The sequence below is a fragment of the Paracoccus cavernae genome (genome assembly GCF_042430175.1).
GTDB lineage: Bacteria > Pseudomonadota > Alphaproteobacteria > Rhodobacterales > Rhodobacteraceae > Paracoccus > Paracoccus cavernae.
Genome location: NZ_JBHMDZ010000001.1, coordinates 667,712 through 721,183, shown reverse-complemented (window position 1 = coordinate 721,183; position 53,472 = coordinate 667,712). Strand labels below are relative to the sequence as shown.

62 protein-coding genes, 1 tRNA gene and 1 riboswitch (2 of these 64 only partly in view) are annotated in these 53,472 nt (G+C 63.9%); of the genes, 28 read left to right on the top strand and 35 right to left on the bottom strand.

Going from position 1 to position 53,472, the window contains the following annotated elements; genetic code table 11:
• On the bottom strand, nt 1-1,838 hold the 5' portion of the coding sequence (gene clpB / locus ACFFUC_RS03565) for an ATP-dependent chaperone ClpB (RefSeq protein ID WP_377683566.1). Its footprint begins 793 nt before the window's first position; 1,838 of the gene's 2,631 nt are visible here — the first part of the coding sequence; the start codon lies at nt 1,836-1,838; its stop codon lies off the left edge, out of view.
• Nucleotides 1,839-1,996: 158 nt separating this feature from the next.
• Between clpB and pyrF the strand changes: the two genes are divergently transcribed.
• Both pyrF and ACFFUC_RS03555 read left to right on the top strand, forming a co-directional pair.
• On the top strand, nt 1,997-2,695 hold the full coding sequence (gene pyrF, locus ACFFUC_RS03560; RefSeq protein ID WP_377683622.1) for an orotidine-5'-phosphate decarboxylase: 699 nt from the start codon (nt 1,997-1,999) through the stop codon (nt 2,693-2,695).
• Nucleotides 2,696-2,764: 69 nt separating this feature from the next.
• Nucleotides 2,765-3,562: a hypothetical protein gene (locus ACFFUC_RS03555; RefSeq protein WP_377683564.1), complete on the top strand. Its 798-nt coding sequence runs from the start codon at nt 2,765-2,767 to the stop codon at nt 3,560-3,562.
• On the opposite strand, the gene ACFFUC_RS03550 is transcribed toward ACFFUC_RS03555, so the two are convergent.
• From ACFFUC_RS03550 to ACFFUC_RS03535, 4 genes are all read right to left on the bottom strand, one after another.
• Nucleotides 3,559-4,011, bottom strand: a complete 453-nt coding sequence (locus tag ACFFUC_RS03550; protein WP_377683562.1) for an NUDIX hydrolase — start codon at nt 4,009-4,011, stop codon at nt 3,559-3,561. The two genes, ACFFUC_RS03555 and ACFFUC_RS03550, sit on opposite strands and share 4 nt — an antisense overlap.
• 82 nt (nt 4,012-4,093) lie before the next feature.
• Entirely contained in the window at nt 4,094-4,372 is a 279-nt protein-coding gene (locus tag ACFFUC_RS03545) for a hypothetical protein (protein ID WP_377683560.1), read from the bottom strand.
• A complete protein-coding gene (locus ACFFUC_RS03540; protein ID WP_377683558.1) occupies nt 4,369-5,259 on the bottom strand; it encodes an SPFH domain-containing protein in 891 nt (296 codons plus the stop codon). Before ACFFUC_RS03540 ends, ACFFUC_RS03545 begins: the two co-directional genes overlap by 4 nt.
• Nucleotides 5,260-5,384: 125 nt before the next feature.
• On the bottom strand, nt 5,385-6,248 hold the full coding sequence (locus ACFFUC_RS03535; RefSeq protein ID WP_377683557.1) for an N-formylglutamate amidohydrolase: 864 nt from the start codon (nt 6,246-6,248) through the stop codon (nt 5,385-5,387).
• 146 nt (nt 6,249-6,394) lie between these two features.
• On the opposite strand from ACFFUC_RS03535, the gene ACFFUC_RS03530 reads away from it, so the two are divergent.
• Nucleotides 6,395-6,469, top strand: a tRNA-Val gene (locus tag ACFFUC_RS03530).
• A gap of 86 nt (nt 6,470-6,555) precedes the next feature.
• Nucleotides 6,556-6,681, top strand: a complete 126-nt coding sequence (gene ykgO, locus ACFFUC_RS03525) for a type B 50S ribosomal protein L36 (RefSeq protein ID WP_020948882.1) — start codon at nt 6,556-6,558, stop codon at nt 6,679-6,681.
• Between the two features lie 194 nt (nt 6,682-6,875).
• Here ykgO and ACFFUC_RS03520 read toward each other — a convergent pair whose 3' ends face one another.
• Nucleotides 6,876-8,552 carry a peptidoglycan-binding domain-containing protein gene (locus tag ACFFUC_RS03520; RefSeq protein WP_377683554.1) on the bottom strand — a complete coding sequence of 559 codons (1,677 nt, stop codon included), beginning with the start codon at nt 8,550-8,552 and terminating at the stop codon, nt 6,876-6,878.
• Nucleotides 8,553-8,828: 276 nt separating this feature from the next.
• Here ACFFUC_RS03520 and aroQ point away from each other — a divergent pair, with 276 nt between their 5' ends.
• Together aroQ and ACFFUC_RS03510 are read left to right on the top strand one after the other, a co-directional pair.
• Nucleotides 8,829-9,269 carry a type II 3-dehydroquinate dehydratase gene (gene aroQ / locus ACFFUC_RS03515; RefSeq protein WP_377683552.1) on the top strand — a complete coding sequence of 147 codons (441 nt, stop codon included), beginning with the start codon at nt 8,829-8,831 and terminating at the stop codon, nt 9,267-9,269.
• Between the two features lie 97 nt (nt 9,270-9,366).
• Nucleotides 9,367-10,128 carry an HpcH/HpaI aldolase family protein gene (locus ACFFUC_RS03510; RefSeq protein WP_377683550.1) on the top strand — a complete coding sequence of 254 codons (762 nt, stop codon included), beginning with the start codon at nt 9,367-9,369 and terminating at the stop codon, nt 10,126-10,128.
• A 9-nt stretch (nt 10,129-10,137) separates the two neighbouring features.
• On the opposite strand, the gene ACFFUC_RS03505 is transcribed toward ACFFUC_RS03510, so the two are convergent.
• Together ACFFUC_RS03505 and ACFFUC_RS03500 are read right to left on the bottom strand one after the other, a co-directional pair.
• Entirely contained in the window at nt 10,138-10,752 is a 615-nt protein-coding gene (locus tag ACFFUC_RS03505) for an HAD family hydrolase (RefSeq protein ID WP_377683548.1), read from the bottom strand.
• Between the two features lie 30 nt (nt 10,753-10,782).
• Entirely contained in the window at nt 10,783-11,178 is a 396-nt protein-coding gene (locus ACFFUC_RS03500; protein ID WP_377683546.1) for a RidA family protein, read from the bottom strand.
• 199 nt (nt 11,179-11,377) lie between these two features.
• Here ACFFUC_RS03500 and ACFFUC_RS03495 point away from each other — a divergent pair, with 199 nt between their 5' ends.
• Genes ACFFUC_RS03495 through ACFFUC_RS03465 form a run of 7 tightly spaced genes read left to right on the top strand, consistent with a single transcriptional unit; the run spans nt 11,378 to nt 18,103 of the window.
• Complete coding sequence (locus ACFFUC_RS03495) at nt 11,378-12,370, top strand: ABC transporter substrate-binding protein (protein WP_377683544.1); 993 nt, start codon at nt 11,378-11,380, stop codon at nt 12,368-12,370.
• Nucleotides 12,370-13,152: an ABC transporter ATP-binding protein gene (locus ACFFUC_RS03490; protein ID WP_377683542.1), complete on the top strand. Its 783-nt coding sequence runs from the start codon at nt 12,370-12,372 to the stop codon at nt 13,150-13,152. Before ACFFUC_RS03495 ends, ACFFUC_RS03490 begins: the two co-directional genes overlap by 1 nt.
• Nucleotides 13,149-14,015 carry an ABC transporter permease gene (locus ACFFUC_RS03485; protein ID WP_377683540.1) on the top strand — a complete coding sequence of 289 codons (867 nt, stop codon included), beginning with the start codon at nt 13,149-13,151 and terminating at the stop codon, nt 14,013-14,015. The genes ACFFUC_RS03490 and ACFFUC_RS03485 overlap by 4 nt, the downstream gene beginning before the upstream one ends.
• The gene (locus tag ACFFUC_RS03480; RefSeq protein WP_377683538.1) at nt 14,015-15,316 is read left to right on the top strand and encodes a cytosine deaminase; all 1,302 of its coding nucleotides are present in this window, start codon (nt 14,015-14,017) and stop codon (nt 15,314-15,316) included. Before ACFFUC_RS03485 ends, ACFFUC_RS03480 begins: the two co-directional genes overlap by 1 nt.
• Nucleotides 15,313-16,704, top strand: a complete 1,392-nt coding sequence (locus ACFFUC_RS03475; protein ID WP_377683537.1) for an FAD-binding oxidoreductase — start codon at nt 15,313-15,315, stop codon at nt 16,702-16,704. Before ACFFUC_RS03480 ends, ACFFUC_RS03475 begins: the two co-directional genes overlap by 4 nt.
• Nucleotides 16,701-17,318 carry an NAD(P)H-dependent oxidoreductase gene (locus ACFFUC_RS03470; RefSeq protein ID WP_377683535.1) on the top strand — a complete coding sequence of 206 codons (618 nt, stop codon included), beginning with the start codon at nt 16,701-16,703 and terminating at the stop codon, nt 17,316-17,318. Before ACFFUC_RS03475 ends, ACFFUC_RS03470 begins: the two co-directional genes overlap by 4 nt.
• On the top strand, nt 17,315-18,103 hold the full coding sequence (locus ACFFUC_RS03465) for a creatininase family protein (RefSeq protein WP_377683534.1): 789 nt from the start codon (nt 17,315-17,317) through the stop codon (nt 18,101-18,103). The genes ACFFUC_RS03470 and ACFFUC_RS03465 overlap by 4 nt, the downstream gene beginning before the upstream one ends.
• Before the next feature lie 45 nt (nt 18,104-18,148).
• Here the strand turns inward: ACFFUC_RS03465 and ACFFUC_RS03460 are convergent, their stop codons facing one another.
• Together ACFFUC_RS03460 and ACFFUC_RS03455 are read right to left on the bottom strand one after the other, a co-directional pair.
• The gene (locus tag ACFFUC_RS03460; RefSeq protein ID WP_377683532.1) at nt 18,149-18,910 is read right to left on the bottom strand and encodes a hypothetical protein; all 762 of its coding nucleotides are present in this window, start codon (nt 18,908-18,910) and stop codon (nt 18,149-18,151) included.
• A 143-nt stretch (nt 18,911-19,053) separates the two neighbouring features.
• Nucleotides 19,054-20,568, bottom strand: coding sequence for an aldehyde dehydrogenase (NADP(+)) (locus ACFFUC_RS03455; protein WP_377683530.1), 1,515 nt, complete (start codon nt 20,566-20,568; stop codon nt 19,054-19,056).
• 171 nt (nt 20,569-20,739) lie between these two features.
• On the opposite strand from ACFFUC_RS03455, the gene ACFFUC_RS03450 reads away from it, so the two are divergent.
• From ACFFUC_RS03450 to ACFFUC_RS03400, 11 genes are all read left to right on the top strand, one after another.
• Nucleotides 20,740-21,906 carry a nucleotide sugar dehydrogenase gene (locus ACFFUC_RS03450; RefSeq protein ID WP_377683528.1) on the top strand — a complete coding sequence of 389 codons (1,167 nt, stop codon included), beginning with the start codon at nt 20,740-20,742 and terminating at the stop codon, nt 21,904-21,906.
• A gap of 115 nt (nt 21,907-22,021) precedes the next feature.
• Nucleotides 22,022-22,126, top strand: a riboswitch (TPP riboswitch).
• Between the two features lie 73 nt (nt 22,127-22,199).
• The gene (thiD, locus tag ACFFUC_RS03445; RefSeq protein ID WP_377683526.1) at nt 22,200-23,054 is read left to right on the top strand and encodes a bifunctional hydroxymethylpyrimidine kinase/phosphomethylpyrimidine kinase; all 855 of its coding nucleotides are present in this window, start codon (nt 22,200-22,202) and stop codon (nt 23,052-23,054) included.
• Nucleotides 23,051-24,037 carry an FAD-dependent oxidoreductase gene (locus ACFFUC_RS03440; protein WP_377683525.1) on the top strand — a complete coding sequence of 329 codons (987 nt, stop codon included), beginning with the start codon at nt 23,051-23,053 and terminating at the stop codon, nt 24,035-24,037. The genes thiD and ACFFUC_RS03440 overlap by 4 nt, the downstream gene beginning before the upstream one ends.
• On the top strand, nt 24,021-24,218 hold the full coding sequence (thiS, locus tag ACFFUC_RS03435) for a sulfur carrier protein ThiS (RefSeq protein WP_377683523.1): 198 nt from the start codon (nt 24,021-24,023) through the stop codon (nt 24,216-24,218). The genes ACFFUC_RS03440 and thiS overlap by 17 nt, the downstream gene beginning before the upstream one ends.
• Nucleotides 24,219-24,221: 3 nt before the next feature.
• Nucleotides 24,222-24,986 carry a thiazole synthase gene (locus ACFFUC_RS03430; RefSeq protein WP_377683520.1) on the top strand — a complete coding sequence of 255 codons (765 nt, stop codon included), beginning with the start codon at nt 24,222-24,224 and terminating at the stop codon, nt 24,984-24,986.
• Complete coding sequence (locus tag ACFFUC_RS03425) at nt 24,983-25,609, top strand: thiamine phosphate synthase (protein ID WP_377683518.1); 627 nt, start codon at nt 24,983-24,985, stop codon at nt 25,607-25,609. The genes ACFFUC_RS03430 and ACFFUC_RS03425 overlap by 4 nt, the downstream gene beginning before the upstream one ends.
• Complete coding sequence (locus tag ACFFUC_RS03420; protein ID WP_377683516.1) at nt 25,606-26,571, top strand: ThiF family adenylyltransferase; 966 nt, start codon at nt 25,606-25,608, stop codon at nt 26,569-26,571. The genes ACFFUC_RS03425 and ACFFUC_RS03420 overlap by 4 nt, the downstream gene beginning before the upstream one ends.
• Nucleotides 26,568-27,530, top strand: a complete 963-nt coding sequence (locus ACFFUC_RS03415) for an ABC transporter substrate-binding protein (protein WP_377683515.1) — start codon at nt 26,568-26,570, stop codon at nt 27,528-27,530. Before ACFFUC_RS03420 ends, ACFFUC_RS03415 begins: the two co-directional genes overlap by 4 nt.
• On the top strand, nt 27,527-28,249 hold the full coding sequence (locus ACFFUC_RS03410) for a TenA family protein (RefSeq protein ID WP_377683514.1): 723 nt from the start codon (nt 27,527-27,529) through the stop codon (nt 28,247-28,249). The genes ACFFUC_RS03415 and ACFFUC_RS03410 overlap by 4 nt, the downstream gene beginning before the upstream one ends.
• Nucleotides 28,246-28,965: an ABC transporter ATP-binding protein gene (locus tag ACFFUC_RS03405; protein WP_377683512.1), complete on the top strand. Its 720-nt coding sequence runs from the start codon at nt 28,246-28,248 to the stop codon at nt 28,963-28,965. Before ACFFUC_RS03410 ends, ACFFUC_RS03405 begins: the two co-directional genes overlap by 4 nt.
• Complete coding sequence (locus ACFFUC_RS03400; RefSeq protein WP_377683510.1) at nt 28,962-29,693, top strand: ABC transporter permease; 732 nt, start codon at nt 28,962-28,964, stop codon at nt 29,691-29,693. The genes ACFFUC_RS03405 and ACFFUC_RS03400 overlap by 4 nt, the downstream gene beginning before the upstream one ends.
• On the opposite strand, the gene mobA is transcribed toward ACFFUC_RS03400, so the two are convergent.
• The 8 genes from mobA to pedA1 form a co-directional block, all read right to left on the bottom strand.
• Nucleotides 29,690-30,376: a molybdenum cofactor guanylyltransferase MobA gene (gene mobA, locus ACFFUC_RS03395; protein ID WP_377683509.1), complete on the bottom strand. Its 687-nt coding sequence runs from the start codon at nt 30,374-30,376 to the stop codon at nt 29,690-29,692. The genes ACFFUC_RS03400 and mobA overlap by 4 nt on opposite strands.
• A gap of 109 nt (nt 30,377-30,485) precedes the next feature.
• The gene (gene wrbA, locus ACFFUC_RS03390) at nt 30,486-31,085 is read right to left on the bottom strand and encodes an NAD(P)H:quinone oxidoreductase (protein WP_377683507.1); all 600 of its coding nucleotides are present in this window, start codon (nt 31,083-31,085) and stop codon (nt 30,486-30,488) included.
• A gap of 112 nt (nt 31,086-31,197) precedes the next feature.
• On the bottom strand, nt 31,198-31,812 hold the full coding sequence (locus ACFFUC_RS03385) for a hypothetical protein (protein WP_377683505.1): 615 nt from the start codon (nt 31,810-31,812) through the stop codon (nt 31,198-31,200).
• Nucleotides 31,809-32,630 (bottom strand): lanthanide ABC transporter permease protein PedC, encoded by an 822-nt coding sequence (pedC, locus tag ACFFUC_RS03380; RefSeq protein ID WP_377683503.1) that lies wholly within the window; start codon nt 32,628-32,630, stop codon nt 31,809-31,811. Before pedC ends, ACFFUC_RS03385 begins: the two co-directional genes overlap by 4 nt.
• Entirely contained in the window at nt 32,627-33,370 is a 744-nt protein-coding gene (pedB, locus tag ACFFUC_RS03375) for a lanthanide ABC transporter ATP-binding protein PedB/LutE (protein ID WP_377683501.1), read from the bottom strand. Before pedB ends, pedC begins: the two co-directional genes overlap by 4 nt.
• A 168-nt stretch (nt 33,371-33,538) precedes the next feature.
• Nucleotides 33,539-34,063 (bottom strand): cupredoxin domain-containing protein, encoded by a 525-nt coding sequence (locus ACFFUC_RS03370; protein ID WP_377683620.1) that lies wholly within the window; start codon nt 34,061-34,063, stop codon nt 33,539-33,541.
• 99 nt (nt 34,064-34,162) lie between these two features.
• Entirely contained in the window at nt 34,163-35,134 is a 972-nt protein-coding gene (locus tag ACFFUC_RS03365) for a YVTN family beta-propeller repeat protein (protein ID WP_377683499.1), read from the bottom strand.
• Between the two features lie 8 nt (nt 35,135-35,142).
• Nucleotides 35,143-36,372, bottom strand: coding sequence for a lanthanide ABC transporter ABC transporter substrate-binding protein PedA1 (gene pedA1, locus ACFFUC_RS03360; protein WP_377683497.1), 1,230 nt, complete (start codon nt 36,370-36,372; stop codon nt 35,143-35,145).
• A gap of 322 nt (nt 36,373-36,694) precedes the next feature.
• Between pedA1 and ACFFUC_RS03355 the strand changes: the two genes are divergently transcribed.
• On the top strand, nt 36,695-37,240 hold the full coding sequence (locus ACFFUC_RS03355; RefSeq protein WP_377683495.1) for an SRPBCC family protein: 546 nt from the start codon (nt 36,695-36,697) through the stop codon (nt 37,238-37,240).
• 116 nt (nt 37,241-37,356) lie between these two features.
• Nucleotides 37,357-38,196: a YncE family protein gene (locus ACFFUC_RS03350; protein WP_377683493.1), complete on the top strand. Its 840-nt coding sequence runs from the start codon at nt 37,357-37,359 to the stop codon at nt 38,194-38,196.
• Nucleotides 38,197-38,221: 25 nt separating this feature from the next.
• Here the strand turns inward: ACFFUC_RS03350 and ACFFUC_RS03345 are convergent, their stop codons facing one another.
• From ACFFUC_RS03345 to rph, 17 genes are all read right to left on the bottom strand, one after another.
• Nucleotides 38,222-38,770 (bottom strand): rhodanese-like domain-containing protein, encoded by a 549-nt coding sequence (locus tag ACFFUC_RS03345; protein WP_377683490.1) that lies wholly within the window; start codon nt 38,768-38,770, stop codon nt 38,222-38,224.
• Nucleotides 38,767-39,621: a substrate-binding domain-containing protein gene (locus ACFFUC_RS03340; protein ID WP_377683488.1), complete on the bottom strand. Its 855-nt coding sequence runs from the start codon at nt 39,619-39,621 to the stop codon at nt 38,767-38,769. The genes ACFFUC_RS03345 and ACFFUC_RS03340 overlap by 4 nt, the downstream gene beginning before the upstream one ends.
• Nucleotides 39,621-40,193 carry a c-type cytochrome, methanol metabolism-related gene (locus ACFFUC_RS03335; protein WP_377683486.1) on the bottom strand — a complete coding sequence of 191 codons (573 nt, stop codon included), beginning with the start codon at nt 40,191-40,193 and terminating at the stop codon, nt 39,621-39,623. The genes ACFFUC_RS03340 and ACFFUC_RS03335 overlap by 1 nt, the downstream gene beginning before the upstream one ends.
• A 118-nt stretch (nt 40,194-40,311) precedes the next feature.
• Entirely contained in the window at nt 40,312-42,123 is a 1,812-nt protein-coding gene (locus ACFFUC_RS03330) for a methanol/ethanol family PQQ-dependent dehydrogenase (RefSeq protein WP_377683484.1), read from the bottom strand.
• A gap of 178 nt (nt 42,124-42,301) precedes the next feature.
• Nucleotides 42,302-43,138: an S-formylglutathione hydrolase gene (gene fghA, locus ACFFUC_RS03325; protein WP_377683482.1), complete on the bottom strand. Its 837-nt coding sequence runs from the start codon at nt 43,136-43,138 to the stop codon at nt 42,302-42,304.
• A complete protein-coding gene (locus ACFFUC_RS03320; protein ID WP_377683480.1) occupies nt 43,135-43,656 on the bottom strand; it encodes a GNAT family N-acetyltransferase in 522 nt (173 codons plus the stop codon). Before ACFFUC_RS03320 ends, fghA begins: the two co-directional genes overlap by 4 nt.
• Nucleotides 43,653-44,294 (bottom strand): ATP-dependent Clp protease proteolytic subunit, encoded by a 642-nt coding sequence (locus ACFFUC_RS03315; protein ID WP_377683478.1) that lies wholly within the window; start codon nt 44,292-44,294, stop codon nt 43,653-43,655. Before ACFFUC_RS03315 ends, ACFFUC_RS03320 begins: the two co-directional genes overlap by 4 nt.
• Before the next feature lie 75 nt (nt 44,295-44,369).
• Nucleotides 44,370-45,497 (bottom strand): S-(hydroxymethyl)glutathione dehydrogenase/class III alcohol dehydrogenase, encoded by a 1,128-nt coding sequence (locus ACFFUC_RS03310; RefSeq protein WP_377683618.1) that lies wholly within the window; start codon nt 45,495-45,497, stop codon nt 44,370-44,372.
• Nucleotides 45,498-45,612: 115 nt separating this feature from the next.
• The gene (gene gfa, locus ACFFUC_RS03305; protein WP_377683476.1) at nt 45,613-46,197 is read right to left on the bottom strand and encodes an S-(hydroxymethyl)glutathione synthase; all 585 of its coding nucleotides are present in this window, start codon (nt 46,195-46,197) and stop codon (nt 45,613-45,615) included.
• Nucleotides 46,198-46,287: 90 nt separating this feature from the next.
• The gene (locus ACFFUC_RS03300) at nt 46,288-47,037 is read right to left on the bottom strand and encodes an amino acid ABC transporter ATP-binding protein (protein WP_377683474.1); all 750 of its coding nucleotides are present in this window, start codon (nt 47,035-47,037) and stop codon (nt 46,288-46,290) included.
• A complete protein-coding gene (locus ACFFUC_RS03295) occupies nt 47,034-47,705 on the bottom strand; it encodes an amino acid ABC transporter permease (protein WP_377683473.1) in 672 nt (223 codons plus the stop codon). The genes ACFFUC_RS03300 and ACFFUC_RS03295 overlap by 4 nt, the downstream gene beginning before the upstream one ends.
• Before the next feature lies 1 nt (nt 47,706).
• Nucleotides 47,707-48,486, bottom strand: coding sequence for an amino acid ABC transporter substrate-binding protein (locus tag ACFFUC_RS03290; RefSeq protein ID WP_377683472.1), 780 nt, complete (start codon nt 48,484-48,486; stop codon nt 47,707-47,709).
• Nucleotides 48,487-48,628: 142 nt separating this feature from the next.
• Nucleotides 48,629-48,982: a YbaN family protein gene (locus ACFFUC_RS03285; RefSeq protein WP_377683471.1), complete on the bottom strand. Its 354-nt coding sequence runs from the start codon at nt 48,980-48,982 to the stop codon at nt 48,629-48,631.
• Between the two features lie 2 nt (nt 48,983-48,984).
• Nucleotides 48,985-50,172, bottom strand: a complete 1,188-nt coding sequence (gene hemW / locus ACFFUC_RS03280) for a radical SAM family heme chaperone HemW (protein WP_377683470.1) — start codon at nt 50,170-50,172, stop codon at nt 48,985-48,987.
• Nucleotides 50,173-50,214: 42 nt separating this feature from the next.
• Nucleotides 50,215-50,589: a RidA family protein gene (locus ACFFUC_RS03275; protein ID WP_377683468.1), complete on the bottom strand. Its 375-nt coding sequence runs from the start codon at nt 50,587-50,589 to the stop codon at nt 50,215-50,217.
• Entirely contained in the window at nt 50,582-51,199 is a 618-nt protein-coding gene (gene rdgB / locus ACFFUC_RS03270; protein WP_377683466.1) for an RdgB/HAM1 family non-canonical purine NTP pyrophosphatase, read from the bottom strand. Before rdgB ends, ACFFUC_RS03275 begins: the two co-directional genes overlap by 8 nt.
• Nucleotides 51,196-51,909, bottom strand: coding sequence for a ribonuclease PH (gene rph, locus ACFFUC_RS03265; protein WP_377683464.1), 714 nt, complete (start codon nt 51,907-51,909; stop codon nt 51,196-51,198). The genes rdgB and rph overlap by 4 nt, the downstream gene beginning before the upstream one ends.
• Before the next feature lie 97 nt (nt 51,910-52,006).
• On the opposite strand from rph, the gene hrcA reads away from it, so the two are divergent.
• Both hrcA and ACFFUC_RS03255 read left to right on the top strand, forming a co-directional pair.
• Nucleotides 52,007-53,062, top strand: a complete 1,056-nt coding sequence (hrcA, locus tag ACFFUC_RS03260) for a heat-inducible transcriptional repressor HrcA (protein WP_377683462.1) — start codon at nt 52,007-52,009, stop codon at nt 53,060-53,062.
• 100 nt (nt 53,063-53,162) lie between these two features.
• Nucleotides 53,163-53,472, top strand: partial view of a nucleotide exchange factor GrpE gene (locus tag ACFFUC_RS03255; protein WP_377683616.1) — the 5' portion only. Its footprint extends 170 nt past the window's final position; the window shows 310 of its 480 coding nt (coding positions 1-310); the start codon lies at nt 53,163-53,165; the stop codon falls past the right edge of the window.

Sequence of the window (53,472 nt, the reverse complement as noted above, 5' to 3'; positions counted from 1 at the left end):
GTCAGCTCGGTCTTTCCGACGCCGGTCGGGCCGAGGAAGAGGAAGCTTCCCAGCGGACGGTTCGGGTCGTTCAGCCCCGCACGCGCACGACGAACGGCATTGGCAACCGCCGTCACGGCCTCGGATTGACCGATGACGCGCTGGCCAAGGACCTCTTCCATCTTCAGCAGCTTGTCGCGTTCGCCTTCCAGCATCTTGCTGGTCGGAATGCCGGTCCAGCGCTCGACCACTTCGGCGATCTGCTCGGGGCGGACCGCTTCGGCGACCATCGGGCCTTCATCACTGCCTTCGGCATCGGCGAGCTGCTTTTCCAGACCCGGAATGATGCCGTAGGACAGCTCACCCGCGCGGGCGAGATTGCCTTCGCGTTTGGCTTGATCCAATTCGGCGCGCGCCTTGTCGAGCTGCTCCTTGAGGTTGCGGGAGCCTTCCATCTTGTCGCGCTCGGCCTGCCATTTGGCAGTCATCGTGGCCGATTTCTCGGTCAGTTCCGACAGCTGCTTTTCCAGCTTTTCGAGACGGTCCTTGCTGGCCGCGTCGTCCTCTTTCTTCAGCGCCTCGGCCTCGATCTGCATTTGCAGGATCTGGCGGTCCAAAGCGTCAAGCTCTTCGGGCTTGCTGTCCACTTCCATGCGCAGACGGCTGGCGGCCTCGTCCATGAGGTCGATTGCCTTGTCGGGCAGGAAACGGTCGGTGATATAGCGGTGCGACAGCGTCGCCGCAGCAACAAGTGCCGCGTCGCTGATGCGCACGCCGTGGTGAAGTTCATACTTTTCCTTGATGCCGCGCAGGATCGAGATCGTATCGGCAACCGTCGGTTCCTCGACCATCACGGGCTGGAAGCGTCGAGCAAGCGCCGCGTCTTTCTCGATATATTTGCGGTATTCATCAAGGGTCGTGGCGCCGACGCAGTGCAGCTCGCCCCGGGCAAGCGCAGGCTTGATCAGGTTGGCGGCATCCATCGCGCCATCGGTCTTGCCCGCACCCACAAGGGTATGCAGCTCGTCGATGAACAGAATGACTTCGCCGGCAGCGGATTCGATTTCCTTGAGGATCGCTTTCAGACGCTCTTCGAATTCGCCGCGGTATTTCGCACCGGCGATCAGCGCGCCCATATCCAGCGCCATCAGCTTCTTGTTGCGCAGGGATTCCGGCACGTCGCCGTCAACGATGCGCAGCGCCAAACCTTCGGCGATCGCGGTTTTACCCACGCCCGGCTCCCCGATGAGAACGGGGTTGTTCTTGGTGCGGCGCGACAGGACCTGCATGGCACGGCGGATTTCCTCGTCCCGACCGATGATCGGGTCGATCTTGCCGTCACGCGCGGCTTCGGTCAGGTCGCGGGCATATTTCGACAGAGCCTCGAACGTATCCTCGGCGCTGGCGCTGTCGGCCGTGCGGCCCTTGCGGATGTCGTTGATCGCGGTGTTGAGGTTTTGCGCCGTCACATGGCCAGCCGTCAGCGCGTCGCGCGCATTGGTGTTGGCCACGGCAAGTGCGGTCAGGATGCGCTCGGCCGGAACGAAGCTGTCACCGGCCTTTTTGGCCAGCTTTTCCGCTTCATCAAGCACGCGCACCATCGAGGGGTCGACATAGACCTGACCGTCCCCGCCCGAAACCTTCGGCAGTTTGGTCACGGCAAGATCAATGGCCGAGCGGACCGCATTCGCATCACCGCCCGCCCGCGCGATCAGATTCGAGGCAAACCCTTGTTCGTCATCCATCAGCGCCTTCAGAAGATGCTCCGGCACGACGCGCTGATTGCCTTCGCGGATGGCAATCGTCTGCGCCGACTGAAGAAACCCACGAGAACGCTCGGTGAATTTTTCCATATCCATGAAAATTTCCTTTCATTGGCACCCGCTTAGGTCCGCCCGTCTACGGCACGGTCCCGGTTGGGCCTCGCATAAGAAAATGGGCAGAACAGAACGGGCTTTCAAGGGCTCGGGTTCACCCTTATAACGACGCCGTTTGCTGAATTTGCGGGGATTTCATGATGGACGATCGTCTGATCGTGGCACTGGACGTGCCGAATGCGCTGGTCGGGCTGGAGCTGGCCGAAAAGATTGGCGATGCCGTCAATTTCTACAAGATCGGCCTCGGCATGCTCACCGGCGGCGGGCTGGCACTGGCCAACGAGCTCAAGCAGGAACATGGCAAGCGCATCTTCCTCGACATGAAATTCTTCGACATCGGCGCGACGGTCGAATCGGCGGTGCGCGGGATCGCGCAATATGACCTCGACTTCCTGACCGTCCACGGCGACCCCCATGTCGTGCGTGCGGCCAAGCAAGGCGCAAGCGGCAAGGATCTCAAAATCCTCGCGGTGACCATCCTGACCTCGCTTGACCGCGCCGATCTGGATGCGGGGCTGATCGTGCCGGGCGATCTGGCGGAAATCGTCACCACCCGCGCCGCCCGCGCTTTCGAAGCCGGTGCCGACGGCATCATCGCCTCCCCGCGCGAGGCCGCGCTGATCCGCGCCCTGCCCGAGGCCAAAGGCCGCCTGATCGTGACCCCGGGCGTGCGCCCCGCAGGCTCGGATGCGGGCGACCAGAAACGCATCGAGACCCCCGCCGCAGCCATTGCCGCAGGCTCCGATCACCTCGTTGTCGGTCGCCCGATCTGGCAGGCCGCCGATCCGCGCGCGGCCGCTCAGGCGATCATCGCCGAAATCTCCGCGACCGACGCGTAAGGCTCCCGCGTCTCGTTGCGCGAAACGGACAAATCTGCCACCGTTTCCCTTTCATCAGGGGACGGTGGTATGTCCGGTTTTTCACATGACCAAAACCTTTCGGGCGATCCCGATGCCGGCGATTCCGCCCCGCCGGAGGCGGCGCAGCGTGCAGGCAACGATCTGGTGCAGTCCTTTCTCGCAGTCCGGCGCGGCCTCGGGCTTTTGGGATATGTCCTGCCGATCGCATTGATCTTTTACGGGCTGTTCGTGCCGCAATGGGCCTTGGCCAGCATTTCGGCCTATTTCTACTCTCCCATGCGCGAGCTTTTCGTCGGCACGCTTTGCGCGCAGGCGGTTTTCCTGTGGAATTACGAGGGCTACCGCCCCAATGCGGGCGAGTTCCTCTCGGACAAGGCGGTCTCGCGCATCGCCTCTTTCGGAGCGCTCGTGGTGGCTTTCGCGCCGCTCCAGCCGGGGATCAAAACCGCGCCGCCCGCGGGCGAGGCTCTCGCCCCGCCCTTCGAGCCGACCTTTCTGCAGACCATCATCAGCCCCGTTTACGTCGAGATGATGCATGGCGCGGGGGCCGCGCTCTTTTTCGGGGCGCTGGCGGTCTATTGTCTGGTGAACTTCGTGCGCGGCGACGATTCCCGACCGACCAAAAAGGCCGAGAACCGGATTTACCGCTGCTGCGGCTGGATCATCGTCGGCTGTATGGCGGGCTATGCGGCGCTCAAACTTTCGGGATTCGAGGAAACCGCAACCCGAATGCGCGCGGTTTTCTGGCTCGAATGCATCGCCTGCGCGGCTTTCGCGACCAGCTGGGCCGTCAAGGGCGAGGCTTTGCGGCCCTTGGTGCGCAGCATGGTGGCCAAAAGCGACTAATCGCGAAACCCGCCCGCCGCCTCGGCCACCAAAGCGCGGAAATGCGCGACGGCGCGGGGGTGGTCGACGAATTCCGCAATCGGCATCATCCGCCATTCCTGCCCCTCGTCGCCTAACCGGATCGCCGCGATCTCGAGAGTGCGCAGGCGGGCGGTAAAGAACCACGAGACCGCGCCGCTTTGCTGATGCGAGGGAAAGGGCCTGCCGGTCAGCCGCGCGCCTTCGATCGTCAGGCCGAATTCCTCGTGGATTTCACGGGTCACGCAATCGAGCGGGCTTTCCTCCCCCTCGCGCCCGCCCCCGGGCAGGTCCCAGAAGGCGGGAAAGGGGATCGAGGGCTTGTCGTCGCGCAGATAGGTCAAAAGCTTGCCGTCATGGACAAGCATCGCCTTGGCACCGTTGAAATCACCCATGAAAATAAAGCCGCCCCCCAATCTTGCGGGGATCACTTCCCCGCCCTTCAACCAAAAAGCGCGACCCGCACGAGCCGCGCCTTTAGGGACTTGTGGCAGGCAGGGCGCGTTCCGGCAATCAGGGGTGATTGTCGTTGATGTCGGTGCGCCAGATCTTCACCTGCCCGTGCTGGACCCCCATCGCGCGGCGCAGCCCGAGCCAGATGATCCCCGACAGCACGCCGGTCACAACCAGCGCCCAGGCAAAGCTGCCCGTCCAGACCCCGATCAGGATCAAGACCCCCATGGCCAGAACCGCAATCGCCACGCCGAGAAACAGCCAGACCGGCAACAGCACCTCGACCAGCGCCAAAAGCAGCGCCGCGATGATCCAGAACCAGCCGTTCATCAGACTCATTTCGCGAGACCTTTTAGCATTTTGAACGCATCGCCCAAGGATTCGACCGCGCTTGCCGGAATGATCAGCGTCTGCTTGCCGTTGCCCTTTCCAACCTCGCCCAAAGTCTCGACCTGTTTCATCGCGATCTGGAATTGCGCCGCCTCGAGCCCGCCGTCGCGGATCGCGGCTGCCAGCGTGCTGGTGGCGAAAGCCTCGGCCTCGGCCAGAATGCGGCGGGCTTTGGCAAGCTGTTCGGCGGCGTAAAGCTCGCCATCAGCGGCCAGTTCGGTCGCGCGGCGCTTGCCCTCTGCCTCGGTCACCTGCGCGCGGCGGGCGCGTTCGGCATTGAGCTGCTGGAGCATCGCGGCGCGCGTCGCGGCATCAAGATTGACGTCGAGAATCTCGGCCCGCGTCACCTCGATCCCCCAGTCGTCCACGGTATTCGCGAGGTTTTCGCTGATGCGGTCGATCAGCTGCGCGCGGTTGGACTGGACCTGATCCAGCTCCATCGTGCCGATTTCCGAGCGCACGATCCCCGCTACCGTGGTCGAGATCGCCGCATCGACGTCGCGGATGCGGTAGACGGTCTTTTCCGGTTCGGTAATGCGGTAGAAAACACTGGTTTCGACCTGCACCAGAACGTTGTCCTTGGTGATCGCATCCTGGCTGTTTGAAGGAAGCTGGCGTTCCAGTACCGAGATCTTGTGCGCAACGCGGTCAAGGAAAGGGACGATGAAGTTGATCCCCGGCCCCAATACCGCATGCAGCCGCCCGAAGCGCTCGATAACAAATTTCTCGGACTGCGGCACAATGCGGACGGCCCTGCTGATGACGACGAAAATGACGATCGCCAGAACAAGAAGGGTGGCATTGCGGCTGATAAGGTCAACAATTTCGGGCGGCATGATCGGAAGATACCCTCTCGCGGCTTAAGGTCGGGTTACTGGGAAACGCTTATTGGACAATATTTTAGGCAATTGCCGCCTTTAGTCCACCGCAACCGGCCCCGATTCGATCGAAACCGGACGGTTTATTCGGCCGCGACGCCCAAACCGCCCTCGGTCGGGCAGATTTCGGTCAGTCGCGCGATCAACCGGGCGATTCGCGCGGCGAAAAGGGCGTAATCGGGGCGCGGCTCGATCATGCGCTCGTCCATATAAAGAGAGCGGTCCATCTCGAGTTGGACGACATGGACATTGCGCGTCGGCCGTCCGTAGGCCGCCGTAATATAGGCCCCCGCGAAGGGCGAGTTGCGGCGCAGGCGGAATCCCTCGCCGCGGACCGCCTCGGCCACCGCATCGCTGACCCGCCCCGAGGCCGAGCCGCCATTGCGGTCGCCCAGCACGATTTCGGGGCGCGGCACCGGCAGATGCGCCAAAGCATCGCGCGGCATCGAATGGGTATCGATGAGAATCGCCCCGCCAAAGGTCCGGCATGCCTCGTCGATCAGCCCCGACAAGGCGGTGTGATAGGGCCGCCAATAACGCGTGATTCGCCTTTCGGCCTCGTCGCGACTCATCGGGCGGCTGTAAATCGCCCTGCCCTGCGAAACCACGCGGGGAATCACGCCCAATCCCGCCATGATTCGCGGATTGAGCTTGCCCGAGCCCGCCCCTTCGACCACCAGCGGGTCGAAATCCTCGGCGCTGCGGTTCAGATCGACCAGGCTGCGCGGCACGCGCGAGGTCAGAACCACCGCCCCGCATTCCACCGCAGGCGCGATCAGACGATCGACGAAGGCATCCTCGGAAGAGCGCAAATGTTGTTCGGAAAGAATGGTTTGCGACTGAAACCAGTCGGGATAGCACCGTCCGGAATGGGGCGAGGCAAAGATCATCCCATTCAGCCACTGGCGTGGCCGGCTCAGATCGAAAACGGAATCGTCGCTCGTCATCAGGTTTCCCGCACGGGTCGGAGTGTTTTTCTGTATAAACTATTCACGCAACCTTCGGATAGCACTTGTGCACCCCGAAAACTGCTTATATAGACCTCCTCACCAAGGCGGTTCGGACCCGAAAGGGAAAGAAAAGCCTGAAGGTGGGGCGGTTAGCTCAGCGGTAGAGCACTACGTTGACATCGTAGTGGTCACTGGTTCGATCCCAGTATCGCCCACCATTTTTTCGCGCCCCCGGGCTTTTGACCGGGGGTATTTCGTTTCAACCAGGCGCCGCTTGCGATGCGCCGCGAAAAGGAGAAGACCGATGAAGGTTCGCAATTCGCTCCGCTCGCTCAAGACCCGGCATCGTGATTGCCAGGTCGTGCGCCGCAAGGGCCGGATCTACGTCATCAACAAGACCAACCGTCGCTTCAAAGCACGTCAGGGCTGATGACCGGCCTCGACAGAGGCCAAGACCGCAGAAACGAAACGCCCCGGGCTTAACGCTCGCGGGCGTTTTTCTTTGTCCGGCGCCGTGATGCTTGCGGACGAATCGCCGCAAGACGGCCCCCTTCCCTTTCCGCCATACCCTGCCCCGCAAGGCCCCCTCCCGCCCCCGAAGGCGCGGAAGGGAGGATTTCCGTATCAGCGAATCAATTCGCGGATGATCGATTCCGCATCCAGCCCGAAGGCACCGCCGCCGCCGAACTGGCCCTGCTGGAGCAGACGGTCACGGCGCTGTCGGGCTTGCTGCGCATGGGCGCCGCGCGGCCAGTTCTGCAGATAGCCGTTATAGGCCTGAACCGAATCGGCATCGCGCGCACGGTTCCACGCCCGCTCCTCGCGCTGGCGGGCATTCCCGCCATTGTTGTTGCCGTTCAGCTCTGCCAGACGGTTGCGCGCGGTCTGGGCATAGATCCCGTCCGGATAGCGGTCGAGATAGGCGCGCAGATTGTTCGCCCCTCCGCGTGCTCCGGTCTGCTGCCAGTAGTTGCGGTCCTGCTGCTCGTAATTCGAGCTGACCGAGCCCGCCTGATCGCGCAAAAGCGCCAGCTGGTTGTTGTTGAGATAGCCGGTCACCGCGAGGCCGTTCTGTTGCTGCCAGCCCCTGATCGCCGAACGCGAGCGGCTGCCCAGAACGCCGTCGGTCCCGCCGGTCGAATAGCCCAAGGCATTCAGGCGGCGCTGAACCGCGATTCGGTCGTTGCGGGACATGCCGAGGTTGCGCTCGGCGGTCTCGCCCGGGGCAGGCTCGCGCTGGACGACCTGCGGGCGGAGCTGCTGGATCTCGGGCTGGCGACGCGGGGTCTGGACCGGAGCCGGAGCGGCGACTGGCGGCGGCGCCTTGGCCGCATCCTCGATCAGGCGCAATTCGGTCAGGCGACGCTGCGCGGCCTCGGCAAAAGCACCCTGCGGATATTGGGCGAGATAGCCCTGATAGGCCCCAGCCGTGTTGGTCGCGGCGGCCTCGGCCCACAAGTCGCGGTCGCTTTTCGTGCTGACGCCAAGCTTGGCCAGCCGGTCGTTCGCCGCGGCCGAGTAAAGCCCGTTGGGATAGGCCGACAGATAGTTGCGATAGGAATCGGCGGTGTCATCCGCCGCAGCCTGCGCCCAGAGATCGCGGTCGGCCTCGGTCGGGTTGGCCTTGGTCTCGTTGCCCGCGCCGGCATTGGTGGCGACGGCCTCGACCAGAACCAGACCGGCATTGCCGCCCTCGGCGAGAGACAGGGTCTCGTCGGCCGCAAGAACATCCGCGATCGAGGTGCCCGCCGCCAAAAGCGCGGCAGCCGCTTTGGCCGTCGCGGCAGGCGTGCCGGTGATCACGCTCACGCCCTCGGGCGGGGTCAGCGGGCCGATCCCTGCGGTCAGACCGGCAGCATGCTCCATCTCCTGATCATCGGTCCCGAGCAGCATGACCGCGCCCGGCACGGCCTCGCGCACAAGATCCATGATCGTCGTCAACGCCACGCCCTGCGAGGGGGCCGAGATCAGATCGGGGTTTTCGGCATCCGCCGCCATGAACCAGCTATCCCCGCCGGCATGAAGGAAGCGTCCGTTCAAAAGGATCACCCGCGCCCCCGGACTGTCGTCGGGGCGCAGCAAATCGGCGATGGCCTGACGCAGATCCGCGCCGACCAGATCCTTGCCGGTGACGGTGCGGTAGCCCGCGCCGCGCATCGCCTCGACGGCGGGAGTGGCATCGGTATCGGCCACGGCGGGGGCATGGGCATATTGCCCGTTGGCGACAACCACGCCCCTGTTTTCGGCCAAAGCCGGGCTTGCAGCGATCAATGCGGCAAGCAAAAGCGGCACATGACGCATATCTGTCTCTCCTTCATGGCATCGGGACAATCCCGACGCATCGGCACGTTTACGCGCCAGTTGCCAAAGAATGCCCCAGCTTGGTCGCCAGTTGCAGTACCCATGCAACCATCGGCGGTTTCCCGCATCACAATTGCGCGCGGGCACCCGTCCGGTCGCGGCCCGAACGGGGCCCGAATGCGGCGCGCAAGCCAAGGAAATGGTCGAGAAACCTCGCCGGATATGCTAGCAACGCAAAGCCGCGGCCCTTGGTCGCCCCACAAACCAGAGCAGATCATGAAGCCGACCGTCCTTGTCATCAATGGCCCGAACCTCAACCTTCTGGGCATGCGCCAACCCGAGATCTACGGCCGCGATACTTTGGCCGACGTGGTCGCCGCCTGTACCGCTTTGGGCGACAGCCTCGGCCTTGCGATCGAGGATTTCCAGTCGAACCACGAAGGCGCGATCATCGACCGCATCCATCAGGCGCGCGGCACGACCGACGGCATCATCATCAACCCCGGTGCCTATAGCCATACGTCGGTCGCGATCCTTGATGCGCTCAACACCTACGAGGGTCAGGTGATCGAGGTGCATATCTCGAACATCCACAAGCGCGAGGCCTTCCGCCACCATTCCTATGTCAGCCTGCGCGCCGACGGCGTCATCGCCGGTCTGGGGATCGAGGGCTATCTGCTCGCGCTGCGCCGCCTCGCCTCTCTGGTCACGGAATAGGTCACCGATTAGGCGCAGGCCCGCGGCAAGCCCGCTTGACCGCCTTCCCTCAGGCGGTCACTGATCATCCCCGCAAAAGCCGCGCAGGGGAGAGCCGATGGACTTGCCGAAAAACCACTTCAAAGCCGCATTGATCGAGGGCCGCAAACAGATCGGGATGTGGTGCTCCTTTCCCGGGGGCAGCTATGCCGAGATGATGGCGACCTGCGGCTATGACTGGATGCTGGTCGATTGCGAACACGCGCCGATCGATCTGACCACGGTCCAGACCATGCTTCAGGCCGCCGCCCCCTATGCGACGCAGGTCGTGGTGCGTCCGGGCTGGAACGATCCGGTGGAAATCAAGCGTCTGCTCGATGTCGGCGCGCAAAGCCTGCTGATCCCCTATGTCGAGAACGCCGAAGAAGCCGCCCGCGCCGTCGCCGCCACCCGCTACGCGCCCGCTGGCATGCGCGGCGTCGCCGGTCTGGCCCGCGCCAGCCGCTTCGGCTCGGTCACGAATTACATCCCGCGCGCGCATGAGGAAATCTGCGTCATCGTGCAGGTCGAAAGCGTGCAGGCGGTAGAGCAGATCGAGGCGATCGCCGCGGTCGAAGGCGTCGACGGCATCTTTGTCGGTCCCGCCGATCTCTCGGCCTCGATGGGCTATCCCGGCCAGCTTTCGCATCCCGAGGTCCGCGCCAAAGTCGTCGAGGCGATCCGCCGCATCCGCGCCGCCGGCAAACCGGCCAGCATCGTGACCGCCGACGACCTTCTGCCCGAAGCGATCGAGGCAGGCGCGAATTTCCCCGCTGTGGGCATCGACACGCTCGTCCTGCTCAAAGGCCTGCGCGAACTGCGCGCGCGCTTTCCGTCCTGAGGACCCGCCTTACAGCAGCCCGCGATCTTCAAGGTCGCGGGCAAGCCGGCCCGCATCGGTGAAATGCACCGCATCCATCCCGACCGCCCGTGCGCCCTCGACATTGGCCAAGCTGTCGTCGATGAAAAGCGTCTCCGCTGCGTGCAAACCGTTGCGCTCAAGCAGCAGCCGGTAAATCGCGGGCTCGGGCTTGAGCATCTTTTCCGCCCCCGACACGACGATATCGCGAAAAGCGGTCTTCAGCCGCGGATATTGCGCCAACGCGGCCGGAAAGGTCTCGGCCGACCAGTTGGTGATGGCGAAAAGCGGATGGCCCGCCGCATCCAGCGCTTCGAGGATCTCCCAGCTGCCCGCGACAGGTCGGTTGATGGTACGCCCGAAATTCGCCAGATAATCGACGAGCGGCGCCGCATCCTCGCCGTGATCCGCACGGGCCTGCGCCACAGCCTCGGCCAGACTGCGGCCCGCGTCCTGCCGGCGGTTCCAGCCATGGAAATCCACCCGCGACAGCCAGGGCGCGATTTGCGCCGGATCGTCGAAGTGGTCGGTGAAAGCCAGCTCCGGCTCCCATCCGATCAGCACCGCACCAAGATCGAAAACGATGTTCTTCACTGCCTGCGTCACGGGATGGGTCCTTGATTGGGGGAAAACGGATCAGGTTGCGGGCCGGAAGGCCGTCACCTCGACTTCGACCAGAAATTCGGGGCGGGTGAAGCCAACGACGATCACCAGCGTCGAGGCGGGCAGTACCTCGACCCCCGCCAGCCATTCGTCGCGTGCCTTCATGTAATCGGCGAAATGCGCGCGATCGGTGACGAAGGCGTTGATGCGCAGGGCATCCGACGCGCCAAGGCCCGCCTCGGCCAGAATGGCCGCACAATTGGCGAAGCACAGCCGCGCCTGTTCAAGCGCGCCTTCGGGAACGGTGCCATCGGCCCGCAGCGCCAACTGGCCGGAGGTCGTGGCCAAACGGCCCGGACCATCAATAGCGACACCATGGGAATAGCGCCCGAAAGGCGCCGCGATCTGTGAGGGATTCAAGCTTTGCATGGCGCGATCCTGCGCCAGCCTGCCCGCCCCGGTCAAGCACGCGTCAACCCCCAGATTTGTCATATTTGACTGAAACTGATTTATTTTGACGTGAAAAATGCGCAACTGATGACGCAATCATTGCGATTCGTTCCCACTAGTTGCTAGAAGCCTTCACATCACCGTCACCACCGCGAAACGCCTCATAGCTGGAGCTGCCATGTCCCGCCTATCTCTCATATCTTTCAGCACGATCCTTGCCTTGACCGCCACCGGCGTCACGGCGAACGAAGCCGTCAAATTCGGCACCAACTGGGTCGCCCAAGCGGAACATGGCGGCTATTATCAAGCAGTTGCCGACGGCACCTATGCGGCTTGCGGCCTTGACGTGACGATCGTTCCGGGCGGCCCGCAGGTGAACAACCGCGCGATGATGCTGGCGGGCAAGATCGACTTCAACATGGCGGGCAACCTTCTCGGGACCTTCAGCTCGGCCGCCGAAAACGTGCCGGTCGTGGCCGTCATGGGCGTCTTCCAGAAGGATCCGCAGATCATCCTCGCGCATCCGGGCAAGGCCCCCACGTTCGAGGCGCTCAAAGACCGCAAACTGTTCATCTCGGACGAGGGTTTCGCGACCTATTACCAGTGGATGAAGAAGGAATTCGGCTTCACCGACGAACAGCGCGAAGTCTACACCTTCAACGTCGGCCCGTTCATTCAGGACGAAAACAGCGCCATTCAGGGCTATGTCTCGTCCGAGCCGCTGATGGTCGAGAAAGAGGCGGGCTTCAAGCCTGACGTCCAGCTTCTGGCCGATGCGGGCTGGTCGACCTATGCCACGATCATCGAGACGATGGCCGACACTGTCGCCAACAAGCCCGAAGTCGTCCAGTGCTTCGTCGACGGCACCGCCAAGGGCTGGTACAACTACCTTTACGGCGACAATGCCAAAGCGCTCGAGATGATCAAGGCCGACAACCCCGACCTGACCGACGAGCAGATCGCCTTCTCGATCGCGGCTTTGCGCGACAACGGCATCGTCGACAGCGGCGACTCGCTGGAAAAAGGCATCGGTGTCATGACCGAAGAGCGCATCAAGGGCTTCTACGACAAGATGGTCGCGGCCGAGCTGGTGCCTGCCGATCTCGACTACTCGCAAGCCTATACGCTGCAATTCGTCGGCAAGGGCACCGGTCTGGAACTCAAGAAGTAATGACACAGACACAAGCCATCAACGCGGCCCCCACCATCTTGCGGATGGAGGGGGTCAGCAAGGTGTTTGCGGGCGGGGTCACCGCCCTCAAACATATGAATCTCGAGGTTGGTCAGGGTGATTTCATCTCGCTGCTCGGCCCGTCGGGCTGCGGCAAATCCACGGCTTTGCGCCTGATCGCGGGGCTGATGCACCCGACGGCGGGCCGCGTGCGCTGGGAAGGTGCCCAAGCCGCCGGCGATATCGGCGTGGTCTTCCAAGAGGCAACCCTGATGCCTTGGGCGACCGTCGCCCATAACGTCTGGCTGCCGATGCGCCTGCGCGGGACCTCGTTCAAGGCAGTCGAGGGCAAGATCATGGAGGCCCTCGAGATGGTGGGTCTCGAGAAATTCGCGAATTCCTATCCGCGCGAATTGTCGGGCGGCATGAAGATGCGTGTCTCGATCGCGCGGGCTCTGGTCACGCGGCCGCGGCTGATCCTGATGGACGAGCCCTTCGCCGCGCTGGACGAAATCACCCGCAACAAGATGAACAACGACCTTTTGATGCTGCAGCAGCAGCTCAATTGCACGGTCATTTTCGTGACCCATTCCGTTTTTGAAAGCGTGTTCCTGTCGAACCGGATCGTCGTCATGGCGCCGCGTCCGGGCCGCGTCGCGCAGGAGTTGCGCGTCGTTGTCTCTGGCCCGCGCGACGAGGCTTTCCGGACCTCGGCCGAATATGCCTCGCTCTGCCGCGCAACCTCGGATGCCCTTTCTGATGCTATGGGAGAACCGGCGTGAGCGATTTCACCCCCACCCCCGATACCGCGCTTGATCTTGCGGTCGACCCCGAAGAAGCCGCCCGCGCCCGCCGCAAACGCGCCGAGAAGATCGGCCGCTGGCTGATGCCGACGCTGGCTTTGGTCATCGCGATCGTGCTTTGGGACCGCGTGGTGGTCTGGAACCAGATCCCCCACTATATCTTGCCCGGCCCCGGCCTCGTGGCACAAACCCTTGTCAAAGACTGGGCCATTCTTGGGCCGGCGGCATGGGTCACGCTGAAAATCACGCTGATGGCGCTGTCCGTCGCGGTGATCGGCGGCGTCGGTCTGGCGGTGCTTTTCAGCCTCAGCCGTTGGGCCGAGATGTCCTTTTACCCCTTCGCCGTCATCTTGCAGGTGACGCCGGTTGTGGCGATCGCGCCGCTGATCTTCATCTATGTCGAGAACCGCATGGCGGGCCTGCTGCTTTGCGCATGGATCGTGGCGTTTTTCCCGATCCTGTCGAATACGACGCTGGGTCTGCGCTCGGTCGATCACAACCTTTCGGACCTCTACCGCATCTATGGCGCGACACGCTGGCAGCGGTTGGTGCGCCTGCAACTGCCCTCGGCCCTGCCCTATTTCCTTGGCGGTCTGCGCATCGCGGGTGGCCTGTCGCTGATCGGCGCGGTCGTCGCGGAATATGTCGCGGGCACCGGCGGGATCGGATCGGGCCTCGCCTTCCGCATCCTCGAGGCCAGCTACCGCCTCAACATCCCGCGCATGTTCGCGGCGCTTGTCCTGATCGCCGTCCTCGGCGTTCTGATCTTTGCGGCCCTTGCCTTGGTGTCGCATCTGGCTTTGCGCAAATGGCATGAAAGCGCGATCAAAAGGGAAATCTGATGGACTTTCTGAGACTGCCGGAAGGTTCGGTCACGCTGACCAACCTGACCGTCCCCGCCTGCCTGATCGGCAAAAGCGGCACTCCCGCCGCGGATCTGGTGCGGATCGACCTGACGCTGAAAGACGGACGCATCGCCGCGCCCGACGGCAGTCTGCCGCGTATCGACATGAAGGGCGCGATGGTTTTCCCGTCCTTCATCGATATGCATACCCATCTGGACAAGGGCCATATCTGGCCCCGCGCCGCCAATCCCGACGGCAGCTTCATGGGCGCGCTGACCACGGTCGAGGCCGACCGCATCGCCAATTGGTCCGGCGCGGATGTCCGCGCGCGCATGGATTTCGCTTTGCGCTGCGCCTATGCCCACGGCACAAGCGCGATCCGCACCCATCTTGACGCGATCCCGCCGCAGCACCGCATCAGCTTTGCCGAATTCACCCGACTGCGCGAGGAATGGGCGGGCCGGATCGAACTGCAGGCCGCCTGCCTGACCTCGATCGACCGCATCGACCCCGAGGGCGGCGGCGAGTTTGCCGAGCTGGCCGATCTGGTCGCCGAAACCGGCTCGGTTCTGGGTTGCGTGACCTTCCCCGATGCCCAGCTTTCTGACAGGCTGCGGGCCTTTTTCGCCCATGCTGGCAAGCGCGGGCTTCATGCCGATTTCCACGCCGACGAGACCACCGACCCGTCGGTCGCAACCCTTCGCGCCATTGCCGAAACCGTGCTGGAAACCGGCTATGACGCGCCGGTCGTCGTGGGCCATTGCTGCTCGCTTTCGGTCCAGCCCGAGGCCGAGGCGATGCATACCCTCGATCTGGTCGCCCGCGCGGGCATCAACATCGTCAGCCTGCCGATGTGCAATCTCTACCTGCAGGACCGCACCGCGCAGGATGCCCCCGCCCGCACCCCGCGCCTGCGCGGCGTGACGCTGGTTCACGAGATGGCGGCGCGCGGCATCAATGTCAGCTTCGCCTCGGACAATACCCGCGACCCGTTCTATGCCTACGGCGATCTCGACATGATCGAGGTCATGCGCGAGGCCACCCGCATCGCCCATCTCGACCATTCGCGCGACGATTGGGTCAAGGCCTTCCTGACCAATCCTGCGACCACGACGGGCTTTGCCCAGCCCAGCCTCGATGCCGGCGCGCCCGCCGATCTGGTCATCTGCCGCGCGCGGTCCTGGACCGAGCTGTTCGCCCGCCCGCAATCCGACCGCATCGTCATCCGTCAGGGCCGCCAAATCGACCGGACCCTGCCCGATTACGCCGAACTCGACCATCTGATGGACCGCACATGAACATCGACGCCGCCAAAGCCGCCCTCGCCCATCTCGACCTCGACGAGAACCCGCATTCGGTCAAAGCCAAAAGCCGCGATTTCTTCTGGTATTCGCCGGTTCTGAAGGATCGCCTCGACGGGGTATCGGCCGATTTCGTGGTCTCGCCGAAATCGCAGGACGAGGTGATCGAGATCCTGCGCATCTGTCACGCCCATGACGTTCCGGTCACGGTACGCGGCGCGGGCACGGGCAATTACGGCCAGGCCATGCCGCTGAAAGGCGGCTGCATCATCCATATGCAAAGCATGAACACGGTCGTGGAAATCGGCGCGGGCCGCGTCGTGACCCAACCGGGCGTCGTCATCCGCGAGTTGGACGCGATCACCCGCGAGCATTCGGGCCAAGAGCTGCGCATGATGCCCTCGACCGCCGCAACCGCGACGATCGGTGGCTTCATCTGCGGCGGCTCGGGCGGTGTCGGATCGGTCCGCTGGGGCGTCCTGCGTGATTACGGCAATATCATCCGCATCCGCGTGGTCACCGCCGAAGCCGAGCCGCGCATCCTCGACTTCACCGGCGAGGATCTGGCCCGCGTCAGCCATGCCTACGGCACCAACGGCATCGTCACGGAAATCGAGCTGCCCTTGGCCCCCGCCTATGACTGGGTGCATCTGTTCGTCACCCATCCCGATTTCGCCGCGGCCAGCCGGATGGCGCATGACATCTCGTTGCAGGACGGGCTGCTCATCAAGCTTGATACCGTCTGCGAAGCGCCGATTGCCGCGAAATACTTCCAGCGCTTCAAGGGCCATGTCACCGAGGCCGACAACCTCGTTGCGCTGATGGTCGCGCCGCAGTCTATGGACGGCTTCCTCAGCCTGCTGGCGCATTACCCCGAAGCCAAGCTGATCTACCGCAGCGACGACAACGACTGGTCGCGCGATCCGGGTCCGGCCTATGAATACGGCTGGAACCACACCACCTTGCGCGCGCTCAAGGTCGAGCCGGTCATCACCTATCTTCAGGTGCGCTATGCCGGCGAGGGCTTCCTTGACAAGATCGACGAGATCCGCGCCCGTTTCGGCGACGAGCTGATCCAGCATATCGAATTCCTCAAGGAAAACGGCGTGATGACGGCGGCGGGCCTGACCTTGGTGCGTTTCACCACCGAAGACCGCCTGAACGAGATCATCGCGATCCACGAGGAGATGGGCTGCATGATCTTCAACCCGCACCGCTATACGCTGGAAGAAGGCGGCCGCCAGATCGTCGACGACCGCCAGCTGAACTTCAAGCGCGAGGCCGATCCCAAGGGCATCCTCAACCCCGGCAAGATGATCGCATGGGAGGATCCCGATTGGGATTTCAAGACCATGTACGCCTATCCGGACCTCAAGAAAGCATGAAGGCACTGCTCGTCCACTGTCATCCCGCGCCCGACAGCTTTACCGCTGCCGTGCGCGACACGGTGGTCGGGCGGTTGACGGCGGCAGGGGCGGAGGTCAGGGTCATCGACCTTTACGCCGAGGGTTTCGATCCGGTCCTGAGCCAAGCGGAATGGCGGGGCTATCTTGACGCGCCCGCCAACCGCGCGCCGGTCTCGGATCATGTCGAAGCGCTGGAATGGTGCGACACGCTGGTCTTTACCTATCCGACTTGGTGGTACGGCCTGCCCGCGATGCTGAAAGGCTGGCTCGACCGCGTGCTATTGCCCGATGTCGCTTTCCTCATGCCCGATGCGCAGAACAAGACCATCCGCCCCGGCCTGACCCATATCACCCGATTGGGCGTGTTCACGACCTGCGGGGCCAGCCGCTGGCTGACCGCGATCATCGGCTCGCCAGGCAGGCGGACCCTGATCCGCGGTATCGGCTTTCTGTGCGCGCCCCACCGCCGCAGCGCCTTTGCCGCGCTTTACACCATGGACAGCGCGACCCCGCGCGGCCGCAAACGCCATTTGAAGCGCGTCGACCGGCAGATGAAGCGCCTGCTCGCGCCGTTGAAGAAGGAAAAGCTATGACCCGCCGCCTGAACTGGGCCGATTACCGCGCCCCCGAATTCGCCGCGATCGACCCGATGAAAACCATCGCGATCCTGCCCACCTGCGCCATCGAACAGCATGGCCCGCATCTGCCGGTCGGCACCGATACGCTGATCGCCGAAGGCATGCTGGCCCGCCTGCGCGAGAAATGCCCCGAGGATCTGGATATCCGCATCCTGCCTTCCCAAGCGGTGGGCAAATCGACCGAGCATCTTTGGGCGGCAGGCACGCTGACGCTGGATGCGCCGACCGCATTGGCGGCTTGGACACAGATCGGGCTGTCGGTCGCGCGGGCGGGCGTCAAGAAAATCGTCGTCGTGAACAGCCATGGCGGCAATCTGGATCTGGTCTCGATCCTGACGCGCGAATTGCGGGTGCAGGCCGATATGCTGGCGGTGAAATGCCAGTGGATGGGTTTCGGCGCGCCCGAGGGGACGTTCTCCGAACAGCAGGCGAAATACGGCATCCACGGCGGCGATGACGAGACCTCGGTCATGCTGGCCTTCCACCCCGATCTCGTGGACATGTCCAAGGCGGAAAACTTTGTCTCCAGCGCCGAAACCAGCCTGATCAGCCCGATTGGTCCGGTCTCGCGCGGGTGGATCTCGGCCGATCTGCACCCCTCGGGAACCGTCGGCGATGCGGCGGATTCGACCGCTAAAAAGGGCCGCGCGATTGTGGATCACCAGATCGACGCCATGATCGAACTTCTGCGTCTGGTCGAGCAAAGCCCGCTTCCAAGCGCGCCGACCGGCTGGCGCTAATCGAAAGGGCCGGAGCGGTCAGGCTCCGGCCACAAGGCCACGCCCCTAGCGCGCGCCCCCTGCATTCGCGGGAAAGGCGCAGGGTCCGCCCGCGCCGCAAGCCGCTGAGGCTGACGCCGGTGGCGGTGCGCCGCGCAAATGCGGCGGTGTCTCGAGCGCAAAGACCCCGACCCCGATCACGCCGACGTTGGCGACGGAGCCCGCCTTGCTTTGTGCCGCATAGGATTGCGCCGGATCGGCAAAGCGGAAGGCCGCGACCTCGCCCGCATTCTTGCGATAGCCGGTGATGCCGATGGTCTCGCCCGCGCGCAGGACGTGGCCGCGGTTGGCCAGATTTCCGGCAGCGCCGCTGACGACATCGATCCCGTCGACCGTCGCCACGATCTCGTAGGTCTGGGTCGCGGAATGATTGGTGAATTCAAGCTGATAGCGCTCGCCGGACCGGCCTTGCAGATGCGGGCCCGTTTGCGTCTCCACCATCGGCCAAGGCCTGCCGTTGTCGCGCAGGATGCGCATACCGACGGCGCCGGGGACCAGCTCGATCCCGTCCATGCGCCTGCCGCTTGCCGCAGAGGCCGAATAGCGGATCTCGGCCACTCCGAGCGGGCGGTTGCTTTCGCGCCGCAGGTTCAGCCCGCGCGCCGGCGCGGCGCGATCCTCGCCCCAGCCGGTGCCAAGCGTCGCGGCCTCGCCCGATGGTCCTGCCGTTTGCGGCGCACAGGCAGCCAAGACAGCGGCCAGAAAAAGCGCGGCGATCCGCGCCAGAAGGGCCGGCCGGTCCCGCATTTTCGCAAACCCCGTGTTCATACCTACGCCCATAACCGCGTCCTCCCTCGCAAACAGTCTTTCCGCGATCCAACCACTGCAATTCGCGGCTGGCAAGAACGGGCGGGCACGAAAAAGGGCGGAGAGGTTGCCCCCTCCGCCCCGTGATCGTTCTGCCGATCCGCTTACTGCAGATCTTCGGGCAGCAGCTCTTTCGGGAAGTTCTGATAGCTCACCGGACGGACGAAACGGCGGATCGACATCGTGCCGACCGAGGTCGCGCCGAAGTTGGTCGAGGCCGGATACGGCCCGCCATGAACCATGCTGTCCACGACTTCGACGCCGGTCGGGAAACCGTTGACCAGCACACGGCCCGCCTTGCGCTCGAGGATCGGGGTCAGCTTGGCGGCATCGGCCATATCGCCCGCATCCATGTGGATCGTCGTGGTCAGCTGACCTTCAAACCCTTTGGCAAGCGTCACCATTTCCTCGACCGAGCCGACGCGCACGATCAGACCCAGCGGGCCGAAGACCTCCTCGCCCAAAGCGTGGTCCTGAAGGTAGTTGTCGCCCGTGGTCTCGTAGAGGTTCGGGTTCGCGACGCGGCCTTCCGAGGGCGTCGTATAGACCGGACGCACCGAATTGCGGGTCTCGAAACGCTCTTTGCCGTCGCGGTAGGCCTTGGCGATCCCGTCGGTCAGCATGGTCTGCGGGTCGGTCGCTTCCAGCGCGGCTTTCGCGGCGGCGGTGTAGCGGTCGGCATCCGCGCCGTCGAGAACGACCGAAATGCCCGGATTGGTGCAGAACTGGCCCGCACCCATGGTCAGCGAACCGGCCCAGCCTGCGCCAAGCTCTTCGGCGCGGGTTTTCATCGCTTCGGGCATCAGGAACATCGGGTTGACCGAGCCGAGCTCGCCGAAGAAGGGGATCGGCTCGGGGCGCTGTGCGCACAGGTCGAACAGCGCGCGGCCCCCGCCGAGCGAACCGGTGAAGCCCACGGCCTTGATGCGCGGATGCTGGACAACCGCCGCGCCGACGTGGCGGTCGCCGCCCTGCACAAGGCTGAAGACGCCTTTCGGCATGCCGGTTTTTTCAATCGCGGCCAGAACCGCCTCGGCGACGATCTCGCCGGTGCCGGGATGGGCCGAGTGGCCCTTGACCACGACGGGGCAGCCTGCGGCCAGCGCGGCGGCGGTGTCGCCACCCGCGGTCGAGAAGGCCAGCGGGAAGTTCGAGGCGCCAAAGACCGCGACCGGACCGATCGGGCGTTCGACCATCATGATCTCGGGGCGCGGGGCCGGCTGGCGGTCGGGCAGAGCCGCGTCATGGCGGCGGTCAAGGTAGTCGCCCTTGCGGATATGGGATGCGAACAGGCGCAGCTGGCCGGTGGTGCGGCCGCGCTCGCCCTGAAGGCGGCCGGTGGGCAGGCCGGATTCCTGGCTGCCGATCTCGGTGATGGCATCGGCGCGCGCCTCGATCTCGTCGGCGATGGCTTCGAGGAACAGCGCCCGCTCTTCGCGCGTGGTATAGCCATAGGTCCAGAAGGCATCCTCGGCAGCTTCACAGGCGCGGTCGACCAGATCGACGGTCCCGACCGAGAAGCTGTGGGCCGGGCCATGCGCCGGTTCGGAAGTAAAGGTCGCGTCTCCGCCAACCCATTCACCGGCGATCAGATGCTTGCCGTGGGGCGTCCAGCTCATGTGGTAATCCTTTCTCAGCGTCGTGAGCCGATATTGCTAAGGCGCAATATCCGGCCTGACAATTTGCTTCGCTCTGGCATCATGTATACATCATGTCGCCATGATAAGTCGACTGTTCACTGCCGCCCCCGCCGTGTTAATCGATAGACGTCAATTGAGGGCACATATCAGATGAAAATCGCAGTCGCCGGTCTCGGCTATGTCGGTCTTTCGCTTGCGGTACTGCTGTCGCAGCACAACCGCGTCCATGCCTTGGACATCAACGCCACCCGCGTCGCCATGGTCAACCGTCGCGAACCGCCGATCGAGGATGACGAAATCCGCGCCTGGATGGCGGAAAAGGAACTGGACCTTACCGCGACCACCGATGCGGCAGAGGCCTTCGCCGGTGCCGATTACATCATCGTGGCCACGCCGACGAATTACGACGACCGCAGCCACCGCTTCGACACGTCGAGCGTGGAATCGGTCGTGGCACAGGCCCGCCAATATGCGCCCGACGCGGTGATCGTTGTGAAATCGACGGTCTATGTCGGGCTGACCGACGACCTGCGCGCCCAGACCGGCTACGACAAAATCATCTTCTCGCCGGAATTCCTGCGAGAGGGCAAAGCGCTTTACGACAACCTTTACCCCTCGCGCATTGTGGTCGGCGATCACGGCCCCGAAGCGCATCGTTTCGCCGAACTGCTGGCCGAAGCCGCGATCCGCAAGGATATGCCGATCCTTTACACCGGCTCGACCGAGGCCGAGGCGATCAAACTGTTCTCGAACACCTATCTCGCGATGCGGGTCGCCTATTTCAACGAGCTCGACAGCTATTCGCTGGCACGCGGACTGAACACGCGCGAGATCATCGAGGGCGTCGGCCTCGATCCGCGGATCGGCGCGCATTACAACAACCCCTCCTTCGGTTACGGCGGCTATTGCCTGCCCAAGGATACCAAGCAGCTGCTGGCCAATTACGACAATGTGCCCCAGAATCTGATCCAGGCGATCGTGGAATCGAACCGTACACGCAAGGATTTCATCTCCGAGCAAATCACCGCGAAGCATCCCCGCGTTGTCGGCGTCCACCGGCTGGTGATGAAGGCCGGTTCGGACAATTTCCGCGACAGCTCGATCCAGGGCATCATGAAGCGGATCAAGGCCAAAGGGATCGAGGTCATCGTCTATGAACCCGTGCTGGAGGAGGACCGCTTCTTCAACAGCCGCGTCATCCGCGACATCGACGCCTTCAAGGCCGAAAGCGACCTGATCCTCGCCAACCGCCTGACCACCGATCTGCTCGATGTGAAGGACAAGGTCTATACGCGCGATCTGTTCGGGGTGGACTGAGGGAAAAAGTCCCCTCTCCGGCCCCATTCGGCCCGCAGATTTGAAACACCCTCGCCGGAACCGGCGGGTGGCCCTCTTGCCAATGGCGGGTGATAGGGCCTAGGTTGACGAAAGACTCATACACTTGGGGGGCCCCTTTACGGGGCTGAGAGGAGCTTGGCTCCGACCCATCGAACCTGATCCGGCTCGTACCGGCGTAGGGAAGGGTAGAGCAGCATCAGGCAGGGCCGTCACGGCCCGCATCTATGCGCAAACCCTCCTTCCGACCGGCGACCGGACAAGAAAGGCGGGATATGGCGCAGGCCATTGCTTTGACCATTGCGGGATCCGACAGCGGAGGCGGCGCGGGGATTCAGGCGGATCTCAAGACGTTTTCGGCGCTTGGGGCCTATGGAGCCTCGGTCATCACCGCGATTACGGCGCAAAACACCCGCGCGGTAACGGCGATCGCACCGGTCGCGGCACAGATGGTTGCCGACCAGATCGACGCCGTTTTCGACGACCTGCCGGTCAATGCGGTGAAAATCGGCATGATCGGCGGCCCCGATGTCATCGCCACCGTCGCCGGACGCCTGCGCCACCACCTCGCCCGTGCCGAGACCAAGGGCCGCACGGTGCCGGTAGTCCTCGATCCCGTCATGATCGCGAAATCGGGCGATGCGCTTTTGCCGCAACCCGCGATTGCCGCCCTCGTGGACGAGCTCTTTCCGCTCGCGACGCTGTTGACCCCCAACCTACCCGAAGCGGCGACCCTGCTCGGCGCCTCCCCCGCCGAAGCGGTGTCCGCGATGCAGGAACAGGGCGAGGCCTTGCGGGCAAAAGGCGTGGCCCATGTCCTGATGAAGGGCGGCCATGCCGAAGGCGCGATCTGCACCGATCTTCTGGTCGGTGCGGATCCGCGCCAATTCACCTCGCCGCGCCAATATACGCGCAACACCCACGGCACCGGCTGCACCTTGTCCTCGGCCATCACGGCGGGGCTGGCGCAGGGGCTGGCGCTGCCCGATGCGGTGGCGCGCGCGCATGGCTGGCTGCAAGAGGCGATCCGCGCCGCCGACCGGCTGGAAGTCGGCACGGGTCATGGGCCCGTCCACCATTTCCATGCGCTCTGGCCCGTTCCCGAAACCGGATTGAGGGCTGCCGAATGACCGCGCCCGTCACCATCCTCGGCGCGGGCGTCCTCGGTCTGTCGATTGCGACCGAGCTGACCGCACGCGACATCCCCGTCCGGATCGTCGACCCCAACGGCGGCCCCGGACCGCATGGCTGCAGCTGGTGGGCGGGCGGCATGCTTGCCCCCTATTGCGAGGAAGAAAGCGCCGATCCCACCGTCGTCCGCCTCGGCCTCGATGCCGCCGATTGGTGGGCCGAGCGCGGGGCGTTTATCCACCATAGCGGCACGCTGGTGCTGGCGCTGTCGCGCGACCATACCGAGCTTGACCGCTTCGCACGCCGCACCCGCGCCCATGATCCCGTCAGCGCCGCCGAGATCGCCGCGCTTGAACCGGAGCTGGAAAACCGCGTCCGGCGCGGGCTGTTTTACGCCAGCGAATCCCATCTGACACCGCGTCAGGCCTTGGGCGCCTTGCGCGACGGGCTTGCGGCGAAAGGCGTGACGATCCAGACTGGGGCCCCCGCAACCGTCACCGGCCTGACCGTCGATGCGCGCGGGCTGGCGGCGCGGGATGCTTTGCCCGATCTGCGCGGCGTGCGCGGCGAGATGCTGATGGTGCGCTGCCCCGAGGTCACGTTGACCCGCACCATCCGCCTGCTCCATCCGCGCATCCCGCTTTACATCGTGCCGCGCGGCGAGGGCGTCTACATGCTTGGCGCGACCATGCTGGAGAGCGGCGCGAAAACCCGCGTCACGGCACGCGCCGCCGTCGAGATGCTGTCAGCCGCCTATGCGCTCCACCCCGCTTTCGCCGAGGCCGAGATCCTCGAACTCGGCGCAGATGCCCGCCCCGCTTTCCCCGACAACCTGCCCCGCCTGCGCCGGCGCGGGAGCACGCTTTATGCCAACGGGCTTTACCGCCACGGCTATCTTCTGGCCCCCGCCGTGGCCCGCATGGCGGCCGACCATATCGAAACTGGCCATATTCCGGAGTTGATGGATGAACATAATCCTTAATGGCGAAAGCCGGACCGTGACCGGCCCGACCGTCGCAGCCGTTCTCGCCGAAATCGGCCTTGCCGAGGCCCGCCTTGCGACCGCGCTCAATGGCGATTTCCTGCCCGCAGGGCTGCGCGCGACGACCAATCTGGCCGATGGCGACCGGCTTGAGGCTTTGTCCTCGATGCAGGGGGGCTGAACCATGCCGGTCTTTTACGGCACCGAAGTCGAGAGCCCGCTGATGCTCGGGACCGCGCTTTATCCCTCGCCCGCGATCCTCGCCGAGGCTTTTGCCGCGTCAAAGGCGGGTATCGCCACGGTATCGCTGCGCCGTGAGGGCGGCGAGGGGCAGGCTTTTCACAGCCTGATCCGCGACCTGAACGTCAAGGTCCTGCCCAATACGGCGGGCTGCCACAGCGTCAAGGAAGCCGTAACCACCGCCCATATGGCGCGCGAATTCTTCGACACGCCCTGGATCAAGCTCGAGGTGATCGGCGATCACGACACGCTGCAACCCGATGTCGTGGCCCTGATCGAGGCCGCGCGCATCCTGTCCGAGGACGGCTTTCAGGTCTTTCCCTATTGCACCGAGGATCTGACCGTCTGCGCGCGCCTGCTGGATGCGGGCTGTCAGGTGCTGATGCCTTGGGGCGCGCCGATCGGCTCGGGGCGGGGGCTGAACAACCCCTACGGGCTGCGCAGCCTGCGCGCGCATTTCCCCGATGTGCCGCTGGTCGTCGATGCGGGCATCGGCCTGCCCAGCCATGCCGCGCAAGCGATGGAGCTGGGCTATGACGCGGTTCTTCTGAACACCGCCGTCGCCAAAGCGGGCGATCCCGTCGCAATGGCCCGCGCGATGGCTTTGGCGATCGAGGCCGGACGCCTTGCCCGCCAGGCCGACCCGATCGAGGCACGCGACATGGCCGCCCCTTCGACCCCCCTTTTCGGAAAGGCCGTTCTGGCATGAGCCGCGCGCTGCACACCCTCCCCCGTTTCTACCCGATTTTCGATCATGCCGACTGGCTGGAGCGTGCCTTGCCGCTTGGCGTCAAACTGGTGCAGCTGCGCATCAAGGATGCCGCGCCCAGCGATCTTACCGCCCAGCTTGCCAAAGGCCGCGACCTTTGCGCGGCGCATGGCGCGCAGCTTGTGGTCAATGATTACTGGCAACAGGCGATCGATCTGGGCTGCGATTACATCCACCTCGGCCAAGAGGATCTGGACGAGGCCGATATCGCCGCCATCCGCCGCGCGGGCATCCGCATCGGGATTTCCACCCATGACCGCGCCGAATTGGACCGCGCCTTGGCGCTGGAGCCCGATTACATCGCGCTGGGTCCGGTCTGGCCGACGATCCTCAAGAAGATGAAATGGCACGAGCAGGGGCTGGACCGCGTCTCGGAATGGAAGCGCCTGATCGGCGATATCCCCCTGATCGCGATCGGCGGCATGACGCCCGAACGCGCGGGTCTGGCCTTTGGCGCGGGTGCGGATGTGGTCTCGGCCGTGACCGACATCACCCTGAACCCCGACCCCGAAGGGCGCTTGCGGCTTTGGTTGGACGAAACCGCCGCGAAAGTCCCCGCATGAGCCGCTATGCGCGCCAGATGATCCTGCCCGATGTCGGGGCCGAGGGGCAAAACCGCCTTGGCGCGGCCCATGTGCTGATCGTGGGTGCCGGCGCGCTTGGCGTGCCCGCGCTGCAATATCTGGTCGGTGCGGGCGTCGGGCGCATCACGCTGGTCGACCCCGACCGGATCGAGGAAACCAACCTCCACCGCCAGCCGCTTTACCGCATGTCCGATCTTGGCCAGCCCAAGGCCGAGGTCGCCGCGCAATCTCTGGCGGGGCTGAACCCTTCGGTCACGGTCACGCCCCTGATCGAATGGCTGACCCCCGCCAACGCGGATGCGCTGGTCGCAGAGGCCGATCTGGTGATGGATTGCGCCGACAGCTATGCGGTCAGCTATGTCCTGTCGGATGCCTGTTATGCGGCGGGCAAGCCGCTGATTTCCGCCTCGGCCTTGGGGCTGGAAGGCTATGTCGGCGGCTATTGCGGCGGCGCGCCGTCGCTGCGGGCGGTGTTTCCCTCGCCCTCGGACAATATCGCGACCTGCGCCAGCGCGGGCGTGCTTGGCCCCGTCGTCGGGATGCTCGGCTGCCTTCAGGCGCGCATGGCTTTGGGGGTACTGATCGGCACCGCGCCCTCGCCCCTCGGCCAGTTCATCCGCATGGACGGCGCGATGCGGTTCTCGCAATTTCGCTTTGACCGCGCCCCCGAGGCGACCGGCCCCCGTTTCCTCGCGCGCCGCGATCTGCGCGCCTCCGATCTGGTCATCGACCTGCGCGACGCCGTCGAGGCCCCGCAGAAAGCGACCCCCGATGCCCTGCGCATGCCCGATTACGGGCTGCAGGGTCCCCTGCCCGATCCGGGCACCCGCGCCGTCATCGCCTGCCGCTCCGGCTTGCGGGCATGGCGCGCCGCCCACCACTTGGCCACCCGTTGGACCGGCGACATCGCCCTTTTGGCCCTTCAAGGAGAGACCGAATGAAACGCTTCATCGCAGCCGCTGTTGCTGCCCTGATCGCACAGCCCGCCTTTGCCGAAGACAAGCTGACGCTGATGCTCGACTGGTTCGTGAACCCCGATCACGGCCCGATCATCGTGGCGCAGGAAAAGGGCTTTTTCAAAGACGAGGGCCTCGCGGTCGAGATCATCGCCCCTGCCGACCCTGCCGATCCGCCGAAAATGGTCGCGGCAGGCAAGGCTGATCTGGCGGTCAGCTATCAGCCCCAGCTTCACCTTCAGGTCCACGAGGGCCTGCCCCTGACACGCGTCGGCACGCTGGTCGCGACGCCGCTCAACTGCCTGATGGTGCAGGACGACGGCCCGATCAAGACAGCAGCGGATCTCAAGGGAAAGAAGGTCGGCTATTCGGTTTCGGGCGTGGAATCCGCGCTGGTCACCGCGATTTTGGAAAATGCCGGTCTGACCATCGACGATATCGAGATGATCAACGTCAACTGGTCGCTCACCCCTGCGCTGATGACCGGTCAGGTCGATGCCACCATCGGCGGCTACCGCAATTTCGAACTGACCCAGATGAAGATCGAGGGCGGCGCGGGCCGTTGCCTCTTCGTCGAGGAACAGGGCGTTCCGACCTATGACGAGTTGATCTTCGTCGCCAATCCGGTGACGCTGGAGCGCGATGCCACCGCGCGCTTCCTGCATGCGGTCGAACGCGGCGCGCAATATATCGTCAACCACCCCGAAGAAAGCTGGCAGCTCTTTTCCGCCACCGCGCCCGATCTGACGGACGAGCTGAACACGCAGGCGTGGAAAGACACCGTGCCGCGCTTCTCGCAAAGCCCCGCCGCGCTGGATCAGGGCCGCTATGCCCGCTTCGAGGCCTTCCTGCTCAAGGCCAAGCTTATCGACGAGATCCGTCCCGTCTCCGATTTCGCGATCGACATCGGCGCAGAGCCTTTGGCTGAGGAGAAGAAGCAATGACCGCGAGCGTTTTGGCCATGAATGCGGGCAGCAATCCCGCATCCACCGCACCGGATTACGGCACATGTTTCGCGGCTTGGCGCGCGGATTGCGCCCCCGACTGGCACGATTACACCCATCATGCTTTCGTCAACGGCCTCGCCGACGGTACGCAGCCGCGCGAGGGGTTTCTGAACTATCTCCAGCAGGATTACGTCTTCCTGATCCACTTCGCCCGCGCTTGGGCCTTGGCGGTGGTCAAGGCCGGCACGCTTGACGAAATGCGCGCCTGCTCGGCCACGGTGCATACGCTTCTGGACGGGGAAATGCCGCTTCATGTCGGGATCTGCGAGGCGGCAGGCATCTCGCGCGCCGCGCTCGAGACCACCGCAGAGGCCATCCCCAACCTCGCCTATACGCGCTATGTTCTCGATAGCGGTCTATCGGGGGATTTTCTGGACATGCTTGCGGCTTTGGCACCCTGCGTGCTGGGTTACGGCGAAATCGGCCTGCGTTTGGCCGCAATTGCCGCGCCTGACACGCCCTATCGCGACTGGATCGACACCTATGCGGGCGCGGATTACCAGCAGGCCTGCCGCGATGTCGGCGCGCTTCTGGATCAGGCCGTGGTGCGCCGCCTTGGTCCCGATGCCGCGAAAACCCCGCGCTGGCAGGAACTCTCCCGCCGCTTCGCCACCGCGACGCGGCTTGAGGTCGGCTTTTGGGGCCTCGGCCGGTGACAGCCGACACCGCAAAGATCGTGGCCCGCATCACCGGACGGGCCTCGGTCGCGGGCGCGCCGCTTTTCGGGCCGATCGACCTGCAGCTCGTTTCCGGCGAATGGACCTGCCTGCTCGGCCCCTCGGGGGTGGGCAAGTCGACTGTGCTGCGCCTGATCGCGGGACTGGAGACCGGCGTCACCTTCGACGGATCGGTCACCCGCCGCGCCGAGGTCGCGCTGATGGCGCAGGACCCCGGCCTGATCGGCTGGCTAGATGTGGCGGGCAATGTCACCCTTGGCGCAAGATTGCGCGGCGAGAGCCCCGACCACGCCCGCGCCGCGTCCTTGATCGAGGCCGTCGGCCTGTCGGACCGCGCCGGCCACCATCCCGACCGGCTGTCGGGCGGGCAGCGCCAGCGCGTGGCCCTTGCCCGCACCCTTTACGAGGAGCGCCCGCTGGTCCTGCTGGACGAGCCCTTCTCGGCGCTTGATGCCCGCAACCGCGCGGGAATGCAGGATCTTTCGGCCAAGCTTTTGGCGGGACGCACGACGCTTCTGGTCACCCATGACCCCGCCGAGGCCGCCCGTCTGGGCGACCGCATCCTGCTGTTGACCGAGACCGGCATCGAAGAGCAACCCGCCCCCGGCCCGAGACCCGCCGGCCGCGCCCGCCCCTTCGATGCGCCCGAAGTGCTGCAGGCCGAGGCCGCCCTTTTGCGCAGGATGCTGCAATGAGAACCGTTCTTCCCGTCCTTCTGGTCGCGCTGGCGCTTTGGCAGGGCATCATTCTGCTCGCGGGGCTACCGCATTTCCTGCTGCCCTCCCCTGTGGCCGTGGCGCAATCCTTCTGGCTCAACCGCGCCGAGATCGCGGTCGCGAGCGCCTATACCGCGGCCGAGGTCGTGCTTGGTTTCCTGATCGGGGCGGGACTGGGGGCGAGCCTTGCGGTCGTCATGGCATCCAGCGCGCGCATCAGCCGCGTGATCCATCCGCTTCTGACCTTCAGCCAGACCATTCCGGTCTTCGCCCTCGCGCCGATCCTGACGCTTTGGCTGGGCTATGGCATGTCGCCCAAGATCGCGATGACGGTGCTGATCGTCTTCTTTCCGGTCGCGAGCGCCTTTCTCGACGGGCTTTTGCGCACGCCCGCCGCCGCGCTGGATCTGGCGCAGGTCATGGGGGCATCGCCCGCGCGCCGTATGCGGCATCTGCGCATTCCGGCGGCGCTGCCCCAGCTTGCGACGGGGCTGAGGCTGGCCGCGGTCTATGCCCCGATCGGGGCGGTAATCGGCGAATGGGTCGGGGGCGCGAAGGGACTGGGCGCGATGATGATCCATGCCAACGGCCGAATGAAGACCGATCAGGTCTTTGCCGCGCTGCTGGTCCTGTCGCTGATGACGGTCCTTTTCTCGCAGCTCGTGGCCTTCCTGCTGCGGCGCGGACTTCGCCGCTACGGCGTCTAGAAGCCGCGCAAACTGCCCGCCAAGGTACGGGTCAGGGGCTCGGCCTCGGACAGATCAAGGGGCGTGTTCATATTGGCGAACGGATCAATCTGCTTGCTGTCGAAAATCGCCCGCCCCGGATCATAGGCGGCGGCAAACATCCCCGGCCGCAGCAAGCCGCTTTCCAGCGCCTCGGCCAGATCGCCCCTGAGCGCGACCGGCCAGAGCCCGCAGGTCGGGTGATCCTGCATCCGGCCGGTGACCAGATCGGGGCTGGCCGCCAAAGCGATCCCGTGCCGCCCCGCCGCCTCGCGCAGACGGTGAACCAGATCAAGGGGCAGAAACGGCGTATCGACCGAAACGCTGACGACATGGCTGGCCCCCAGCGATGTGGCCCATTCCATCCCCGCCAGAATCCCCGCCAAAGGGCCGGGAAAACCCGCAACCGTATCGGCCACCACCGGCAGGCCGTATTCCGCAAAAGTCTCGGGGTCGGTATTGGCATTGATCGCGATGGGCGCGCATTGGTCTTGCAGGCGGGCGATGACGCGGGTCAAAAGCGTCTCTCCGCCCAGCATGCGGAGCGCCTTGTTGCCGCCGCCCATACGGGTTGCGCGGCCTCCGGCCAGAATGATCGCGGGCGTGGATGCGGATGGTCTTCGGGTTCGGCGGGACGACAGGACAGCCTCCGTAAGCGGTTTCATCCCGCCAACTCTGGCCCTGCCCCCGCCGAAAAGCCAGCACCAAGACGGCAAAAGGCGCCGGATCGCTCCGACGCCTTCACCAATGCTTAATGCGCAAGCTGCGTTGCGGTCAGGCCGAAAGCTTCGCGGCCGTGTTCGCGGCGCGGCGGCCGAGATAGCGCGCGCCGTCCAGCTCCTCGGTCGAGGGCTGACGCGAGCCGTCGCCATTGGCGATGGTCGTCGCACCGTAAGGCGAGCCGCCGACGATCTTGCTGTTGTCCATCTGGGCCTGGAAACCATAGTCCAGACCAACGATGGTCATGCCGAAATGCAGCATGTTGGTGATCAGCGAGAACAGCGTGGTTTCCTGACCGCCGTGCTGGGTCGCGGTCGCGGTGAATGCCGCGCCGACTTTGCCGTTCAGCGCGCCGCGTGCCCAGAGGCCGCCGGCTTGATCAAGGAAGTTCGCCATCTGGCTGCTGATACGACCGAAGCGCGTACCGGTGCCGATGATGATCGCGTCATAGCCTTCCAGCTCGGCGACGGTCGCAACCGGCGCTTTCTGGTCCATCTTGAAATAGGAGTTGCGGGCGACTTCTTCCGGCACCAGCTCGGGCACGCGCTTGATGTCGACGGTCGCGCCGGTTTCGCGCGCGCCTTCGGCGACGGCTTCGGCCATCTGTTCGATATGGCCATATGCGGAATAGTAAAGAACCAGAACCTTGGTCATCTCAAGCCTTCCTCGAAGAGCTTCGTTGAATTCACAGGACATGGATATATACAATAAACCGGAATGGCGTTAGTCACTGCCAGACAATCACAGCGTTCGAAAATTCCGAACGTTAGTTCTTGAGCTGTCCTGCAATTGCGCGACCCAAGGCAAAGGCCCTTTGCTCGAGGATGACAGGCATTTCACAGACATAGGTCAGCGATTGCTGGCGGTCGGTGAAGATGCGGCTATCCCAGTCCAGCGCTTTTTCCTCGGCATCGATCGCGTCGAAATCGGGGCTCGCGGCGGCCTCCATCCCGGCCATTTTCGCGCGGCGGGCCTCGATCTGCGCGGCGAGGTCGACCTGTTTGTGACCGTAACGCCCGATCCCGCCCATCAACGCCTGACGGCGCCCGTCAATGCCGTGGGTGACCGCGACCATCAGCGCGGTCAGCGTCTCGTTGTCGGCAGTCTTGCCGAATTCGGCGATCTCTGCCTCGGCATCGGCCATAGGCAGGCGGCGCTGTTCGAGACGCTCGGCGAAGGCCTTGATCGGGGGCGAGGCCGCAAGCGCCGTCACCGCCTCGTCGGGGACCGGCCCCGTCCAGATCTGGCCCAAAGACAGATTGGGCTGTTTGCGCTGGATGCAGGGCCAATCGGGATCGACACCCGCCGCCGCATGTGCCGCGCCGACCGATGCAGCAGCCAGAACCGCAGCCATGGCGACGCTTTTGAGAAATGCGTTCATACTCCCCCCTTTCGCCGCGCCCAAAGCCCTTTGGACGGGTCGTACATCCAGACCGCGCCGAGAAAGAAGACGGCGAGGCAGCCCAGCACCACTGCAAGGGACAGGAAATTCACCTGTCCGTAAAGCCCGAAGCGGATCAGCTCCACCGCATGGCTGAAGGGGTTGAAGGCGCAGATCTGGTACAAGAGCACCGAACTTTCGCGCATCCTCCACAGCGGATAAAGCGCCGTCGAGGCGAAAAACATCGGGAAAATCACGAAGTTCATCACGCCAGCGAAGTTCTCGAGCTGCCGGATTCCCGCGGATAGAAACAGCCCCATCGCCCCCAGCATCAGCCCCGACAAAAAGAGCGCGGGCAGCACTGTGACATAGCCGTAAAGCGGCGGCTTGATCCCCCAGAAATACGCAATCGCTAGGAAGGCATAGACCTGCAGGATCGAGACGAAGACCCCCGCCACCAACTTGGAGGCCAGCAGGAACCAGCGCGGATAGGGGCTGACCAGCAGGTTGCGCATCGCCCCCGTCTCGCGGTCGTAGACCATAGAGAGCGAGCTTTGCATGCCGTTGAACAGCTGGATCATTCCGCAAAGGCCGGGCGTGACATAGACCTCGTAGAGCACATAGGTTTGATAGGGCGGCGTGATCGAGAGGCCCAGAACCGCGCGGAAACCTGCAGCAAAGATGAAGAGCCAGACCAGAGGCCGCACCAGAGCCGCCAGAAAGCGGCCGCGCTGGTTGACGAAGCGCAGGGTCTCGCGGTGGGCGATGCCAAGAAAGACGGTCAGCCAGCTGCGGGGCGGAAAACTGCGGGCGCTCATGGCGTGACCCCTCCGGATTGGCCGGTCAATTCGATGAAGGCGCGGGCCATATCGCGCCCGTCCGTTGCCAGATCCGAGGCTATGCCCTGCATCAAAACCTCGCCCTTGTGCAGGATGACCAGCCCGTCGGCGGGCTCGATCTCGTCCATGATATGCGTGGCCCACAGCGCCGAGACGTTTTCCTGAGCGATCAGGCGGCGGGTCAGCGCCAGCACCTCGGCGCGCGATTTGACATCAAGCCCCACCGTCGCCTCGTCCAGAAGCAACAGCTCGGGGCTGTGGATCAGGGCGCGCGCGATCTCGGCGCGGCGGCTTTGCCCGCCCGACAGCGCCGAAACGCGGCTGTCGCGGCGATCGGACAGATCGACCAGCGCCAGCACATGGGCGATGCGTTCGCGGGCGGCACGCCGTCCGATCCCGTGCAGGCTCGCGTGATAGTCGAGGTTCTGGCGCACGGTCAGATCGGTATCCATCGCGCGGGACTGGAACACGACGCCGAGCCGCGCCAAGGCCTGCGCGGGATCGCGGCGCACATCATGGCCCGCGACGCGGATCTCGCCGGAACTGTTGGTGTAAAGTCGCGTGACCAGCGAAAAGAGCGTGGTCTTTCCCGCCCCGTTCACCCCCAAAAGCGCGGTGAAACTGCCGCGCGGCACGGTCAGCGAGACATTGTCGAGCGCCCGCACCTTCCCGAAGCTATGGCTGACATTCTCGATGGAAAGCGCGTTGGGGTCTGTCATGCCGGATCAGTCGTTTCATGGAGATGGGCCATTCGGAACAAGGCCTTATGGAAGCAGTCGAAGGCGCCGGATCGCTCGGCGCCTTGCGGTCTGTCATGGCCGCTCCCCCCAGACTGGCGGGGGGCGGAAAAGACCGCAAGCGATCTTTTCCAAATCGGGACCAAGGCCTTAGCGGATGTTGAAAACCGCCTTCTGGCTGTCGCCCGACGATCCGGGGATCGAGAGCGAGTAGCTGCCCGGAACCACGGCGATGAAGCTCATCTCGGCTTCGCCCGCATCGTCGAATTCGATCGAATGGACGCCCATCGGACGGATCTCGATATCATTGATGACGACCTCGTTGACCCAGACCGCGCGGAAGAAATCGCCGCCCGAAAGCGCAAGCTCCTGCGAGCCGTCCGAAATCATCTTGATGCGGTAGTAGCCGCCCGATTTCAGGTCATAGGCCGCCTCGGCGACCGGCTTGCCCGACGCCAGCGTCAGGGGTGCGAGATCCTCGCGGTTCGAACGCGTCATGATCCCCGACGGACCGAAATCGTGATGCTCGACCTGCGTGGTGGCCGGAGCGGCGGCGGCGGCCTCTTCTTCCTCGTCGTCATCGTCCTCTTCTTCGGCGGCAGCGGCCGGATCGGCAGCCTCGGCAGCGGCGGCGGGCTTTGGCGCGGGGGCGGCTTCCTGAGCGGCGGCCGGCATCGCAAGGCCCGCAACCAGCATCAGATAGGTCAGCAGTTTCGTCATGTCTTTCCTCCGGATTTTATCGTTTGTTCTGGTTTGCTCTTGGTGGGGGCGCGCTTAATTCGGCGCGACGACCACGCCCCAGGGCTGTTGGCCGACCTGGATCGATTTCACGACCTCCTCCTTATCGACATCGATCACCGAGACGTCGTTGGAGTTGCCGTTGGTGGTGTAAAGGAACTTGCCGTCCGGCGTGAACGCCATCTGCCAGACCCGCTGGCCGACCAGCAGATAGGTTTTGACCTCGAGCGTCTCGCCGTCGATCACCGCCACGCGGTTTGCCGGCCCCAAAGCCACGAAGATCTTTTTGCCGTCCGGCGAGACGCGCACGCCGACGGGCTGGATCGCTTCCGGCAGAACGCCGGGGATCTCGAAGGTGATCTTCTTGGTGATCTCCTGCGTCGCGGGATCAATCACGCTGATCGTGCCGCCGATTTCGGCCGAGACCAGCAGATGCTTGCCGTCGGGGGTGAATTCGGCAAAGCGCGGACGGCTGTCGACCAGCACGTTGGCCGTGATCTCGAAGGTCTGGGAATCGATGAAATGCGCCATATTCGTCGTTTCGGACGTGTTGATCACGACCTTGCCGTCGGGGCTGACGCCCATGCCCTCGGGCTCGACCCCCACGGGGATCTCGGCCAGAACCTTATGCGTCTTCACATCGACCACGGTGACGAGATTGTCGTCCTCGTTGGCGATGTAGAGCGGGTTGCCCGAGGGATGCAGAACGAAAAGCTCTGGATCGGGACCCGAGGGCAGCGTATGCATTTCCTCCATCGTCTCGGGATTGAAGACCCGAACGAGATCGTCATCCGAGGCGCAGACATACAATTCCTTGCCGTCGGGGCTGATGGTGATGCCGCGCGGACGCGAGCCGACCGGATAATGGCCGATAACCTCCAGCGTCGTGCTGTCGATCACGGTGACATCATTGCCCTTTTCGTTCGAAACGAAGACCCGATTGGCGAGGGTCGGGGTCGCGGCCAGACAAAGCAGAAGCGCGACCGAGCTTTTCAAGGCGAGTTTCATGGATCCTCTCAGAATTTACAGGCTGTTTCCGGTCGGTCGATACCGAGCGTATCAAGCGCCGAGCTTTGATGGAGATATTGGTCCTGCGGGCTGACCGAGGTGACGAGAACGCCGGTGGTCAGCATGATCGGCTGGCGGACCTGATGGTCCCAATCGCGCAGGGTCAGCTTTTGCCCCTTGAAGCCCGCGATCTCGAAACGGTCGGAAAGCATGAACTCTTGCAACGCGACCGGATCGGCGGTCTGCGCACGGGTCGCCGCTTCGCCGATCATGCGCAAAGCGAGCCAGCTCTGGTAATCCTCCTCTCGCATCGGCCGGTTGGCGAGCTTTTCGAAACGGTTCTGGAACTGCACCCCGCCCCAAGCCTCAGAGGCCGCATGCCAGCTGCGCGGCACCAGCCCCGCAGAGCCGGCGACAAGCCGCGCGTCCCAGGTGTGATAGGGCAGATAGGCCGCGAAAATTCCGGCCTCGTCGGCGGCGATCATCATGTCGTAGGCCGGCGCGCTTTGCGTGAAGACCGGCATCTGCTGCTGGACCTGAACATGGCCGCTGTCGGTGCTGCGCGCGCCGCCGGTGTCCTCGTAGGTGCGCTCCTCGACGATCTTCGCGCCGAATTTGGTCGCGGCACGGCGATAGGCTGCGGCGAGATCCTCGTCCTCGGGATGGCTGCCTTTGATCAGCAGCCAGTTGGTCCATTTCTTCCACATGAGGAACTGCGCGAGACCATCGGCAAGCATGGCATGGCTCGGCGCGACATGGATCGTATTGGCGCGGCAATCGGCCCCGCGCAGATTGTCGCCGCGCGCCTTGGCGTTCAGGATCAGGGCGCGGTCGCCCGCTTGATCGGCCAGCGCGAGCGTGATCGCATCATCGGCCAGAACCACGACAAAGCGGATGCCCTGCGCGAGGATCTTGTCCAGCTCGGCGCTCGCTGTTTCCGGCGTAGCCGCCACTTCGAGCGCACTGAAATCCTGACCCATGAAGCGGCCGGTGGTGTCGTTGTCGTCGATCGCGAGCTTGGCACCGGCAAAGGCGAGATCCGCGGGCGGCAGATCGAGCCGCGAAATCGGCGGCAGGCCCGCGCGGTCGACGCGCAGCACCGCAGCCTCGATCAGCGCGACCTCTTTTGCGGCCGCCGCAGCACCCGCAGCCGGCGCGGCCTGCTGGGCCGATGCAATGCCCGATCCCGTTGTTCCCATTGCCAAAGCGGCAAGAAATAAAGCTACTCCTGATTTCATTTTGTCCTCCCCCCGCAGGTATCATGGCGGGCGAATCGCCTTGCGCATAGACCGCAATAACCCCCGAACGCCTCGGGGCGATTTCCCTAAGCCTTTCGTTTGGTGAGATGAAAGTATGATGGACGCGTCCGCGCGCGCGCCGCATGTTTCGCCCATGTTCATGGTCCGACCGAGTATTCGCGATTCGAAAGCGCCCAACGGGCGCGACCGTGGAACACCATCCTTGTGCTTTCGGACCAATTCCCCCGCAGAGGCGGGCGGTTTTGCCGTTCCGATCGATGGATCACCATCCATTCATCACCCATTCGGGAGGAGTAACTGAATGCGCCTGTTTGCCTTCACGGTCCTTGGGGCCGCAGCCATAGCGTCGAGCGCGCTGGCTCACGGCCCCGTAAGGCTCAAACTCGAGCTGGAAACCCAGCTGAACGCGACGCCGGACGAGGTCTGGGCCGCGATCGGCAAATTCGAGGACATGAGCTGGCATCCCGCCGTCGCCAGCACCGAAATCACCGGAGACGGTTCGGTCGACCAGCCCGAGAAATCCCAGCGTGTGCTGCATCTCAAGGCCGAGGGCGACCCCACCATCACCGAGATCCTGTCGAAGTGGCAGCCCGAGAAACGCTGCTACGCCTATCGCATCGAACAGGTCGAACTGACGGTTCTGCCGGTCACGAATTACGGCTCGACGCTCTGCGTGCAGGACGATGGGGGCAAGGCGAAGGTCGTCTGGAAGGGCGGCTTTTACCGCGGCGATCCGAACGGCCAGCCGCCAGAGAACCTCAATGACGACGCGGCAATCGCGGGCGTGACGGCGATCTATCAGGCCGGTCTCGATGCGCTGACCGAGAAGTTCGGCGCCGCGCAATGATGCGTGCTGCGCTTGTCTGCGCAGCGATCGGGCTGTTCCCGGCCTTGGTCGGGGACGCCTTGGCCGAGAGCAACTCACCACAAGATCTGGCGTTTATTACATCACAGAGCGCAGATATGGTGTCGGTGATCGACCTTCAAAGCGGCGAAACGCTCGCCCTCACGCCGGTTGCCGGCGGCCCTGCTCCCGTCGCCTATGATCCGCAAGCAGGGCGCGCCTATGTCATCTCGGCCAAGGACGGGCGGCTCAGCGCGCTTGACGGGACCGGCAAGATTTTGTGGGTGCGCGATCTTGGCGAGGGTGCCTTCGGCCTTGCCGCCGCGCCGCATGGCGGGCTGTTCGTAACGGATTGGTATGGCGCGCATCTGACGCGGCTTGATGGCGATCAGAATGTGCTATGGCGCGTCGAGACCGGCCGCGCCCCTGCCGGTGTCGCCTTCAGCGACGATGCCGGATTGGTCGCCACCGCCGACCGCGATGCCGATCAGGTCTCGATTTTCGCGGCCGATACGGGCCATCTGCGACACAAAGTCGCAACCGGAAGCCATCCCTACGCGGTTCTCTTTCACGACGGAAAGCTCTGGACGACCAATGTCCAATCCGACGATGTCACGGTGATCGATCCTGTCGCGGGCGAAACCATCGGGCGGATCGAGACCGGCAGCCACCCTTACGGCATCGCTTTTGCCGGCGGACGCGGCTTTGTTACCAATCAATATGCCGGAACCGTCACGGTCTTCGAGGTCGACGGGCTCAAGCCGCTGGCGACGCTGGAGACCGGCGATTATCCCGAGGGCATTGCCGCCTTGCCCGACGGCACAGGGGTAGCCGTGGTGCATTGGGAATCGAACAACCTGATCTTTATCGACGCGGCAAGTTTGGAGATGTCCGAAGAGATCCCGCTGCCCGACGGCCCGCGCGCTTTCGGAAGTTTCACGGGTCGAAGGGTGCCGTGACAACGGGTTTTCGCATAGCTCGGCCCTAGGGCTTCGTGCCTGCGGCCCGCGGCCGATAGATCGCGGCGGGGACGAGCATGCCGCCCGTTCCCTCCCACCCTTCTGTGCCTTCGGGAAACCACAGCACCTGTTTGTAACCCAAAGCCACGGCGCGTTTGGCGGCGTTCCAGCTCATCCAGCAATCGGCACGGCAGAAGATCACCAAAGGCGCATCGAAATCCCCGCCGGACGCCTCGGCGAGACCGAGTTCCAGACGGCTTTGCTCCGATGCCTTCAGCCTTTCGTAACCAGTATCGTAAAGCCAAAGCGCATCCGGAATGGTCAGATGCGGCTCGGCGCGCCAAACCGTGTGCTCGGGCAGGTTCTGTGGCTTTTTCTGGCGCGGATAGACATCGATGAAAGCCGCCCCATCGGCGTGAAGGCGTTGCGCCTCGTTGGCGTCGATCGTCCTTGCTCCGGTCAGGGCGGCGGGGAGCTCGGCTTGATAGGGCGGGCCGCGAAACCCCTCGGGCTGAGGGGTTTCGGCGAAAGCCGCCGCTCCGGATAGACACAGAACGGCGACCAGATGCTTCATTCTTTCAACGCCTTACCGTAGTCGTCGACCAAGGGAACGCCTGCCTCGAACAGGATGGCGTCGATCTCGGCCTGATTGCGCCGGATCAGACTGTTGAGCTCGCGCTTCCATTCCTGCTCTTCGGCGCGCACTCCCATCGTGATGCGGAAGAAGAGACGCGGGCTTTCGGTTTCCTTCAGCAGCGGCACGAATTGCAGCTCGGGATCCTGTTTGACCAGCGGACCGGCCAAGGGCCCCCATGCGACGGCTGCCGCGAGCTGTCCGGACTTCACCTGCTCGAGCATGTCGCCGATCGGATCGCGGACACGGCGGTCGACGAAGAGGTCGAACCCGTGCATGTCCTTGGCCAGACCCGCGCGCGCCAGATGCGTCGCCGGAGGCGTTCCCGCCACCACACCGATCTGCTGGCCCTTGAGCGCGGGATCGGTCAGCTGCTCGACCGACGCCAGCGGGCTGTCCTTGCGCGTCACGATTCCATAAACCGAAGTGTAGTAATGGTTGGTGTTCTGGACCAATTCGTCGCCCTGGGCATAGCCGATCACGACGTCACAGACACCTGCGCGCAGCGTCTTGGTGATGAAGCCCATCCCCTGCGGAAACCAGGTGTAGCTGACCGGAACCTCGAGTTTGGCGGCGAAAAGCTCGGCCAGCTTGTTTTCGAACCCGCTGCCGTCATCCGAGGACATCGGCGAGGCGGCCGGATCGGCGCAGACCCTGAACTCGGTATGCGAGCGCAGATCGGCGACCTGCGCCACGGCAGCGGGCGCGAGCACCAGCGACGTGGCACAGGCCAGCACAAGGCCTGTCAGGGCGGCACCGAGCCGCCCCCGTGCCGGATGCGCCAAGCGCATCACCCGTTCATGCAGGAATCTTCCTGCGCGGTGAATTCGTCGGATTTATCGGCGCGCTTTGCCGGACGACCACGCGGAACGGCATCGGTGCCGCGCGCGAGCAGATAGACGTAAATGTCGTCGACATAGCACCAGGCGTTCTTGTTGGTGCCGAAGGCCGGCATCACGAGAGAGCCCTCTTGCTTACCCGAAGCGATGATTTCCTGATATTGGTAGTAGTCGAGCTTGAGCACCGAATTCTTCAGCGCCGGCGCATAGGTCGAACCCTCGCCGTCGGGGCCGTGGCAGACGTGGCACTCGGCCGAATAGCGGCGATAACCCGAGAAGGTCGCGTAATCGACCGTACCGTCGGCCTCGATCTTGTAGGTCGGGATGTCGTCCTCGGTGTACCAGCGCCCGTTCTCCATCTTGGCCGGAGCAATGTCGCGCCCGTCCGGCAGCGTGGCCGCACCGGCGGCTGCTCCCGCCTCGGCCGGAGCCGCTGTCGCTTCGGCCGCCTGATCCTGCGCCGAGGCTGCAGTTGCCAGCGCCAGTCCCAATGCCAGCATTCCTGCAGTCACCGTCGATTTCATTGTTTCCCCTCCCTTTAGTCACTATAAGACCGCCCCAAGGTTAGGCTTGGGGCGGCCCGAGAACAGTTCACGATTCAGATTTCGGAACTAAAGTATGATGTCTTTTTCCCCGAAGGACTTAGCCGGGGGTACCCGGAAGCTCGAACACCGTCAGCTGGCCGCCAAGCTCGGTATAATCGGACAGCGCCGCATAACCGCCGACCGCGCCCAAACCTTCGTTCGGGTTGGTCAGACCAGCCGCAAGGCCGATCCCTGCCCAGCCGCCGATACCCGACAGAATGCCGATGTACTGCTTGCCGCCGTGCTCGTAGGTCATGACGTTGCCGATGATGCCCGAAGCGGTTTTGAACTTGTAAAGCTCTTTGCCCGTCTCGGCGTCGACCGCCTTCAGATAACCTTCCAGCGTGCCGTAGAAGACGATGTCGCCTGCGGTTGCCAGAGCACCCGACCACACCGAGAACTGCTCGGGCAGCGACCATTTGATCTCGCCCTTGACGTTGTCCCAAGCGATGAAGTTACCCATGCCGCCATGGCTGTTGGGGGCCGGGAACATCGAGAGCGTCGCACCGACATAGGGCTGACCGGCGGTATAGGCCACGCGGAAGGGCTCGTAGTCCATGCAGACGTGGTTGGTCGGCACATAGAAGGTGTTGGTCTTGGGCGAGAAGGCCGCCGGCTGCTGGTCTTTCGAGCCGAGAGCCGCCGGACAGACGCCGGTGGTGTTCTCGTCTTCGCCGTTCTGCGCGGTCGAGTATTCGGCCACGACCTGCGGACGGCCGTATTGGTCGGACGCGGGGTCCATATTGACCTCGGTCGCCCAGTTGACGGCCGGATCGAACTTCTTCGCGACCAGCAATTCGCCGCTTTCGCGGTCCATCGTATAGCCGAAACCGTTCCGGTCGAAGTGGGTCAGCAGCTTGCGGTCGGTGCCGTCGATCTGCTGGTTGGTCAGGATCATCTCGTTGACGCCGTCAAAGTCCCATTCGTCATGGGGCGTCATCTGGTAGAACCACTTGGCCATGCCGGTATCGACATCGCGGGCCATGATGGTCATCGACCATTTGTTGTCGCCCGGACGCTGCGACGGGTTCCACGTCGACGGGTTGCCGGTGCCGTAATACATCAGGTTCAGGTCCGGATCATACGAGAACCAGCCCCAGGTGGTGCCGCCGCCGATCTTCCACTGGTCGCCTTCCCAGCTGTTGAGCGAGCTGTCGGCGCCGATCGGCTTGCCCAGATGGGTGGTCTTTTCCGGATCGACGAGCATTTCCGCGTCGGGGCCGGTCGAATAGGCCTTCCACGCTTCCGAGCCGTCTTTGAGGTTATAGGCGGTCACGCGGCCGCGGACGCCGTATTCACCGCCCGAGACGCCGACGATGACCTTGTCCTTGACCGGAAGAACGGTCGCGGTGTTGGTCTCGCCGATGGCCGGATCGCCGGTCTTGATCGACCATTTCACTTCGCCGGTTTTCGCATCGAGCGCGGTCAGCGTGGTGTCGGCTTGGTGGGTCAGGATCATGCCGTCGGCATAGGACAGGCCGCGGTAAACGGTGTCACAGCACATCACGGCAATGACGTTCGGGTCCTGCTGCGGCTCGTAGCGCCACAGGATCTTGCCGTCGTTGTTCAGGTCGAGCGCGATGATGTTGTTGGGGAACGGCGTATGGACATACATGATGTCGCCGATCACCAGCGGCGAGCCCTCGTGACCGCGCAGCACGCCGGTAGAGAAGGTCCAGGCGACGCGCAGGTCCTGCACGTTGTCCTTGTTGATCTGGTCCAGCGTCGAATAGCGGGTGTTCGCATAATCGCCGGTCTGGATAGCCCATTGTTCCGGCTTGGCGATTTCCGCCATCACGCTGTCGTTCGCGAATGCTGCGGTCCCAGACATCAGCAGGGCGACGGATGCGCCTTTGAGTAGTGTTTTCATGACTTCCTCCCTCAGTCTGACAGCGCGGCATCACACCGGACCATCAACTTGTTGAGAGGATTGGCCCCGCAACGCTTTGCGTCAATCAATGCGGGCGTAGCATAAGCTGAAAGTATTAGGGAAAATCGGCATTTCGTCGCAGGAACTTCCCCCCGATTTTACCGGGGGGAATGATATTTTACAGACGTTCAGCGTGCCAGCGGATGTGCTCGGGCATGAAGGTCTGGACGAAGAAATAGCTGTGGTCGTAGCCGGGCTGCATGCGGAAAACGCCGGGCTGGCGACGCTCCATCATGGCGTGGGCCAACGTTTCCGGCTTCAGCAGGTCGAGGAACTGGTCCTTGCCGCCCTGATCGACCAGCACTTCGCCCGGATAGCCGCGCTCGCGCATCAGAACGGTCGAATCATGGGCCTGCCATTTCGATTCGTCCGCGCCGAGATAGGCGGTGAACTGCTTGCGGCCCCAGTCGGACTGGCTCGGGTTGGCGATCGGCGCGAAGGCCGAAACCGATTTGTAGGTCTCGGGATAGGTCATCGCGAGGGTGAGCGCGCCGTGGCCGCCCATCGAATGGCCGGTGATGCCCTGCGCGTCGCGGTCGAGCGGGAAATTGTTGAAGACCAGCTCGGGCAGCTCGTGCGCCACATAGTGCCACATCTTGAAATGCGTGCTCCACGGCGCTTCGGTCGCATCGACATAGAAGCCCGCGCCTTGGCCGAGGTCATAGGCCTCGTCGTTCGGCACGCCTTCGCCGCGCGGCGAGGTATCGCAGAAGATCAGCGCCAGACCATATTCCGAAGCCCATTCCTGCGCGCCCGCTTTGGTCATCGCATTCTCGTGGGTGGTGGTCAGGCCGCCAAGGAACCACAGCACCGGAACCTTGCCGAATTCGGCCGCCGGAGGCAGGTAGACCGCAAAGGTCATGTCGGTGCCGGTCGCTTGCGACTTGTGCTTGTAGACGCCTTGAGTCCCGCCGAAGCTGCGGTTCTCGGACAAAGTTTCGTAAGTGAGCGTCATCCCTGCTCTCCTTTCGTCAAATCCTGGAACATGACCAATGCATCGACATAGCCATGTGTGGGGTGATCGAATGCTGCAGGCAGCCTGCCGACAATGGCAAAACCGGCTTTCTGCCACAAATGGACGGCATCCGCGTTGCTCGACACGACGAAGTTGAACTGCATCGCGCGAAAGCCCTGCCCGCGCGCCCAATCCTTGGCATGTTCGACCAAAGCGCGCGCGATCCCGCGTCCGCGCGCGGCGGGTGCGGTTGCAAAGCTGGCATTGGCGACATGGGAAGCCGGACCGGGCCGGTTGCGGCCGACATGGCTGATGCCGAGAATCTCGCCGTCGATCTCGGCGACGAAGGCGGTGAAGGGCTCGACAAACCAATCCGCCAAAGCCTCATCGCGCGAAATGTCCCGCGGGATGCAATAGGTTTCGCCGGCGCGATAGACCGGCTCGAGAATGCTCCAGATCACGTCGTGATCGGACGGCAAGGCGGGGCGTATCGCTACGCCCCGGCTATTCGTGGTCATTTCAGCTCATCCGCCGAGGTGATGACTTGGCCCAGAAGACCGTAGTCCAGCGCCTCTTGCGTATTCAGCCAGAAGTCGCGCTGGGTGTCTTTCTCGATGCGCTCGACCGGCTGGCCGGTGGCATCGGCAAAGATGTGGTTCAGGCGGTCGCGCATGATGCGGACCTGCTCTGCCTGGATCATCATGTCCGACGAGGTACCGCCGATCCCGCCCGAGGGCTGGTGGATCAGGAAGCGCGTGTTCGGCAGACAGAAACGGTTTTCCTTCTTCGCGGCGACAAAGATCAGCGCGCCGGCCGAAGCGACCCAACCCGAACCGATCGTGCGCACGGTCGGACGGATGAACTTGATCACGTCATGGATCATGTCCCCCGATTCGACATGCCCGCCGGGCGAGGAAATCAGCATGTTGATCGGCTTGTCGCTGTCTTCGGCCAGGGCCAGAAGATGGGCAACCGTGCGCTGAGCCAGCTTGTCGTTGATCTGGCCCGCAACGATTACCGTGCGCGACTTGAAGTAGAGTTTGCCGATCTTGTCGCCTTCGGGAAGGCCGAGGCCCTCTTCCTTGGGCGCATCCTGACGAGGCGCGTCATCGTCATCATCATCGTCGTCATCGTCCAAAACGAAATGCTTCGCCATGATCGGTCCCTTTCATGTTGACGGCGGGAGCGGTTCCCCGTCCCCGCCGTCTTTTACCTAAGCAGTGCTTAGCGATCAGTAAACCACCACCGCGCGGATCGATTCACCCTTGTGCATCAGATCGAAACCTTCGTTGATCTGGTCCAGCGTCAGGATGTGGGTGATCATCGGGTCGATCTCGATCTTGCCGTCCATGTACCAATCGACCAGACCCGGAACGTCGGTACGACCGCGGGCGCCGCCGAATGCCGAGCCTTTCCAGACGCGGCCGGTGACCAGCTGGAACGGACGGGTGCTGATTTCCGCGCCTGCCGGTGCCACGCCGATGACGATCGACTGGCCCCAACCGCGGTGGGTGCACTCAAGCGCGTCGCGCATGACTTTGACGTTGCCGGTGCAGTCGAACGAGTAATCCGCGCCGCCGATCTGGTCGAAGGGCGTCTTGGTCAGGTTGACGATTTCCTGAACGACGTTCTCGACTTTGGTCGGGTTGATGAAATGGGTCATGCCGAAGTGGCGCGCCATTTCTTCTTTGCCGTCGTTCAGATCGACGCCGATGATCTTGTCGGCACCGGCCATTTTCAGGCCCTGGATGACGTTCAGACCGATCCCGCCGAGACCGAAAACAACAGCGGTCGCGCCGATTTCGACTTTGGCGGTGTTGATCACCGCACCGATGCCGGTGGTGACGCCGCAGCCGATGTAGCAGATCTTCTCGAACGGCGCGTCGTCACGGACTTTCGCCAGCGCGATTTCCGGCAGAACGGTGTGGTTCGCGAAGGTCGAGCAGCCCATGTAGTGGTAGATCGGGGTGCCGTCGAGCATCGAGAAACGGGTGGTGCCGTCCGGCATCAGGCCCTGACCCTGGGTCGAGCGGATCGCGGTGCACAGGTTCGTCTTCTGCGACAGGCAGGACGGGCACTGGCGGCACTCGGGGGTGTAAAGCGGGATGACGTGGTCACCGGGCTTGAGCGTGGTCACGCCTTCGCCGACTTCCAGAACGATACCTGCGCCCTCGTGGCCGAGGATACAGGGGAAGATCCCCTCCGGGTCAGCGCCCGAACGGGTGAAATCGTCGGTGTGGCAAAGACCGGTCGCCTTGATCTCGACCAGAACTTCCCCGGCCTTGGGGCCCTCGAGATTGACCTCCATGATCTGCAGGGGCTTACCGGCCTCTAGTGCGACGGCTGCGCGGGTTCTCATCATTTGGGGCTCTCCTTGATAGTGCGGGCCAAGGGACCCGCTGGCGTCTTGGTCTTCATTGCATCGGGGGCCAGTTTCCCGGCCCCCTCTGACAGTCAAGTTATCCGAACCGGCATTAAGCCGGAAGGGCACCCGATTTTTTCGCGATATGGGTTGCGATCGCATCCATGAGCGGCGGCGAAAGCGCGTCGTAGGGCTCGAGGCCCAGCTCGCGCAGACGGGCGCGGATCGCGTCCATACGGCTCGGATCAACGCCCGATTCGATGATCGAGCTCACGAATGCCGCGAATTCCGGGGCGGACCAGCCGTCGGTGTCCGACAGCTCGGTGTGAACGAAGTCGAGACCGTAGAACGGATGTTCCTTGTTCTCGATGCGGCCGTACATGTGCACGCCGCAAGCGGAGCATTTGTGGCGCTGGATCGGAGCGTCCTTGTTGACGATCTCCAGACGGTCGGCGCCCGAGGTGACGGTAACCGCATCACGGCCGACAACCGCGATCTGCGAGAAGACGGCGCCTTCGGGTTTCCAGCACTTGGTGCAACCGCAAACGTGGTTATGCGCGGTCTGCGATGCAACAGTCACGCGCACCGGATTCGAGGCGCATTTGCAATGCAGTTCGCCACCGCCGAAACCGGCTTTGGTCGGCTTGATGCCGTTATCGACTGCAGGGTGAATTTTCACGCCAGACGTATCAACCATGGTCCATCCTCCGATTGGACTAAATATGCCTGCAAAATCACGCCTGCGCCCCCCTCGGCGCAAGTGGTCAAAAGGTTGTACCCTGCAAGCCTATGCCGACACACGCCGCAGGAATTCGCGGGTCCGGGGGTCTTGCGGCGCGTCGAAAACCTGCGCGGGCGGGCCCTGTTCGACGATGCGTCCGCCCTCCATGAAAACAATGCGGTCGGCGATTTCGCGGGCGAACTGCATCTCGTGGGTGACGATCAGCATCGTCTGGCGGCCGTCGGCGATGGTGCGGATCAGGTCGAGCACCTCGCCCACCCATTCGGGATCGAGCGCCGAGGTCGGCTCGTCGAAGAGCATCAGCTCCGAGCCCATCGCCATCGCCCGCCCGATACCCACGCGCTGCTGCTGGCCCCCCGACAAAGCGGCGGGATAGCTGCCCGCTTTATCGGCCAGACCGATGCGGGCAAGGATCTCGTCGGCGCGGGCATTGGCCTCGGGCTTGGACAGGCCGCGGACGCTGATCAGCCCTTCGGTCAGGTTCTCGCGCGCAGTCTTGTTTGCGAAAAGCGCATAGTTTTGAAAGACAAAGCTGGTGCGCCGCCGCAGGGCCAGAATCTCGGCGCGTCCGGCACGCGCGGCATCGACCGAGAGGTCCCCGATGCGGATCATTCCCGCATCCGGCCGGTCGAGAAAGTTCAGACAGCGCAGCAGCGTCGACTTGCCGGTCCCCGAAGGCCCGATGATCGCCACCCTTTCGCCGGACTGCAGGCTAAGGTCGATCCCGTCCAGAACCGTCAGCGCGCCAAAGCTTTTGCGCAGCCCCGCAATCGACACACCGTCTTTGTCGCTCATCGCTGGAACGCCTTCTGCATACGCCGCTCGAACAGCCTTTGGAGGAACGAGAGCGCCTCGACGATGGCCCAGTAAAGCAGCGCCACCACGAGATAGGATTCGAGATAGAGAAAGCTTCCCGCCGCCTCTTTCTGCGCCGCGCCCATCATCTCGGTCACGCCGAGCGTGAAGGCGAGCGAGGTCGATTTGATCATGTCGATGAAGTAATTCAGCAGGGTCGGCGCGGCGATCCGGCTGGCTTGCGGCAGGATGATGCGCATCAGCATCCTTCCCCGCGTCATGCCGAGCGATTCCGCCGCCTCCCATTGGCTGCGGTCGATGCCGAGGATCGCGCCGCGGATCGATTCCGCCATATAGGCCGCGAAATGCAGCATCAGCCCGAAGATCGCCGCCTGCATGCCGGTGATCGCCTTCAGCTCGGCGACAAGCTGCGGCAGGCCGAAGTAGAACAGGAACAGCTGGACCAGCAGCGGCGTGCCGCGGAAAAAGCTGATGTAGAGCGCAACCAGCCAGTCGAGTACCGGCACCTTGAGCACCCGCACGATGGCAAGCAGCACCGACAGGATCAGCGATCCCACCATCGCGGCACCGGCCATCGCCAGCGTCCTTGGCACATAGCCAAGGATCACCGGCAGGATTTCGGCCATATAGGCGGTATCAAGCGCCATGTTACGGCGCGGGCGTGGCTGCGGTTTCGGCCAAGGGCTTGGTCACATCCTGCTCGAGCCATTTTTGCGAGATCTCGGCCAGCTTGCCGTTTTCCTTGAGCTTGGTGATCGCGGCATCGACCTTGGCGCGCATTGCCTCGCCAGCCGCATCCTTGCGGAAGGGCAGCGCGTTCTGGATCTCGTCGAAGGGCGCGCCCGCCTGTTCCAGCGGCAAGGGGCTTTTCGCGATCACCTGCGCGGTAGACACGCGGTCCATCACGAAAGCATCGACGCGGCCAAGGGCGACATCCTGTTCGAAATTGGTCTCGTAGGTTTTGATGTCGATATCGGCGGCATTGGGAAGCGCGCGCAGCAGTTCCTCGAAATTCGAGCCGAGGTTGACCGCAACGGTCTTGCCCGACAGGTCCTGCGGGCCGGCGATGCCTTTGGGATTGCCCTTCTGCACGACAACCTGTGCCCCGTCATAGACATAGGGCTGGGTGAAATCGAATTTCTCCTGCCGCTCGGGGGTGATGGTGATCTGGTTGGCGACGGTATCGATGCGCCCCGATTCCAGAGCGCCGATCAGGCCGGAAAAGGACATGGTGACGAATTCGACATCGTCGCCGGTCTCTGCGGCAATCGCCTCGAGGAAATCCACCTCGAAGCCCTGCAGCTTGTCGGCACGCACGAAGGTGAAGGGGAAATAGCCGCCCGACATGCCGACGCGGATGGTCTCGGCCATGGAGGGCGCGGCGGCCAGAAGCGAAAGGGTCAAAGCGGAAACCAGAGTGCGCAGCATCATTCTCTCCTGCTGGGGCGACCTTATGCGAACGCGCGGAGGCGCGACGCTCGGGCGGCCGAGGTCCAGTCAGAATAACATGTTATGTCTTGAGAATGTTCCCGAAAATCAGGGGGGCCTTGCAGGCGCCCCGTCGGCCCGTTCAGCTTTCGGGACGGGTGATCAGGAAAAGCGCGATGGCCAGGCAGATGCAGACCTGTACGCCGATCAGCACCAGCGGCAGTTTCAGCACCACCGACCAGACGACGCCGCAGCTCATGGCGAGGATCGCCCAGAATTTCGCGGAACGCCCGATAACGCCGCGATCCTGCCACGCGCGGATCGAAGGGCCGAAGGTCGGATGCGCCAGAATGCGGTCGCGGATCGCATGCGACGAGCGCGAGAATGCCCAGACCGCCACCAGCAGGAAGGGCACGGTCGGCATGATCGGCAAAACCGCCCCGATCCCGCCAAGGATCAGCGCCATCCATCCAATGCCCAGCCAGATGATCCGCATGTTCAGGCCGCCAATTCGCGCAAAATGCCGTTGAGCACGGGGCGCCCCTGATCTGTGGCGCGGACCCTGCCCTGCGCCACTTCGATAAGGCCCAATTGCAACAGATCCGCGACCCGCCCTTCGGGCAGAGCGCTTCCGGCAAGGGCCTCGTAACGCGCGATCTCCATCCCTTCGGACAGACGCATCGACATCAGCAGATATTCCAGCGCACGATCATCAAGCGGCAGGGCCTCGCGCAGGCTTTCGCCGTGGCCGTGGCTGTCGACCGCCGCCAGCCATTCGCCCGGAGCGCGGTGGGCCTCGGTCGCGTAGCGCGTGCCGCCAAGCGTCATGCGGCCGTGCGCCCCCGGCCCGACCGCCGCCCAATCGCCCTGACGCCAGTAAATCAGGTTGTGACGGCTTTCGGCGCCCTTCGCGGCATGGTTCGACACCTCATAGGCGGGCATACCGGCTGCGGCGCAAATATCTTGCGTTTCCAGATACATATCGGCGGCATTATCGTCATCGGGCAGGCCCTTCAGCCCGCCTTTCGCGTGACGCGCGCCAAAGGCCGTGCCCGGCTCGATGGTGAGCTGGTAGAGCGAGAGGTGATCGGCCGCCATCGACAGCGCCTCGGACAGCTCGCGCCGCCAATCCTCGCGGCTCTGGTCTTGGCGGGCATAGATCAGGTCGAAACTGATGCGGTCGAAACAGGCGCGGGCAATGTCGAAAGCGGCGCGGGCTTCGGCAACGGAATGCATCCGGCCCAGTTTCGCGAGATCCGCATCATTGAGCGCCTGCACCCCCATCGAGAGCCGGTTGACGCCCGCATCGGCAAAACCGCGAAACCGCCCCATCTCGACCGAGGTGGGGTTGGCTTCCAAGGTGATCTCGATGTCGTTGGCGAATTGCCAATGACTGCGCGCGGCCTCGATCACGGCGGCGACGGTCTCTGGCTCCATCAGGGACGGCGTGCCGCCACCGAAGAAGATCGAATTGAGCACCCGCCCCTCGGACTGCGCCCCCGTCCGCGCCAGATCGCGGCGATAGGCATCGGCCCAACGGCGCTGGTCGATACTGGCCGCGACATGGCTGTTGAAGTCGCAATAGGGGCATTTCGAAGCACAGAACGGCCAATGGACGTAAAGGCCGAATCCGCCTGCGCGCCAATCGTCGGCGACAAGGTCGGTGGAGGGGGCGGATTGGGACATGGCTTATGGCTGTGCTTATGGCTGTGAACGGCCAAGGGGCCGTTACTCTTTCAGGGCGGTGACTTCGATTTCGACCTTCATCTCGGGCTTGATCAGCCCGCAGATGACCATCGTCGCGGCGGGACGGATATCCCCCATATAATGGCCAAGCACCGGCGCGATTTCATCCACCAGAGCGGCATCGGTCACGCTGTATTGAACGCGCACCACATCCGACAGCGCAAAGCCGCCCTTGGTCAGGGCGGCGATGATCGTCACGAAACAGTTGCGCGCCTGATCGGCGGCAGCATCGGGCATGGTCATCGTGGCGTAATCATAGCCGGTGACGCCCGAAACAAAGCACCACGGGCCTTTGACGACCGCTCGGCTGTAACCCAAAGCCGCCTCGAAGGCGGAACCGCCCGAGATTTTAAGCAAAGGCCGCCTCCAGCTTGCGGAAAGCATCGGCACGGTGGCTGATGCGGTTTTTCTCGGCGGGGTCCATTTCGGCGAAGGTCAGGCTTTGCCCGCCCTCTTGCCCGTCGGGGACGAACATCGGGTCATAGCCGTGCCCATGCGGCCCGCGCGTCGGCCAGACGAGGCGGCCGGGGGCGATGCCCTCGAAAATCTCTTCGTGACCATCAGGCCACATCAGGATCAGGGTCGCACGGAATTGCGCTGTGCGCGGCTCGGGCACATTCGCGGCCTCGAGCTCGTTCCATGCCCGCGCCATCGCCATGTCGAAGTCGCGGCCGTTCGGGGTCTCGGCCCAATCGGCGGTATAAACCCCCGGCGCGCCGTCCAGACCGTCGATGGTGATGCCGCTGTCGTCGGCGAGAACCACCAGACCCGTGGCCTCCATCGCGGCGCGCGCCTTGATGCGGGCGTTGCCGATAAAGGTCGTTTCGGTCTCGTCGGGCTCTGCCAGACCCATCTCGCCGGCCGAGGTGACCTCGATCCCGAAGGGGGCCATCATGGCGCGGATTTCTTCCAGCTTGCCGGCGTTATGCGTGGCGACAAGCAGCTTTTTCTCGGTCAGCTTCCTCATGCGATCGCGGCCTTTTGTGCGGCGACGAGTTCGGCGACCCCCGCCTCGGCCAGATCCAGAAGCTTGTCCATTTCCGCGCGCGAGAAAGCCGCGCCTTCGGCCGACATCTGCACTTCGATCAGACGGCCAGCGCCGGTCATGACGAAATTGCCGTCGGTGCCCGCTTCGCTGTCCTCGGCGTAATCGAGATCCAGCACCGGCTGGCCGGCATAGATGCCGCAAGACACTGCCGCAACGTGATCCAGAAGCGGATCCGAGGTGATGATCCCCGCCTTCAACAGCTTGTTCACGGCCAGACGAAGCGCGACCCAGCCGCCGGTGACCGAGGCGCAGCGCGTGCCGCCATCGGCCTGAATGACGTCGCAGTCGATGACGATCTGACGCTCGCCCAAGGCGCGGCGGTCGACGCCTGCGCGCAGGCTGCGGCCGATCAGACGCTGGATTTCCTGCGTGCGCCCCGACTGCTTGCCCAAAGCGGCCTCGCGGCGGTTGCGGCTGTTGGTCGCGCGCGGCAGCATACCGTATTCCGCAGTGACCCAACCCTGCCCCGAATTCTTCAGGAACGGCGGCGCTTTGTCCTCTATCGTGGCCGAGCACAGCACTTCGGTGCCGCCGACACGGATCAGGCAGGAGCCCTCGGCGTGACGCAAAACCCCTGTTTCAATTGAAATCGGGCGCATTTCGCTTAAATTTCGTCCTGATGGGCGCATCTGGCATTCCTTTCGGGGGTTTTAATGCCAAATACAGGTCTGCCGCCCCCAACCGCAACCCGTCAACGGCTTTACCCTTCGGAACAGATTGCCGCCCATGGCCGAACATCGCTTGCTCTCGGAACTCAATGACCGCTCCCGCGAGGTCTTTCGCAAAGTAGTCGAAGCCTATCTCGAAACCGGCGAGCCGGTGGGATCGCGCACGCTGACGCGCGGGCTGTCCGAAAAGGTCAGCGCGGCGACGATCCGCAACGTCATGCAGGATCTGGAATATCTCGGCCTTCTCGACAGCCCGCATATTTCGGCGGGACGGCTGCCGACGCAGCTTGGCCTGCGGCTTTTCGTTGACGGGCTGATGGAGGCCGGACCCGTCACCGATACCGACCGCAGCGCCATCGAGGAAACCGTCGGCCACCACCACTCCGACCCTGCCGAGATGCTCGACCGCGTCGGCGGCGCCCTGTCGGCGCTGACGCATGGCGCGTCCCTAGTGCTGACGACCAAACAGGAAGCGCCGCTGCGCCATATCGAATTCGTAAGCCTCGCCACGGACCGCGCTTTGGTCGTGCTGGTCTTTGCCAATGGCGAGGTCGAGAACCGCATCTTCACGCCGCCGCTGGGTCAGACCCCCTCTTCGATGCGCGAGGCGGCGAATTTCCTCAATGCGATCGGCGAAGGCCGCACGCTCAGCGATCTGCGCGCCTCGATCGCGACGGAGATCGCGCGCAGCCGCAACCAGCTCGACGGGCTGGCGGCGGCAATGATCGAGACGGGGCTCGCCCAATGGGAAAGCAACGGCTCGGATTCGCGGCTGATCGTGCGCGGACGCTCGAACCTTCTGGACAACGAGGCGGCCGATCTCGAACGGGTGCGCGTGCTTTTCGATGATCTGGAACGCAAGCGCGATATCGCCCGCTTTCTCGAACTGACCGAAGAAGGCGAAGGCGTACGCATTTTCATCGGATCCGAAAACAAACTGTTTTCACTTTCGGGTTCCTCTTTGGTGGTTTCCCCTTATATGAACGCTGACCGGAAGATTGTCGGAGCGGTGGGCGTGATTGGCCCGACACGGCTGAACTATGGCCGCATCGTACCAATCGTCGATTACACCGCCCAACTTGTCGGGCGCGTTCTGTCGGGCAGAAAAGGATAAGTCGATGACGAATGAAAAAACGAATGGGCAGAAGCCCGAGCATGAACTTCCGGAGAATGACAGCGCCTTCCTTGCTGAAGATCCGGCCGATTTCGCCGATATGAGCGCCGGCCCGAATGTCGATGTCATCATCGCCGAACGTGACGAATACCGCGACCGCTTCATGCGCGCTCTGGCCGATGCCGAGAACGCCCGCAAGCGCGCCGACAAGGAACGCCGTGATGCCGAGCAATATGGCGGCACCCGCCTTGCCCGCGATCTCGCGCCGGTTCACGACAACCTGACCCGCGCGCTGGCCCATGCCACCGACGAGATGCGCGCCGCCGCAGGTGCGCTGATCGAAGGCGTGGAGCTGACCCTGCGCGAGCTGGAAAGCATCTTCGCCAAACACGGCATCGAAGTGATCAACC

Excerpts from the sequence above, each read along its gene's own strand:
- wrbA (WP_377683507.1), bottom strand. The coding sequence starts at position 31,085 with ATGACCAAGGTTCTGGTTCTTTACTATTCCGCATATGGCCATATCGAA.
- ACFFUC_RS03295 (WP_377683473.1), bottom strand. The coding sequence starts at position 47,705 with ATGGCGCTTGATACCGCCTATATGGCCGAAATCCTGCCGGTGATCCTT.
- pyrF (WP_377683622.1), top strand. The coding sequence starts at position 1,997 with ATGGACGATCGTCTGATCGTGGCACTGGACGTGCCGAATGCGCTGGTC.
- ACFFUC_RS03345 (WP_377683490.1), bottom strand. The coding sequence starts at position 38,770 with ATGAAGCATCTGGTCGCCGTTCTGTGTCTATCCGGAGCGGCGGCTTTC.
- ACFFUC_RS03465 (WP_377683534.1), top strand. The coding sequence starts at position 17,315 with ATGACCCGCCGCCTGAACTGGGCCGATTACCGCGCCCCCGAATTCGCC.
- ACFFUC_RS03285 (WP_377683471.1), bottom strand. The coding sequence starts at position 48,982 with ATGCGGATCATCTGGCTGGGCATTGGATGGATGGCGCTGATCCTTGGC.
- ACFFUC_RS03545 (WP_377683560.1), bottom strand. The coding sequence starts at position 4,372 with ATGAGTCTGATGAACGGCTGGTTCTGGATCATCGCGGCGCTGCTTTTG.
- pedC (WP_377683503.1), bottom strand. The coding sequence starts at position 32,630 with ATGAGCGCCCGCAGTTTTCCGCCCCGCAGCTGGCTGACCGTCTTTCTT.
- thiS (WP_377683523.1), top strand. The coding sequence starts at position 24,021 with ATGAACATAATCCTTAATGGCGAAAGCCGGACCGTGACCGGCCCGACC.
- ACFFUC_RS03300 (WP_377683474.1), bottom strand. The coding sequence starts at position 47,037 with ATGAGCGACAAAGACGGTGTGTCGATTGCGGGGCTGCGCAAAAGCTTT.
- ACFFUC_RS03490 (WP_377683542.1), top strand. The coding sequence starts at position 12,370 with ATGACACAGACACAAGCCATCAACGCGGCCCCCACCATCTTGCGGATG.
- ACFFUC_RS03420 (WP_377683516.1), top strand. The coding sequence starts at position 25,606 with ATGAGCCGCTATGCGCGCCAGATGATCCTGCCCGATGTCGGGGCCGAG.
- ACFFUC_RS03460 (WP_377683532.1), bottom strand. The coding sequence starts at position 18,910 with ATGAACACGGGGTTTGCGAAAATGCGGGACCGGCCGGCCCTTCTGGCG.
- pedA1 (WP_377683497.1), bottom strand. The coding sequence starts at position 36,372 with ATGAAATCAGGAGTAGCTTTATTTCTTGCCGCTTTGGCAATGGGAACA.
- ACFFUC_RS03365 (WP_377683499.1), bottom strand. The coding sequence starts at position 35,134 with ATGAAACTCGCCTTGAAAAGCTCGGTCGCGCTTCTGCTTTGTCTGGCC.
- ACFFUC_RS03350 (WP_377683493.1), top strand. The coding sequence starts at position 37,357 with ATGGTGTCGGTGATCGACCTTCAAAGCGGCGAAACGCTCGCCCTCACG.
- ACFFUC_RS03310 (WP_377683618.1), bottom strand. The coding sequence starts at position 45,497 with ATGAGAACCCGCGCAGCCGTCGCACTAGAGGCCGGTAAGCCCCTGCAG.
- ACFFUC_RS03480 (WP_377683538.1), top strand. The coding sequence starts at position 14,015 with ATGGACTTTCTGAGACTGCCGGAAGGTTCGGTCACGCTGACCAACCTG.
- fghA (WP_377683482.1), bottom strand. The coding sequence starts at position 43,138 with ATGACGCTCACTTACGAAACTTTGTCCGAGAACCGCAGCTTCGGCGGG.
- ACFFUC_RS03450 (WP_377683528.1), top strand. The coding sequence starts at position 20,740 with ATGAAAATCGCAGTCGCCGGTCTCGGCTATGTCGGTCTTTCGCTTGCG.
- rdgB (WP_377683466.1), bottom strand. The coding sequence starts at position 51,199 with ATGAGGAAGCTGACCGAGAAAAAGCTGCTTGTCGCCACGCATAACGCC.
- ACFFUC_RS03335 (WP_377683486.1), bottom strand. The coding sequence starts at position 40,193 with ATGAAATCGACGGTGACTGCAGGAATGCTGGCATTGGGACTGGCGCTG.
- gfa (WP_377683476.1), bottom strand. The coding sequence starts at position 46,197 with ATGGTTGATACGTCTGGCGTGAAAATTCACCCTGCAGTCGATAACGGC.
- mobA (WP_377683509.1), bottom strand. The coding sequence starts at position 30,376 with ATGAAACCGCTTACGGAGGCTGTCCTGTCGTCCCGCCGAACCCGAAGA.
- ACFFUC_RS03555 (WP_377683564.1), top strand. The coding sequence starts at position 2,765 with ATGTCCGGTTTTTCACATGACCAAAACCTTTCGGGCGATCCCGATGCC.
- ACFFUC_RS03315 (WP_377683478.1), bottom strand. The coding sequence starts at position 44,294 with ATGGCGAAGCATTTCGTTTTGGACGATGACGACGATGATGATGACGAT.
- ACFFUC_RS03410 (WP_377683514.1), top strand. The coding sequence starts at position 27,527 with ATGACCGCGAGCGTTTTGGCCATGAATGCGGGCAGCAATCCCGCATCC.
- ACFFUC_RS03535 (WP_377683557.1), bottom strand. The coding sequence starts at position 6,248 with ATGACGAGCGACGATTCCGTTTTCGATCTGAGCCGGCCACGCCAGTGG.
- ACFFUC_RS03330 (WP_377683484.1), bottom strand. The coding sequence starts at position 42,123 with ATGAAAACACTACTCAAAGGCGCATCCGTCGCCCTGCTGATGTCTGGG.
- hemW (WP_377683470.1), bottom strand. The coding sequence starts at position 50,172 with ATGTCCCAATCCGCCCCCTCCACCGACCTTGTCGCCGACGATTGGCGC.
- ACFFUC_RS03370 (WP_377683620.1), bottom strand. The coding sequence starts at position 34,063 with ATGCCGGCCGCCGCTCAGGAAGCCGCCCCCGCGCCAAAGCCCGCCGCC.
- ACFFUC_RS03470 (WP_377683535.1), top strand. The coding sequence starts at position 16,701 with ATGAAGGCACTGCTCGTCCACTGTCATCCCGCGCCCGACAGCTTTACC.
- thiD (WP_377683526.1), top strand. The coding sequence starts at position 22,200 with ATGGCGCAGGCCATTGCTTTGACCATTGCGGGATCCGACAGCGGAGGC.
- rph (WP_377683464.1), bottom strand. The coding sequence starts at position 51,909 with ATGCGCCCATCAGGACGAAATTTAAGCGAAATGCGCCCGATTTCAATT.
- ACFFUC_RS03415 (WP_377683515.1), top strand. The coding sequence starts at position 26,568 with ATGAAACGCTTCATCGCAGCCGCTGTTGCTGCCCTGATCGCACAGCCC.
- ACFFUC_RS03500 (WP_377683546.1), bottom strand. The coding sequence starts at position 11,178 with ATGCAAAGCTTGAATCCCTCACAGATCGCGGCGCCTTTCGGGCGCTAT.
- ACFFUC_RS03355 (WP_377683495.1), top strand. The coding sequence starts at position 36,695 with ATGCGCCTGTTTGCCTTCACGGTCCTTGGGGCCGCAGCCATAGCGTCG.
- ACFFUC_RS03430 (WP_377683520.1), top strand. The coding sequence starts at position 24,222 with ATGCCGGTCTTTTACGGCACCGAAGTCGAGAGCCCGCTGATGCTCGGG.
- ACFFUC_RS03510 (WP_377683550.1), top strand. The coding sequence starts at position 9,367 with ATGGACTTGCCGAAAAACCACTTCAAAGCCGCATTGATCGAGGGCCGC.
- ACFFUC_RS03440 (WP_377683525.1), top strand. The coding sequence starts at position 23,051 with ATGACCGCGCCCGTCACCATCCTCGGCGCGGGCGTCCTCGGTCTGTCG.
- ACFFUC_RS03290 (WP_377683472.1), bottom strand. The coding sequence starts at position 48,486 with ATGCTGCGCACTCTGGTTTCCGCTTTGACCCTTTCGCTTCTGGCCGCC.
- ACFFUC_RS03475 (WP_377683537.1), top strand. The coding sequence starts at position 15,313 with ATGAACATCGACGCCGCCAAAGCCGCCCTCGCCCATCTCGACCTCGAC.
- ACFFUC_RS03320 (WP_377683480.1), bottom strand. The coding sequence starts at position 43,656 with ATGACCACGAATAGCCGGGGCGTAGCGATACGCCCCGCCTTGCCGTCC.
- aroQ (WP_377683552.1), top strand. The coding sequence starts at position 8,829 with ATGAAGCCGACCGTCCTTGTCATCAATGGCCCGAACCTCAACCTTCTG.
- ACFFUC_RS03540 (WP_377683558.1), bottom strand. The coding sequence starts at position 5,259 with ATGCCGCCCGAAATTGTTGACCTTATCAGCCGCAATGCCACCCTTCTT.
- ACFFUC_RS03425 (WP_377683518.1), top strand. The coding sequence starts at position 24,983 with ATGAGCCGCGCGCTGCACACCCTCCCCCGTTTCTACCCGATTTTCGAT.
- ykgO (WP_020948882.1), top strand. The coding sequence starts at position 6,556 with ATGAAGGTTCGCAATTCGCTCCGCTCGCTCAAGACCCGGCATCGTGAT.
- ACFFUC_RS03400 (WP_377683510.1), top strand. The coding sequence starts at position 28,962 with ATGAGAACCGTTCTTCCCGTCCTTCTGGTCGCGCTGGCGCTTTGGCAG.
- pedB (WP_377683501.1), bottom strand. The coding sequence starts at position 33,370 with ATGACAGACCCCAACGCGCTTTCCATCGAGAATGTCAGCCATAGCTTC.
- ACFFUC_RS03495 (WP_377683544.1), top strand. The coding sequence starts at position 11,378 with ATGTCCCGCCTATCTCTCATATCTTTCAGCACGATCCTTGCCTTGACC.
- ACFFUC_RS03520 (WP_377683554.1), bottom strand. The coding sequence starts at position 8,552 with ATGCGTCATGTGCCGCTTTTGCTTGCCGCATTGATCGCTGCAAGCCCG.
- ACFFUC_RS03455 (WP_377683530.1), bottom strand. The coding sequence starts at position 20,568 with ATGAGCTGGACGCCCCACGGCAAGCATCTGATCGCCGGTGAATGGGTT.
- hrcA (WP_377683462.1), top strand. The coding sequence starts at position 52,007 with ATGGCCGAACATCGCTTGCTCTCGGAACTCAATGACCGCTCCCGCGAG.
- ACFFUC_RS03385 (WP_377683505.1), bottom strand. The coding sequence starts at position 31,812 with ATGAACGCATTTCTCAAAAGCGTCGCCATGGCTGCGGTTCTGGCTGCT.
- ACFFUC_RS03340 (WP_377683488.1), bottom strand. The coding sequence starts at position 39,621 with ATGCGCTTGGCGCATCCGGCACGGGGGCGGCTCGGTGCCGCCCTGACA.